Below are 57538 nucleotides of genomic sequence, written 5' to 3'. Positions count from 1 at the left end.
ACAGCACTCCGCCACCCGCCCCGGCGTCTTCCTGCTCACCACGCGCGACACCGACGGTGGCCGCCTGCTGCACGCCTTCAATGTCACCTCCGGATACGCCGAGGACGTCACCGTCACCGAAAAGGGCAAGGCCCTCTTCGGCGGCGAACGCCTCCGCCTCCCCGGCCGCAGCGCGGCCGTCCTCCCGCTCGGCGTGAAGGCGGGTGGTCTGCGCATCGCGTACGCGACCGCCGAGATCACGGGCGTCGGCGACGACTGGGTCACCTTCCGCACGCTGGGCGACGGCGCCGTGGTCGCCGTCGACGGCCCGGCCCGCTGTGAGGGGGCCACGATCTCGTCCGAGGACGGGCGGACGGTGCTGCGGGTCAAGCGGCGGGAGTTCACGGTGCGCAAGGGCTGACGACGGCGGCCCGGTCGATCTCCGCCCCAAGAGGCCGCAGTGCGAGGCATGTCAGGAGGGGTGGTGAGCTGATGCGCGCGGTGCATGCACCCGTCCTCCGTGAAGTCCGCGAACAGGTGGACGTCGGTGATGGCGGGGCCGCCCCTGCGGGTGGAGGCGTGGATGGGGTGAGGTGGGCGGTCAGACCTCGAAGATCCCGAAGCCGAACCCCGAGGCCCGCACCCTCCCCTCCGTCACCTCGGCGCCCTGCGCGAGCAGCGGCGCCGCGGCCCGGACCCGGCCCGCGTACTCCGGCGGCAGATCGTACGAGGCCTCGGCCCGACCCGGGTTGACGACCACCACGTGACGCTCACCGCGCACGTACACCAGCGGATACCCGTCGTGCAGCACACGCGTCGCGCCCCGCGAGCCCAACTCGGGGCACGCTGTGCGCAGTTCGATCAGGCGCCGCACCAGGTGCAGCAGCGAGTCGGGATCGGCCCGCTGGTCGGCGACGTTCGGCCGGGCCGGGTCCTGGTCGAGCGGCAGGTACAGCTTGTCGGCGGGCGCCGTGGAGAAGCCCGCGTTCTCGCTCGAGTCCCACTGCATCGGCGTGCGCGAACCCGCGCGGTTGTAGCGTGGGCCGAGCCGGCTGCCCTCGTGGTCGGGCAGGTCGGGGACGTAGCGCATGCCGATCTCGTCGCCGTAGTAGATCGCCGGCAGCGTCGGCCAGGTCAGCTGGAAGGCGAACGCGGCGGGCAACTGCTCGGCCGTGCGCGGGCCGCAGCACAGCCGGGAGAAGTCGTGGTTGGCGGTGGGCAGGCAGGCGAAGCCGGCGTCGCCGATGGTGTCGGTCGTCGAGCGCCAGATGTCGAGGAACGTACGCGGCGAGCCCAGCGCCTCCGCCCCGAAGTACGGCTCCATGGGCTCCCAGGGCTCGCTCACCGTGCCCTCGAAGTTGTTCCAGAGGGAACGCAGGGCGATGCCGTCCTGGACGGGGCCGAACTGGAGGAAGAAGTCGCCGTGGAAGCCGGCGGGTACCGATGTCGCCGGGTCGCCCCACTCGGAGAGCAGCGCGGCGTGCGGGTGCGCGGTGTCCAGCCAGCCGCGCAGTTCCCGCCACAGGGCCGAGGTGGCCGACTGGTCCGGGTCGTCCTTGACCAGCGATGCCGCCATGTCGACGCGGAAGCCCGACAGGCCGAGCGACAGCCAGTGGTCCATCACGTCGCGCAGCGCTTGCCGGTTGGCGCGCGGGCCCTCGGCGTCGACCGGCAGGCGCCACGGCTCGGCCGGATCCGGGCGCGCGTAGCCGAAGTTGAGGGCGGGCTGCGACTCGAAGAAGTTGGGGAGGTAGCAGCCGGGCCGGCTGCCGGTCGATGCGACGAAGCCGGAGGGGAGCGTGTTCGGGTCGTCGGGGTTCGCCCAGATGTAGCGCTGGTCGTCGGGGTCGTTCGCGGACGCCGTGAACCAGGGGTGTGCGTCGGACGTGTGCCCGGCCACGAGGTCGAGCAGCACGCGGATGCCGCGGCGGCGGGCGGCCTCGACGAGGCGGGCCAGGTCGTCGTTGGTGCCGTAGCGGGGCGCGACGGAGAAGTAGTCGCTGACGTCGTAACCGGCGTCGTGGAACGGGGAGGCGAAGCAGGGGTTGAGCCACACGGTGTTCACGCCGAGCCACGACAGATGATCGAGCCGCGCCTCGATCCCGGCGAAGTCGCCGATGCCGTCCCCGTTGGAGTCGGCGAAGCTCTGCGGATAGATCTGGTAGAGCACGGCATCGGCCAGCCACTCGGTGGCGGGGCGTCGGTCGGGCAGCGGCACGGTGAACGTCCTTGAGTAGTGAGGGCGGCGCAGGTCAGGGGTGGAGCGGGTGTGGTAGCCGGATCTGTGCGCGTACGGGCAGATGGTCCGTCGGACGCCGACCACCACGCGTGAACTCGTCGAGCACGACCTCGTGAACCTGCGTCCCGGGCGAGACCAGGATCCAGTCGATGCGCTCGCCGTCGGGCTCAGGCGGCCCGTAGTCGTGGAAGGTCCCCAGGGCGGGCCCGCGCCGCTCGGCCGCGTCCCAGGTGTCCACCAGGCCGGCGGTCGACAGCAGCGCCGCGTGCACCTCACCTCCCGCCGCGGTGTTGAAGTCGCCGGTCACGACGCGCGCGACGTCGGGGGCGAGGTCGTTCAGACGGGCGCCGAGAAGGCGGGCCGCGCGGGTACGCGCGTGCGCGCTCGCGTGGTCGAAGTGGGTGTTCGCGGCCAGGAGTTCGGAGCCGGTCGGCAGGTCGCGCAGCCGCAGCCATGTCACCATCCGTGGGCAGCCGCCGCCCCAGGTCTCCGAGCCCGCCACCTCCGGTGTGTCGGACAGCCAGAAGTGCCCGTGCTCCAGGACCTCGAAGCGTTCGCGGTCGTAGCCGACGGCCATGAACTCGCCCCGGTCGCCGCCCTCCCTGCCCTGACCCACCCACCCGTAGCGTTCGCGCCCGAGGTCGTCCGCGAGTTCGCGCAGCGGGCCGCGCAGGCCCTCCTGCGTGCCCAGTAGATGAGGCCGCGCACCGCGCAGCAGCTCCGCGACGAGCGGGCGGCGCTCGCGCCACGGGTGCGGTGAACCGGGCCAGTCCACATGCAGGTTGAGCGTCATGACCCGGAGCGGGGCCGGCTCGTCGTCCGTCACGGGAAACCTCCGGGAATCCTCCGGGAAGGCCCGGTGGGGGGCCTTGTCGCCACCAATTGAATGCGCTTACATTCATGCCGCGCGAGAACGTTAACTTCGCGGACATCGATACGGCAACAGGCAGAGAAGGCTTCGAGGTCACCCCGTGCTGCGAGCGTACGAACCACAAGTCAAGGAACTGCTGGACCGGATGACGGTCCAGGAGAAACTGGGGCAGCTCCAGCAGCTGACGTGGACCGGTGAGACCGGGCCGGGCGGCGGGCAGACCGCCGAGACGGAGCAGGCCGCGCGGGCGGGACGGCTCGGCTCCGTCCTGAACATCCACGGCGCGGCGCACACCAACGCGCTGCAGCGCATCGCCGTGGAGGAGTCGCGGCTTGGCATCCCGCTCCTGTTCGGCCTCGACGTCATCCACGGCTTTTGGACCACGTTCCCGATCCCGCTCGCCCAGGCCGCCGCCTTCGACCCCGACGTGTCCCGCAGCGACGCCGAGGTGGCGAACGCCGAGGCCAGGACGAACGGTGTGCGCTGGACGTTCGCCCCGATGATGGACGTGACGCACGAGCCGCGCTGGGGCCGGATCGCCGAGGGCTCCGGCGAGGACCCGTACCTCAACGCGGCCTACGCCGTCGCCAAGATCCGGGCCCACCAGGGCGCGGCCGACGGCAGCGAACTGGCGCACGACGACCGGCTCGCCGCCTGCGCCAAGCACTTCGTGGCGTACGGGGGCGCGGAGGGCGGCCGCGACTACAACACGGTCGACGTGTCCGAACAGCGGCTGCGCAACCACTACTTGCCGCCCTTCAAGGCCGCGATCGACGCGGGCGCGGCGACCGTGATGGCCGCGTTCAACACGGTCGGCGGCGTCCCCGCGCACGGCAACGCGCACACGATGCGGGCGATCCTCAAGGACGAGTGGGACTTCGACGGCTTCGTGGTCAGCGACTACACCGGCGTCCAGGAACTCGTCGCGCACGGCTTCGCCGAGGACGGCGCGGACGCGGCCGCCCTCGCCTTCACCGCGGGGATGGACATGGAGATGGTCTCCACGAACATCACCGAGCACGGCGAGAGCCTGGTCGAGTCGGGCGCGCTGCCGCTCGGCCGCCTGGACGACGCGGTCGCCCGGATCCTGCGCCTGAAGTTCGCCCTGGGCCTGTTCGATGCCCCGTACTGCGACGAGTCCGCCGAGATCACCGAGCCGGGCCGCTCCGCCCGCGCGGCCGCCCGCGCGGCTGCCGCGCGCTCCATGGTGCTGCTCAAGAACGAGGCGCGAGCGCTGCCGCTCGCGCCGGACAGCGCATCGATCGCCGTGGTCGGCCCCTTCGCCGACTCGACCGATCTGCACGGCACATGGGCCGGCCCCGGCTGTCGCCGCTTCCCCTCCGTGTGCATCGTGGACGCGGTGCGCGAGGCGGTCCCGGCGGCCACGGTCACACATGCGGGCGCCGACCCGGCACAGGCGGCGGAAGCGGCCCGCGCGGCGGACGTCACCGTGGTCGTCGTGGGTGAGGACCCGGCCCTCAGCGGCGAGGCCGCGGTGCGCGCCGACATCGGGCTGCCCGCGGGCCAGGAGGAGCTGATCGCCGCGGTCGCCGCGACCGGCAGGCCGTACGTGGTGGTGCTGGTCAACGGCAGGCCGCTGGTCCTCGGCGACTGGTACGACGCGGCGACCGCCGTCCTGGAGGCCTGGCACGGCGGCATCGAGGCGGGCCACGCGGTCGCCGACGCCCTGTTCGGCGCGGTGAACCCCGGCGGCAAGCTGCCGGTGACGTTCCCGCGCGCGGTGGGCCAGATCCCCGTCTACTACAACCACGAGAGTACGGGCCGTCCCTACGCCCCCGACGAGAAGTACACCTCGAAGTACCTCGACCTGGCGGACGGCCCGCGCCTGCCCTTCGGCCACGGCCTGAGCTACACGACGTTCACGACTTCGGCCCCGGCCCTGAACCGCGCATCGCTGACCCGCGCGGAACTGGCCGACGGCGCCACGGTCGAGGTGTCCGTCACCGTCACCAACACCGGCGACCGCCCCGGCGACGAGGTCGTCCAGCTGTACGTCCACGACGTCACGGCCAGCATCGCCCAGCCCGTCCGCAAGCTCCGCGGCTTCCGGCGCGTCACCCTCGCCCCCGGCGCCGCCACCACGGTCACCTTCCCCCTCGGCGAGGAGGACCTCGGCTTCTGGACCAACGACCCGGCGGGCACCTTCCGCGTCGAGCGCGGCCGCTTCGACGTGTACGCGGGTACGAGCTCGACGGCGCGCGCGTACGGGACGCTGCGCGTGCTGTGACGCGGGCGCCCGGCCCCCGCCGGCTGCCGCGCGCATGCGCGCGGCGGCCGCAGGCGTGATCCTGGAGGGTAGGAGAGGCCCACGAGGAGGTTGCAATGTCTGCGTTGGACAAGATCAAGCAGATGATCAAGGGACGCGAGGCCCAGGCCGGCAAGGGCGTCGACATGGCGGGCGACGCCGTGGACAAGAAGACCGGGGGCAAGTACAGCTCCCATGTCGACAAGGCCCAGGACCAGGCCAAGAAGCACCTCGGCATGGACCAGGGCAAGGGGCAGGACGAGTCGCAGAAGTAACAGGCGCCCGGGGACTGCCCCGGCGGGGCCGGGGAAGGTGACAGTGGTGCGGGAGGGTCGGGCCGACACGGCCCTCGCCGGGAGAGGACCGTGCCACGAGGAGGCCGACCGATGTACCGGATGACCGTCATCTACGATCACCCCGCCGACCCCGAGAAGTTCCTGAAGCACTACCGGGAGGTGCATGCGCCGCTCGCCTCGCAGACGCCGGGGCTGCGGTCCTTCCAGTGGAGCGTGTCGGAGATGCCCGACGGCTCGCGGCCCCCGCACTTCGTGGTGGCCGTGCTGGACTGGGACTCCAAGGACGAGGCCCTCGGCGCCCTCGCCACACCCGCCGGCCGTGCGGGCGCCGAGGACATCGCCAACTTCGTCGAGCCGGGTGCGTTCAGCGTGAGCTTCTCGGAGGTCGTCACCTTCCCGCTCTGACCCGCCGGTGCGCGCGAGGGGTCAGTGTCCGAAGGAGAACCAGTTCACGTTCACGAAGTCGGCCGGCTGGCCGCTGGTGAACGTGAGATAGACGTCGTGCGTGCCGGTCACCGCGCTCATGTTGGCCGGAACCGTCCGCCAGGACTGCCAGCCACCGGTGTTGGCCAGCGCGAAGCTGCCGACCGGTGCGCTGGTGCGGCTGTCGAGGCGCACCTCCACCAGGCCGCTGACCCCGCTCGGAGCGCCGCTCGCCACCCGGGCCTTGAACTGCGTGGCCGCCGTGGAACCGAAGTTGACGCCCTTGTAGAGCACCCAGTCACCGCCCGCAAGGTTGCCCAGGTTCTGTCCGCCGCCCGAGTCCGTGGTGCCCTCGGCGGCGACGCCGGACTGGCCGTCGTACGACTCGGCCTGGATCGAGCCGTAGGCGTCGCGGTTGCCGGACGGCGGGGGAGTGGTGCCGCTCCCCTCGGCCGACAGGACCTGGACGTAGTCCACGACCATCGGCTTTCCGGGCTGGGTGTCGCCGTCGAGGCCACCGCCGAAGGCATCGGGGAAGCCGCCGCCCATCGCCACGTTCAGGATGAGCAAGTAGCCGTGGTTCGTGGCGTTGGCCCAGGTCGTCGCGTCCACCTGGTTGGCCGTGACCGTGTGGTAGTTGACGTCGTCGACGGAGAAGCGGATCGCCTCGGGGCTGACCGAACGGTCCCACTCCATGCTGTACGTGTGGAAGCCGGACTGGCAGGTGCTGCCGGGGCAGGCGGTCGAACCGCCGATGCCCGTGGTCTCGTTGCAGGGGCCGCCGGGGTTGGTGCCGCAGTGCATCGTCGCCCAGACCTTGTTCAGGCCTTGGACGTTCTCCATGATGTCCAGCTCGCCGACGCCGGGCCAGTTCTGGTAGTTGCCCCGGTACGGGGCGCCCAGAGCCCAGAACGCCGGCCAGTACCCCTCGGCCGCGGTGCCGGTGACGTTGGGCATCTGGATGCGCGCCGAGACACGCAGCTTGCCGCCCGCCGGGGGCTGGAAGTCGGTGCGCTTGGTCTCGATGCGGCCGGACGTCCAGTGTCCTGTGGAGTCGCGCAGCGGGGTGATGCGCAGATTGCCGCTGCCGTCGAGGGAGACGTTGTTCGTGCTGCTGGTCATCGTCTCGACCTCGCCCGTGCCCCAGTTGGCGGGGCCGCCCGGGTACGAAGTCCCGGTGTCGTACTGCCAGTTGGAGGTGTTGACGCCGGTGCCGGCGGAGCCGTTGAAGTCGTCGAGGAAGGTCTGGGTCCAGCCCGACGGCGGAGGCGGGGCGGCGGCGCCGGCGGGTTGCGTGGTCGCGGTCGCGGCGGCCGCAACCAGGCCGAGGGTGGCGGCCACCGAGGCCAGGGCCCGGCGGAGCGTGTGCCGTTCGCGAGGGCGGCGTGTCTGCGTACCGGTGCGTCTGAGTGTCCGGGGTCTTTCGTGCATGGGGGTGCCTCCAGGGATCGAATGGGATGCGAGCTGGACAGCCGGCTGCATTGGAATTGCCTGGAACTACCTGGAACTGTCTGGGAGCGCTCCCAGAGCGGTCTCAATGTGCTCTCGACCCCCCCCAGTGCGTCAAGAGTTGAAACAGGGGAAGTTATTCAGTGGCATGTGAGTTCACGCCATGAAGGCGTGGTGGGGGTCAGTGTCCGGCGAGCAGCTTCACGGAGACCACGCCCAGGCCGATCGCGGCGTTGAGCGCCGATGTCACCACGGCGTGCAGGAGGCCGGCGCCGGCCCGGCGGCCGCCGACGAACCCCCACAGGGCCAGCGTCGCGACCTCGCTGCCCGCGGCGATCCACAGCGCCGTGGTGAGGTCCACGGCTCCCAGGGCGGACACGCCGATCAGCAGCAGCGGCCCGATGGCGCTGGTCAGCAGGGGGCTGCTGGTGAACAGCTCGTGCCGGATCTCGTGCAGGGCGGGCCGAGTGCGGTGCACGACCGGGTGCGCCTGCATGTCGGCCACGAGGGTCGCCAGCCACAGGCCGAGCGCGGTGGCCGCCACCGCCACCGTCGCCCCCTTGTGGCTGCTGTGCCCGCCCTGCGCGAGGCCCACCAGGACGGCGAGCAGGGTCAGGGAGGCGTAGATGCGCTCCTTCAGGCGCTCACCGAGCACCGCGGCGCGGTCGTACGGGGCGGCCTCCGGTGGGGTGCTTTCACTCATGATCGAACCCTATAGGGGGTGCGCCGAGGGGGCGGCGTGGACGTTCCATGCCTCGGGGGAGGCGCCGGCGCCCAGCGGGCTACTCAAGAACCAACAAAGTGCGACGGCATCATTGTGTGGAATGTGTTGTGTTCTTAGGGTGATGCGGGCTCCCTGGTTCCACAGCCGTGTCGGTGGTCGTCAACCGACCTGCTGTGTCACGGCAGTTGCAGGCAAGTGCAGGTGTTCGTCATCCACAGAAGGGCACACCCCATGCCGCACCAGTCCCCTCTCCCGCCCGCCGGTGCGTACCTCAGCCGCCGCCGTCTCCTGGAGGCGGGCGCCGCGGTCGTCGGCGCGCTGGCCGTGTCCAGCGCGCTGCCCACCGCGTGGGCCCGCGCCGCGGACGGCGGCGGCGTCAGCGCGGACGGCGACGAGTGGAACGGGCACCTCGACGTCTTCCGGCTCGGCACCGAGCCGCCGCACACCACCCTGATGCCGTACGAGAACGTCACTCAGGCCCTCGCCGCCGACCGCACCAGATCCCCGTACCGGCAGAGCCTCGACGGCACCTGGAAGTTCGCGTACGTGGACCGGCCCGCCGACAAGCTCGACGACTTCTACCGCACCGATCTCGACGACTCCGGCTGGGAGGGCATCCCGGTCCCGGCGGCCTGGCAGCTGCACGGCCACGACGCGCCCATCTACGTCAACATCACCTACCCCTGGTGGGGCCCCAACGGTCTCGGCGAGGAGGCCCAGCCGCCCGCCGCGCCGACCCGGCACAACCCCGTCGGCCAGTACCGGCGGACCTTCACCGTGCCGAAGGGCTGGGCGGACCGGCGTACCTTCCTGCACTTCGAGGGCGTCAAGGCGGCCCATTACGTGTGGGTCAACGGGAAGCTGGCCGGTTACCACGAGGACTCGTACACCCCCGCCGAGTACGACATCACGCCGTATCTGAAGGACGGCACGAACCAGGTCGCCGTCGAGGTCTACCGGTACTCGGACGGCGACTGGCTGCAGGACCAGGACATGATCCGGCTCAGCGGCATCTTCCGGTCGGTGTACCTGTTCTCCACGCCCTCCGTCCACCTGCGGGACTTCAAGATCGAGACGCCGCTCGGCGACGGGTACACCTCGGCCGAGCTGGCCGTCACCGCGAGCGTGCGGGACTACACGGGGGACGCCAAGGGGAAGACGTACACGGTCGAGACGCAGCTGTACGACGCGGACGGGCACGCCGTGTGGTCCCGGCCGCTGAGCAAGGCCGCCACCCTCGACGGCGCGGAGACCGACGTGCGGGACACCAAGTCCGTGCCCGCGCCCCGCCTCTGGTCCGCCGAGAACCCCTACCTGTACACGGCCGTCCTGCGGCTGCGCGACCCCGCGGGCAAGGTCGTCGAGACGCTCTCGCACCGCGTCGGCCTTCGCGAGTTCGCCCTCAAGGACGGGCTCATGCGGATCAACGGGAAGCCCGTCTCGCTGCGCGGCACCAACCGCCACGAGATGCACCCGGTGCGCGGCTCCGCCCTCAGCCGCGCCGACCTGGTCGAGGACATCAGGCTCATCAAGCGGCTGAACATCAACTCGGTGCGCACCTCGCACTACCCCAACAACCCGCTCTGGCTCGAACTCGCCGACGAATACGGCCTCTACCTGGTGGGCGAGACCAACCTGGAGACCCACGGCGTCAACGACAAGTACCCCGGCAGCGACCCCGAGTGGACCAAGGTGTGCGTGGACCGCGCCCGGAACATGGTGCACCGGGACAAGAACCACGCCAGCGCCGTCATCTGGTCGCTCGGCAACGAAGCCGGCGGCGGCTCCTCCTTCAAGGCCATGCACGACTGGATCGCCGGCTACGACACGACCCGCGTCATCCACTACGAGGGGGACGACCGGCCGGGCGTCAGCGACATCCGCTCCAAGATGTACGAGTCGCCGAGCAAGGTGGAGGACCGGGCGAAGGACACCGCCGACACCCGCCCGTACGTGATGGTCGAGTACGCCCACTCGATGGGGAACTCGACCGGCAACCTCAAGGAGTACTGGGACGTCGTCCGCCGCCACGACGTCCTCCAGGGCGGCTGGATCTGGGACTTCGTCGACCAGGCCCTGGACTGGCCGACGCCGCCGCGCACCCTGCTGACCGAGACGGGGCCGCTGGGCCTCAAGGGCGAAGTCATCAACCCCTCCGGCTCGTTCAGCCGCGACAAGGGAGTGAGCGGAGCCACCGTCTTCGCCCGCGACACCCGCCTCGACCTGAGTGACTCGCTCACCCTCGAAGCCTGGGTGACCCCGCACGTGCGCGGCTCCCACCAGCCGATCCTGGCCAAGGGCGACACCCACTACGCGCTCAAGCAGACCGACAAGGACCTGCAGTTCTTCATCTACGCGGGCGGCCAGTGGATCACCGCGTCCTGGACCACCCCGGACGACGGCTGGACCGGCAGCGAACACCATGTGGCGGGCGTTCTCGACACGGCCGCCGGGACGCTCACCCTCTACGTCGACGGCGAGAAGAAGGCGACGAAGACGACCACCCGTACGCCGAGCCCCAACACGGCGTCCCTGTCACTGTGCGGCGAAGTCGACAACCAGACACGGGAGTTCAGCGGCACGGTGCGCCGGGCGCGGGTCTACGCCCGCGCGCTGAGCGCCGCCGAGATCACCGACGAAGGGCGCGGACCGGACGACGACGGGGTGCGCTTCTGGTTCGACGCGCGCACGGTCGGACACCGGGCGAAGAAGGCCGGGGCCAAGACCTTCGCCGCGTACGGCGGCGACTGGGGCGACAACCCCAACGACGGCGCCTTCAGCTGCAACGGCATCATCCTTCCCGACCGCAGCCACACCGGCAAGGCGGCCCAGGTCAAGCGGATCTACCAGGCGATCGGCGTGACCCGCGAGGAAGGCGCGGCACCGGGCAGGCTCACCCTCACCAACGAGAATCTGTTCACCAACCTCCGCGCCTGGAACGGAAGGTGGGAGCTGGTCGCCGACGCCGAGGTGGTGGGCCGCGGCAAGCTGAGCCGCGACCAGCTGGACGTGGCGCCCCTGAAGAGCAAGGACATCACGCTGCCCGTGCGGCTCCCGGCCTCGCCCGCGCCCGGCGCCGAGTACTTCCTCCAACTCTCCTTCACCACCAGGGAACGCACTCCGTGGGCGGACGCCGGGTTCGAGGTGGCGCGCGTCCAACTGCCCCTGGACGCGCACAGCCCGGAGCCCGCACCCGTACCGCTCAAGGACGTGCCGGCCCTGGCGTACAAGGACGGCTCCGACGCCGTCACCGTCACCGGAAAGTCCCTGAAGGCCGTCGTCGACAAGTCGACCGGGCTCCTCTCCACGTATCAGGCGGGCGGCATCTCGCTCCTGGTGTCCGGCGCGGCCCCGAACTTCTGGCGCGCCCCGATCGACAACGACCGCGGCAACGGCCAGCACACCCGCAACCAGACCTGGCGGGACGCGGGCGCCCGGCGCAAGGTCACCGGCGTGAGCGTGCGCGACCTCGACGGCCACGCGGTCGAGATCACCGTCAAGGGCACGCTGCCGACGACCACCGAGTCGACCTACGGCACGACGTACACCGTCTTCGGCAACGGCGACATCAAGGTCGCCAACACCCTCCACCCCGGGGCCTCGAACCTCCCCTACCTCCCGGAGGTCGGCACGATCCTGCACCTCCCGGCGGCCTTCGAGCAGCTGCGCTACTACGGGCGGGGTCCCGAGGAGAACCACTGGGACCGCAACGAGGCGACCGAGGTGGGCACGTGGAGCTCCACCGTCCGTGACCAGTGGACCCCGTACGTGCGGCCCCAGGAGAACGGCAACAAGACGGACGTGCGCTGGGCGGCCCTCACCGACCGGAGCGGGCGCGGCCTGCTCGTCAGCGGCGACCTCTCCGGCGAGCACCCGCTCCTGGAGATCAACGCCTCGCACTTCACCCCGGAGGACCTGTCCGTCGGCGTACGCCACGACTACCAGCTCGACCCCCGCGAGGAGGTCGTGCTGCGCGTCAACCACCGGCAGATGGGCGTCGGCGGCGACGACAGCTGGGGCGCGCAGACCCATGACCCGTACAAGATCCTCGCGGACCGAGACTACGCGTACGCGTACTGGTTGCGGCCGATCACCGACGTGCGGCAGGCGATGAAGCTGTCGCGGCGGGTGGTGGACGCCGGGTAGATCACCGCAGCGCCGTCACGAACGTGCCCAACCGCTCCAGGCCGTCCCGCAGCGCACCGGCCGACGCCGCGTACGACAGGCGTACGTGGGTGTCGGCCGTGTGGGTCCCGAAGTCGCGGCCCGGGGTGAGGGCCACGTGCGCCTCCGCCAGGGCCCGTTCGCAGAACTCCCATGAGGTCAGGCCCGTGCCGGAGACGTCGAAGTAGACGTAGAACGCGCCGTCGGGCGGCACCGGGACCGGCAGGCCGATCCGGTCGAGGCCGTCGAGGACGAGCGCGCGCCGCTCGGCGAACTCCGCGCGGCGCTCCTCGCAGAGTGCCAGGGACGCCGAGGTGAAGCACTCCAGCGCGGCCTGCTGGGCGGGGGCCGAGGCGCACAGGAAGTAGTTCTGGGCCAGCCGCTCCATCGCGGCGACGAGCGGCTCCGGCGCGATGCACCAGCCGAGCCGCCAGCCGGTCATGCCGAAGTACTTCGAGAAGCTGTTGATGACGACGGCGTCCGGGTCGACCGACAGCGCGCTGCGGGGCGGCCTGCCCTGCTCGTCGTGGTCGCCGAGGTCGAGATAGATCTCGTCGACGATCCGCCACGCGCCGCGCTCGCGCGCGAACCGGCAGATCGCGTCCAGCTCGTCGACCGGCACGGAGGTCCCCGTCGGGTTCGACGGCGTGGCGACCATGACACCCGACGTCCGGTCCGTCCAGTGCTCGCGGACCGAATCCGTGTCCAGCTGGAAGCGGGTGGCCGCGGTGGTGGGGACGAGGGTGACGTCCGCGCCGAAGCTCTCGACGATCTGCCGGTTGCACGGGTACGAGGGGTCCGCGATCAGCACCTCGTCGCCGGAGTCGACGAGGGCGGCGGTGGCCAGCACCAGCGCGGCGGAGGCGCCGGCCGTCACGACGACGCGGGCCGGGTCGACCTCGACGTCGTGCCGCTCCCGGTAGAAACCGGCGATCGCCTCCCGCAGCGCGGGCAGACCCAGCGCCGCCGTGTACGCCAGCGGCCGTCCGTCCATGACCTCGCGCATCGCCTCACGAACCGCTGGGGGCGCCCCCGAGTCCGGCTCCCCGAGGTTGAGCTTGACGACGTGGTGGCCCTCGGCCTCCAGTGCCGCGGCCTGCTTGGCGAACTCCATGGCGTAGAACGGGGCGACGTTCTGCGCGCGCCGCGAGATCTTGATGCGCTGGGTCGTGTCGGGCATGGCGCGATCCTATTTCAGTGGGTCGGTACGCCGCCCAGGTGCCTCCTCAGGGCCTCTACCAGCGGCGAAGGAGCCTCCGCCGCCAGGTGGCCGCACTCCAGTACCTCCAGGTGACCGAGCCGGACACCGGCCGCGAGTTCGCGGGCGTGGGGGAGTGGTGTCGCCGCGTCCCGCGCACCTCCGACGACGAGGGTCGGTGATGTGATGTCCGTGAGGCGGGCGCGCAGGTCGTACGCGGCCAGGGCGTCGCAGCAGGCCGCGTAGCCCTCGGCGTCGGTCGCCGCCAGTGCGTCGAGCAGGCGGCGGCCGGTGGTCGTGGCGGCGAGGGTCCCGTCGCTGAACCAGCGCTCGGGAGCGGTCGCCAGGAGCGCGGCCGTGCACTGGTCGCGGACGAGGCGGGCCCGCTCGTGCCAGGGCTCCGGCGGCCCGAAGTGCGCCGAGGAGCAGACCAGGGCGAGCGAGGCGATCCGGTCCGGGTGGTGCGCGGCGAGGTGCGCTCCGACGGCGCCGCCCAGGGAAATGCCCGCGTAGTGGAAGCGGTCCAGGCCGAGACAATCCGCCAGGGACAGCACCAGGGCCGCCAGGTCGGCGACCGTGCTCGCGCCCGGCCGTGTGTCCCGCAGCAGCCCGGTGGCGGAACCGCCGTGCCCCGGCAGGTCGTACGCGATCGTCCTGAAGTCCCGAGCCAGGCCCGGGACCTGCTGGTCCCAGACCGCCGTGGACGTGCCCAGGGACGGGCCGAGGAGCAGCGGCGGCCCGTCCGCCGGGCCGCTCACCACATGATGAAGCAGGGCCGTCACACGGGGCCCCCGGCCGCGAGGTCCGACGGATGCTGCGCGAGCGGTGTGACCTCGATCGACATGTGAGGGAACAGCGGCAGGTTCCACAGGATCCGGTGCAGCGCCTCGTTGTCGGCGACGTCGAAGACACTGAGGTTGGAGTACTGGCCGACACACCGCCAGATGTGCACCCACTCACCGGACTTCTGGAGCTCCTGGCAGTAGGCCTTCTCCCGGGCCACCAGGCCGGCGCGCTCGTCCGGCGCCAGGTCGCGCGGGATGTCTACGTCCATGCGTACAGCGAACAGCATCGTGCATCACACCTTGTCGAGAACGAAGTCGTACGTCACCTCGTGGCCGTCGCCGGTGGCGCGCGGCGTCGGGACGAGGATCAGCTCGGGCTTGACGGCGGAGGCGATGTCGTCGGCCACGTGCTCGCCGCCGTCGAAGTACAGCTGGGTGGTGACGAGTTGGTGGCCGGGCGCCGACACCTTGAGGTGCAGATGGGCCGGACGCCAGGCGTGCCAGCCCGCGGCCGAGATCAGCCTGCCGCAGGAGCCGTCGGTCGGGATCTGGTACGGGGCCGGCTGCACCGTGTGGATCCCGAAGCGGCCCTCGCCGTCGGCGACGACCGTGCCGCGCAGGTTCCATTCCGGCAGGCCGGGAGCGTACTGGGAGTAGAAGCCGTCGTCGTCGGCGTGCCACATCTCGATGGTGGCGCCGGCCAGCGGTGTGCCGTCGACGGTGCGCACCTGGCCCTGGAACAGCAGCGGTGTGCCGCCCTCCTCCTCGCGCATCGGCAGGGTGGCCTCGGCGGGCAGCTCCGGGGCGTCGGGCACGTAGTAGGGGCCCTCGATGGTGCCCTTGCTGCCCTCCCGGTTCTCGTTCGCGACCTCCTCGACGACGTGCTCGACCCACACGTCGAGGAAGAGCGGCCACTCGCCGTCCTCGCCGACCTGGATCAGCCACGCCTTGAGCGCGTCGTACTCGGCGTAGCTCACCTTGTGGCGGCGGATGATGTCGTGGGTGGCGGCGAGGAGTTCGGAGACGAGGGTGTTCACCCGCCCGGTGTCGGCGACGGACGTGTCTGTGCGCTGCTTGCTGCGGAACTGCTCGGTGGCCGCGTTGCCCGACGCGGCGGCCGTGGCCTGCTCGGTGGCGGTGTCGGTCATGGTGTGTCCCGTCCTTGCAGAGATGGGTGAGGTGGGTTGAGGCAGTGGGTCGGTGTCAGGTGTCCAGGCGGTAGCGGGCCAGCTTCTCGGGGTCGATGGCGATCCCGAGGCCCGCGCCCTCGCGGACGCGCAGCGTGCCGTCGGCGATCGTGAGCGGCTCGGCGAGCAGGTCGTCGGACATGTCGAGGAAGTTGGACAGCTCGCCCGGGTGCAGCGAGGAGGAGCGGTGCGCGGCGCCGAAGGCCACGGAGCACAACGTGCCGATCTGGCCGTCGATCTGATTGCCCATCACCACCTCGACGCCCAGGCCCTCGCACTGGTGCAGCACTCGCTGGGAGGCGGTGAAGCCGGTGCGGGCGGTCTTGATGCTGATGGCGGTCGCGGAGCCGCCGAGCAGTTCGCGGGTCACCTCGGCGGCCCGGGTCGCGCTCTCGTCGGCGATGAACGGGACCGGGCTCTGCCCGACGAGCCAGCGCCGTCCCAGCACGTCGTCGGCCGGGCAGAGTTCCTCCGCGAACGTCAGGTCCAGGTCGGCCATCTCGCGCAGGGCGCGCGCCGCGTCGGAGGCCGACCAGCCGCGGTTGCCGTCGACGTACAGCTCCACGTCCGGGCCGAGGGCCGCCCGCAGCGCCCGGCAGGCGGCGACGTCCTCGCCGTACGGATTGCGGCCCACCTTCACCTTGAACGTCGTGATGCCGTACGTGTCCCGGATCCGCTCGGCCTCCGCGACCATGACGTCGGCCGGGGCGAAGCCCACCATGTGGCTGACGCGCATCCGGTCGCCGAAGCCGCCGAGCAGCCCGGACACCGGCATCCCGGCGCTCTGGCCGAGCAGGTCCCACAGGGCCATGTCGACGGCGGCCTTGGCGGCCGGATTGCCCACGGTCCGGTCGAGGCGGGCGTGCGCGGTCTCGCGCTCCAGGGCGGTGAGGCCGAGGAGCTGCGGCGCGAAGATCTTGTCGATCACCGCGACGACGGACTCCTGCGTCTCGCCGTACGTGTAGGGGCGGGGCGGCGCCTCTGCCGTTCCCACCAGCCCGTCGTCGGTGTGCACCCGGACCAGGACGTGGTCGGCGGTGTGCACCTCGCCGCTCGCGAACCGCAGCGGCTTGACGTAGGGGATGGCAAAGGGAATGGCCTCCACCTTGACGATCTTCATGGCATTCCCTCGGTCCTCATGGTGTTCCCTCAGTCTCTCTCGCGAACATGTCGTGCCGTTCCAGGACGTCCAGGAGCTGCCGGATCAGCGGCGTCTCGTCCTCGCGGCGCCAGGCCAGGGCCAGCGGCACCGTCAGCGCGTCCTCGACGGTCCGGCACACCACGCCCTCGCGGGGCGCCGAGCGCACGGAGTCGGGCAGCACCGCCACCCCCAGCCCGGCGGCGACCAGTGCCAGCGCGGCCGAGGTCTCGGTGACCTCGTAGGCGCGATGCGGGTAGAAGCCGGAGTTCAGGCAGCTGCGAACGACGGCGTCGTTGACGACGGAGCCGAGCGTGGCGCCGTACATGACGAAGTCCTCGTGGCGCAGCTGCTCGACGCGGACGGTGGTGGCATCGGCGAGCCAGTGGCCCTCCGGGACGGCCGCGATCAGCGGCTCCTCGGCGATCAGCCGGTGGGCGATGCCCTCCTGGCGGATGGGCGGGCGCAGCACGCCGACGTCGAGGCGCCGCTCGTCGAGTCCGTGCTCCTGCGCGGGCGTCAGCATCTCCGTGTGCACCTCCATCCGTACATGTGGCATCTCGTGCTTCACCAGGCGGGCCAGGGTGGGCAGTTGGCGGTACGACGCGGAGCCGGTCAGGCCGATCCGGAGCACGCCCTCGACGCCGCCGGCGAACCGGCCCACGCGGGCCACCGCCTCGTCGACGGACGTGAGGATGCGCTCCACGTCGGTGCGGAACACCTCGCCGGCGCCGGTCAGGGACACCTGCCGGGTGGTGCGGGTGAACAGCTCCACACCCAGCTCCGACTCCAGGCGGCGGATCGCCTGGGAGAGCGGCGGCTGAGCCATGTGCAGCGCCTGCGCGGCCCTGCCGAAGTGACGTGTCTCGGCGACGGCCGCGAAGTAGCGCAGGTGCCTCAATTCCATCCGGCTGCCCCTTTGTTGCGTCTCGGCGGGGCCCTCGATGTGCCTCAGCGTAGGCAGCGGACCCCATAGCCCACAAATATCCGCTTGCAGGCTATTGAGACCCTCGCGATATCAATACCCCCCTGGGTCAACCCTGGGGGAATGTCCGGGGCCGACTCTTCACCCGGCTGTCATGGTGCTGAAAAGCAGTCGCAACCCGGCCGCCGACCAGGCAGGCCGCGTGTCGAGGCGAAGGGACGGGAACATGGCGGAGGGCACCAGTCGCGCGCGGACCATCCTCGCGGACGCCCTGGAGGAGGACGCGGAACGCGGGGTCCACCGCGTGAGGCGCAGCGTCTTCACCGACGAGGAACTCTTCGAGCTGGAGATGAAGCACATCTTCGAGGGGAACTGGGTGTATCTGGCGCACGAGAGCCAGCTCCCGGAGATCGGGGACTACTTCACCACCTACATCGGACGCCAGCCCGTCGTCATCACCCGCGACAAGCAGGGCGAGCTGAACTGTCTGATCAACGCGTGCAGCCACCGCGGCGCCATGCTGTGCCGCAGGAAGACGGACAACCGCACCACGTTCACCTGCCCGTTCCACGGCTGGACGTTCAACAACACCGGCAAGCTGCTCAAGGTGAAGGACCCGCGCGAGGCCGGTTACCCCGAACAGTTCAACACGGACGGCTCGCACAACCTGAAGAAGGTCGCCCGATTCGAGAGCTACCGTGGCTTCCTCTTCGGCAGCCTGAACGCGGACGTCAAGCCGCTGCCCGAGCATCTCGGGGACGCCGCCGTCGTCATCGACATGGTCGTCGACCAGTCGCCCGAGGGCCTGGAGGTGCTGCGCGGCTCCTCCACGTACTCCTACGACGGCAACTGGAAGCTCCAGGCGGAGAACGGCGCCGACGGCTATCACGTGTCCGCCACCCACTGGAACTACGCCGCCACCCAGGCCCGGCGCACTTCCGGTGAGTCGGAGAACGACACCAGGACGATGGACGCGGGCGGCTGGGCCAAGCAGCGCGGCGGCTTCTACTCCTTCGAGCACGGCCATCTGCTGCTGTGGACGCAGTGGCTCGACCCGGCCAACCGGCCGCTGTACGAGCGGCGCGAGGAGCTCGCCGCGCAGGTGGGCGCCGAGCGCGCCGACTGGATGATCGGTGTCTCCCGCAATCTGTGCCTGTACCCGAACGTGTACCTGATGGACCAGTTCAGTTCCCAGATCCGGCACTTCAGGCCGATCTCCGTCGACCAGACGGAAGTCACCATCTACTGCATCGCCCCCAAGGGCGAGCCGGCCGAGCAGCGGGCCCGGCGCATCCGCCAGTACGAGGACTTCTTCAACGCCACCGGCATGGCCACCCCCGACGACCTGGAGGAGTTCCGCTCCTGCCAGAAGACGTACCTCGCCGGGTCCATGCCGTGGAACGACCTCAGCCGCGGCGCCGTGCACCAGATCGAGGGGCCCGACGAGGAGGCCAAGAAGATCGGCATCAACCCCCTCGCCAGTGGTGTGCGCACCGAGGACGAGGGCCTGTACCCGATCCAGCACCGCTACTGGGCCGACACCCTGACCGCCGCGCTCGACCTGGAGGACGCCAAGTGAGCACCGCCGTCGAGAAGTTCACGCTGGAGGACATCCGCCAGTTCCTGTACCGGGAGGCGCGGTACCTCGACGACCGCGAGTTCGAGAAGTGGCTCACGTGCTACCGCCCCGACGCCGAGTTCTGGATGCCGGCCTGGGCGGACGACGACGAACTCACCCGCGACCCGCAGACCGAGATCTCCCTCGTCTACTACCCGTCCCGGGCGGGCCTGGAGGACCGTGTCTTCCGTATCCGCACCGACCGCTCCAGCGCGACGAGCCTGCCCGAGCCCCGCACCGGCCACAACATCTCCAACGTCGAAGTCACGGGCCGCGAGGGCGACCTGGTGCACGTGCGGTTCAACTGGTTCACGCTCTACTACCGCTACCAGAGCACCGACTCGTACTTCGGCACCTCGTACTACGCCCTCGACGTCTCGGGCGACGAGCCGCTGATCGCCCGCAAGAAGGTCGTCCTGAAGAACGACTTCGTGCACCACGTCGTCGACATCTACCACGTGTGATCCCCCGCCCTTCCTACTCCCTCCCGCGCCGTCGAAATGAGCCGCCACATGTCCTTCCAGGTCGCCCTGAACTTCGAGGACGGCATCACCCGATTCATCGAGTGCCGCCCCGACGAGACCGTCGCCGAGGCCTCCTACAAGGCCCGCATCAACATCCCGCTCGACTGCCGCGACGGCGCCTGCGGCACCTGCAAGTCGCTGTGCGAGTCCGGGGGGTACGACGGCGGGGACTACATCGACGAGGCCCTCACCGACGACGAGGCCGCCGCCGGCTACTGCCTGCCCTGCCAGATGACACCGCAGAGCGACCTCGTGCTGAGCGTCCCCGCCTCCTCGGCCGCCGCCAAGACCGGGGCCGCCACGCACGCCGCCACCCTCGCCGACCTCAAACGGCACTCCGCCACGACCATCGAGTTCACCCTCGACGTCGACGACCGCGACGCCCTCGACTTCCTGCCCGGCCAGTACGTCAACATCGCCGTGCCCGGCACCGACCAGACCCGCTCGTACTCCTTCAGCTCGGGACCGAACCAGCGGCAACTGTCCTTCCTGGTCCGCGTCGTCGACGGCGGCGCCATGTCCGAGTACCTCCGCGAACGCGCCCGGGTCGGCGACCGTCTCGCATGCACCGGCCCCATGGGCAGCTTCTACCTGCGCGAACAGCCCCGCCCCGCCCTGCTGCTCGCAGGCGGGACCGGACTCGCGCCGCTCCTGTCGATGCTGGAGCGCCTCGCGCAGCACCCGGCCGGACACCCCGTGCACCTGCTCTACGGTGTCACCACCGACGAGGACCTCGTCCACCTGGACACCCTGGCGGACTACGCCGAGGTGATCCCCGGGTTCACCTTCGACCACTGCGTCGCCGACGCCGCCTCCACCGCCCGCACCAAGGGCTTCGTGACCGGCCTGATGGACGCGGCGACCCTGCACGACGGCGCCGCCGACGTGTATCTGTGCGGCCCGCCCGCCATGGTCGAGGCCGTGCGCGGACACATCGACGCGCTCGGTGTCACTCCGGCGAGCTTCCACTACGAGAAGTTCACCCCGGCCACCGCCCGCGTCACCGCGGGGGCCGCGGCATGAGCGTCGACACCGTGCACGCGGGGCGGTTCGCCGGGAAGCGCGCCGTGGTCACCGGGGCCGGCCAGGGAATCGGGCTCGCCGTGGCCCGCCGCCTCGTCGCCGAGGGAGCCGACGTCGTGCTCGTCGACCGCGCCGACACCGTGCGTGAGGCCGCCGACGAGCTGAAGGCGCACGCCGTCCTCGCCGATCTGGAGAGCTACGACGGCGCGCACACCGCCCTGACGGAAGCGGGTCAACTCCTCGGCGGTGTCGACGTGTTGGTGAACAACGTCGGCGGCGCGATCAACTTCAAGCCGTTCACCGAGTTCACCGCCCCCGAGATCCAGGCGGAGATCACCCGCTCCCTGATGACGACCCTGTACTCCTGCCGCGCCGCCCTGCCCGGCATGACGGCTCAGGGACACGGTGTCATCGTGAACGTGTCGTCGGCCGCCACCCGCGGCATCCACCGCATCCCGTACTCCGCGGCCAAGGGCGGCATCAACGCCCTCACCGCCTCGCTGGCCCTGGAGTACGCCGAGGCCGGCGTCCGCGTGGTGGCCACCGCGCCGGGCGGCACCGACGCCCCGCCCCGCAGAGTCTCGCGCGGCACCCCGGAACACCGCACCGAGCGGGAGCGGGCCTGGTTCCGGGCGCATATCGACCAGACCCTCGCCCACAGCCCGCTGGGGCGCTACGGCACCCTCGACGAGCAGGCCGCCGCCCTCTGCTTCCTCGCCTCGGACGAGGCCTCGTACATCACCGGCAGTGTGCTGCCGGTGGCGGGCGGCGACCTTGGGTGATCGAGGCCCCCTGCTAGCGTGCTCGACCATGGACGGGCGCCCTGAACCGCGGCGCGGCCTCGTCGGACGCACCGCCGAGGCCGCGGCACTGACCCGAGCGCTCACCGCGGCAGGCGCCGGGCGCCCCGGACTGCTGCTCGTCGAAGGACCCGCGGGGATCGGCAAGACCGCCCTGGTCCAGCACGCGCTGGACACCTACCGCGCCGCGGGCTCCCGGATTCGTACGGTGTGCGTCTCCGGTGTCCCGTGGGAGTGCGAGGCGGCCTTCGGGCTCGCCCGCCAGCTCGCCCGTGCGCTCGGCGCCACCCTGCCCGATCCGCGGGACGCGGGCGCCGTGCTGGACGTGGCGGAGCTGCTGCACCGGCAGTGGGCGGCCCGGCAGGAGCGCGACCCGGTTGTGATGGTCGTCGACGACGCGCACTGGGCCGACGTGGAGAGCCTGCGCGCGGTCGGCTCGGCGCTGCGCAGGATGTCCGACGAGCGCGTCCTGGTCGTGCTCCTCGCACGGGACCGCCCCGACGAACTCGGGCCGGAGTCGGAAGCGCCGCCCGCCGCCCTGCTGCGCACCCGCGCGTTCCTCGACGGCTGCGAGGGAGCCACCCTCCGGCTCGGCCCGCTCGACCCCCACGACGCCCGCGCCCTCGCACGCGAGGCACACGGCATCACCCTGGAACTCCCGGCCGCCCGGCACCTGTGCGAGCGCACCCGCGGAAATCCCCGGCACATCTCCCGGCTCCTCGCCGAACTGCCCCGTGGCACCTGGCGCGACTGGCGCCCCGAACTGCCCGCGCCGGCCCGCGGCGCCGACGCCGTGCGCCACCGTCTCGACCGGTGCGGACCGGCCGCCCGCCGCCTCGTCGAGGCCTGCGCGGTGCTCGGCGACGAGGCGTCCCTGAGCGAGGCGGCGGCGCTCGCCGCGCTGACCGACGACCCGCTGCCAGCCGTCGACGAGGCCTGCGCCGCCGGACTGCTCACCGCCGCCGTCGACCCCGGACGCGCCCAACTCACCTTCTCCCACCCGCTCGTACGCGCCGCCGTCCGCACCGGCATCGGCCTGACGGACCGGGCCGCCCTGCACCGGCGGGCCGCCGGACTGGTCCAGGACACGGGCCGCGCCCTGCTCCACCAGGTCTCCGCCCTCGCCGCCCCCGACGAGGCACTCGCCGACGAACTCGACCGGTACGCGACGCAGCGGGCCAGCGCGGGGGAGTGGTCCGCAGTGGCGGACACCCTCGTGCGCGCCGGTCGGCTCAGCACCGGGCGGGCGAGCCGGGAGGACCGGCTGCTGCGCGCCGTCGACGCCATGATCGGGGCGGGGGACATCCCCCAGGCCGCCATGTTCGCCCCGGAGCTGGAGAGCTTCCCCGCGAGCGCCCTGCGCGACACGGTGCTCGGCTACCTCGCCATCATGCGCGGCCGCCCCGCCGAGGCCGAGACGCTCCTGGATGCCGCCGAGGCGCACTGCGACGCCACGCGCAACCCCGAGCTGATGGCGCGGATCAGCCAGCGGCGCGTCCTGCACGCCCTCGCCCGCTGGGACGGGGAGGAGCTGGTCACCTGGGCGCGGCGCGCCGTCGGCCTGGCGCAGGCGGACGACCCGTCCGGCATCGAGTCCGAGGCCGTGCTCGGCCTGGGCCTGGCGATGACGGGGCGGCACGCCGAGGCCGCGGCCGCCTACGAGGAGGCCGCCGCGGGCCACCCGGTGGGCGCCCAGCCGCAGCGCTTCCAACTCGGCCTGGGCTGGGTCGACTTCGCGACCGACACCCCCGAGTCCGCCCGCCGCAGGCTGGAGGCGGCCGTCCCCACCGGCTACCGGATGGGATCGACCCGCATCTCCCTGTGGGCGCAGGGCTGGCTCGCCCGCACCCAGTTCGCCCTCGGCGCCTGGCCGGAGGCACTGGAGACGGCGCAGCGCGCGGCCGAACGCCTCAGCGTCGTACGCATCGAACTCGTACGCCCGCTGGTGCACTGGACCGCCGCCCAGATCCACGCCCTGCGCGGGGACGCCGAGGCGGCAGACCACCACGTGGGCGCGGCCTTGGCCGACGTCCACCCGTACGCCTGCATGCTGGTGCCCTCGTGTCTGGCCCGCGCCCAGGTCGCGGAGTCGCGCGGCGAGTACGAGCGGGTTGTCGAGGCGCTGACACCGCTCGTCCAGCTCGACCCCCGGGGCTCCGTCGACGAACCCGGCTTCTGGCCGTGGCCCGACGTCTACGCCAACGCCCTGGTCATGACGGGCCGGCTCGACGAGGCCGACCGTTTCCTGCGCCCGCACGAACAGTGCGCCGACGCGCGCGGGCAGCGCTCCGCGCAGGCCCGGCTCGGCCTCGCGCGCGGCCGGCTGACCGCGGCGCGCGGCGACATCGACGCGGCCCGCGCCCAGTTCGACCGGGCCCTGACACGGCTCGACGGGCTGCCGCTGCCGTACGACCGGGCCCGGGTGAACTTCGCGTACGGCCAGACCCTGCGCCGGGTCGGCAAGCGCCGCGAGGCCGACACCGTCCTGAGGAACGCGCGGGACGCCTACGCCACGCTGGGCGCCCGCACCTACGTCGAGCGGTGCGAGCGCGAACTCCGGGCCGGAGGGCTGACGTCCGGGCGGGCCGCCGCGAATCTGGCGCGGCTCACGCCGCAGGAGCGCGCCGTGGCGAAGGTGGTCGCCGCCGGAGCCACCAACCAGCAGGCGGCGCTGGAACTGTTCATCTCGGTCAAGACGGTCCAGTACCACCTGACACACGTCTACTCCAAGCTCGGCATCCGCTCCCGCAGCGAACTGGCCGCGCGCTTCCGGGAGTCGACCGAGAACGCTGATCGCGTGTAGGGCCGCACACCGGCGCCCGGCCTCACTCGTACATCACGTACGACGGGCGCGGTCGCAGGCCGAGGACCTGGTCGGGGGTCATCAGGTCGGTGCCGCCCTCGGTGTCCTCCTGGAAGAACAGCTTGAATCCGGTGCGGAGTCCGTCGGGCATCCGGTCGACCAGGCGGTCCCAGGTGTGCCGTTTGAGCTGGGGGCTGCCTATGCCGTCGGCGCTCTTGATGACGGCCACGCCCTCGGGGACGTCGAGCGATCCTTCGTCGTGCACGACCGACTCGGCGACCTGGTGGTAGACGAACGGCTTCTCCGGCAGGTCGTGGTCCTTCACCAGTGCGGCGAGGTGGTCGGCGATGCGGGTGAGTTCGGGGCCGCTGGTGTGTCCGTAGGTGTCGCCGGGGATCTGGCCGGAAGCCATCTCCCACTCGGGGTCGAGGGCGACGCCCACGTCCGGCCGGACGAGCCACTTCTCCAGTGCCTTCACCTCGTCGAGGGCGTCCGCGCGGCCGGGCTGGATGTTGAGGAGCAGCAGCGCCTTGTGCCGGCGCGCGGCCTCGTGGAACGTGCGGATCGTCGCGTCGGGGGTGCGCGTGCGATACGTGCCGTCGGGGCCCGCGCCGGGGTTGGCGACACTGGCGAGGAGCTCCAGGACCGGCAGTACGCGGCGGCCGTCGGCGTACGCGCGCCCGCGCCGTTCGAGCTCCGTGACCCGGTCGTCGAGGCCACCCGTGCCGAGCCGGCCGAGCGCCGTCGCGCCCGGCAGCCCGCAGTAGCCGACGAGCCGGTGCTCGGGGAACAACCGGCGCCCGCCGCGCGGCAGTTCGGGCCGGTGGCGGGTGGGGCTGGGCGAGGGCGAGCGGGACGGCTTCGAGGAGCCGCGCGCGGCCTTCTCGGTACGGGAGGGCCGGTCGTCGGCCCCGGACGTGCCGCATCCGCCGACGAGCGCGGCGGCGGACGTGACTCCCGCGGCGAGCAGCGCCCGCCGTCGCGAACCACCCGCCCCGGGGTCCGTGTTGTCGTCGCGGCCGGCGCTGTGACCGACTGTCCGCATCTGGCCTCCCCACGCAGTGATCATGGTCTGTGGGGTGTCTTGCCGACGTGTCCGGAGTGAAACGTGTGACGGGGACGGGGGCGGTGCTGATCGGCCACGCCGCTGCGGGCCGCGGCTACGCCGACGCCTCGCGCGAGCGCAGCGCGTCCACCACCAGGTCGAGCAGGGGGCGGACACGGTCCCCCCGGTCGCCCGTCGTCGTCGACAGGAACACGCCGAGCAGCATGGTGATCACGTCGTCGGCGGGCACGTCGCCGCGCAGCGTGCCGGTGCGTACCCCGGCGTCGAGGAACGCGGCGACCGAGGCGGTCAGGCGCTCGCGGGTGTTCGCCGTGATGCCGCGCCCGGAGGCCGGGGCGAGGGTGAGGCTGCCGGCCATCGCGCGCTTGGCCGTGACGAGGTCCGCGTACCGATCGAGCCACGCGCGCAGCGCCTCGTGCGGTGGCAGCTCGCCGAGCAGGGGCTCGACGGCGGAGGTCACGGCGTCCAGCTCGGCGGAGTAGACGGCCTCGACGAGGGCCTCGCGTGTGGGGAAGTGCCGGTAGAGGGTGCCGATGCCGACCCCCGCCTCGCGGGCGATCGCCTCCAGGGCCACCGTCGTGTCGTCCCGGGTGAAGGCCGTGCGTGCGGCGGCGAGGAGTCGTTCCCGGTTGCGGCGCGCGTCCGCGCGGGCGGGGCGGTCGGCCTTGCCCCCGCTGGGCGCCGGGTTCTGGTCGGATGTGGACGCAGGCAAAGCGGAGGCTCCTCCGGTTGTGCTACCTTCGACGTAACGGAGGTTCCTCCGTTTCCTCTATCTTCGCACGAGGTGGGATTCCCATGACCTCTTCCGCGTCTTCTTCTGCTTCTTCTGCTGATTCCTCCTCTTCGTCCGCCGCGGTCACCGCGCACGGCACCCCGCGTCCCGGCGGCACAGGCCGGCTCCTCGGCCGGGACGTCTCGCGCGTCGGATTCGGCGCGATGCAACTGCCCCGCCTGGACCCGGACCGCGCCACGGCCGTCGCGCTGCTGCGCCGCGCCGTCGAGCTGGGCGTCGACCACATCGACACCGCCCAGTTCTACGGGCACGGCTTCTCCAACGAGGTCATCCGCGAGGCGCTGCGCCCCGAGGACGACGTCCTCGTCGTCAGCAAGGTCGGCGCCACCCCCGACTCCGGCGGCCCGCTGCCGCTGCGGCTCGCCCAGCGGCCCGAGGAACTGCGGGCCGGCGTCGAGGACAACCTCAAGAGCCTCGGCGTCGACCAGGTCCCGCTGGTCAACCTGCGCCGCGCCGAGACCGGCCCCGGACTGCGGGCCGAGGGCGACCAGGTCGTCGACATCGACGACCAGCTCGCCGTGATGACGGCTCTGCGCGACGAGGGCAAGATCGGCGCGATCGGGCTCAGCAACATCGGCCTCGACGAACTGCGCCGGGGCCTGCCCGCCGGGATCGCCTGCGTGCAGAACGCGTACAGCCTCGTGGCCCGCGACGACGAGGAGATGCTGAGCCTCTGTGTCGCCGAGGACATCGCCTGGGTGCCCTACTTCCCGCTGGGCAGCGCCTTCCCCGGCATGCCCAAGGTCACCGACGAGCCCGCCGTCACCACGGCCGCCGAGGCGCTGGGCGCGACACCGGCCCAGGTCGGCCTGGCCTGGCTGCTGCACCACGCCCCGAACGTCCTGCTGATCCCGGGCACCGCCAACGCCGACCACCTCGCGGCGAACGTCGCGGCGGGCGCGCTCGCCCTCGACGCGGCGACCCTGGCGGAGCTGGACGCGGTGCCGACGCGGGCGGGCGACATCCGCGTCGAGGACCACGAGTGAGCGAGCGGCACCGGTAGCAGGGGTGGGCCGGGTCGCGCGGACGGCGGGTCCGCGTCCGCCCCGCCGTGCGAAGGGCCGCTCGGCGGGTCAGTCTGGAGAGCGGAGCGGGGGCCACGCAGACAGACGGTAGAGCGGACGAGGGAGCGCACATGGCGGGCCACGTGCTGGTCGGGGCCGACGGGTCGGAGTCGAGCCTGGAGGCGGTCGCGGTCGCCGCGCACGAGGCGCGCCGGCGCGGGCTCGGCGTGCGCGTCGTGAGCGCCTTCACCTGGCCGATGCTGAAGCTCCGGCACGCCTCGGCGGCCGGGGACACCGCCGAGCCGGCCCTGCGCCGGCGGGCCGAGGAGACCGTGGCGACGGCGGTCGAGCGGGTCAGGGCCGAGGAGCCGGACCTCGCCCCCGTCGAGGGCGAGGTCGTCACCGGCGAGGCGCTCACCGTCCTGGCCACCCGTTCGCGCGACGCCGACCTGGTCGTCGTCGGCAGCCGCGGCCTGGGCGCCTTCTCCGGCCTGCTGATCGGCTCGGTCGCCGTGCACCTCGCCGCCCACGCGGACTGCCCGGTCCTCGTCGTACGCGGCCGGGAGCGGCCGGAAGGCCCCGTGGCGGTCGCCGTCGACGGCTCGGACGCCGCGAAGGCGGCGGTCGAGGAGGCCTTCGACGAGGCCGCGCGCCGCGGGACGGGCCTGCTGGCCGTGCACGTGTGGAACACCTGGAGCGGCACGGGACCCGCGGGTCCTGGAGCGCCCGCCCCGCTCTGGTTCGATACGGACAAGCTGCGCGAGGACAGTGAGGCGACGTTGTCCGGGGCGCTGGCCGCCGGCCGGGGTCGACACCCCGACGTCGAGGTGGAGGCGCGCTCCATCCACGGCCGGGTGCGCCCGAGCCTGATCGAGACGTCGCAGGAGGCGAGCCTCCTCGTGGTCGGCGCGCGCGGTCGGGGCGGCTTCCAGGGGCTGCTGCTCGGCTCGGTCAGCCAGGCGCTGCTGCACCACGCGGACTGCCCGGTCCTCGTCACGCGCCGCTGACGCGTCATCAGAGGCATGAGTGGCTCCCTGTGTGGCCTCATGCCTGACTCTCTGCATGACTCCCTTCGTGAACGCCCCTGCCGTACCCCGGAATTGATCACGGGTCTGGACAGCCCGGCACCCACCCTCGTAGCTTAACGATTGTTCAATGCGGGGTGGGTGAGGGCCGAGCCGTGCCGGGCGGAGCGGTCGTCGGTCGCTCCGTCGCAGCGTACGCAGTCCGCGACCCACTCCGGGAGCCACGCCATGACCGACGCCGTGCTCAGCGAATTCCGCGCCGACGGGATCACCGTCATCACGCTCAACCGGCCCGAGGCCCGCAACGCGGTCAACCGTGTGGTCGCCGAAGGCGTCGCCGCCGCGCTCGACGAACTCGACCGCAGGGACGGCCAAGTGGTCGGCATCATCACGGGCGCGGGCGGCAGCTTCTGCTCCGGGATGGACCTCAAGGCGTTCCTCGCGGGCGAGACCCCCACCATCGAGGGGCGCGGCCTCGCCGGCATCACCGAGGCGCCGCCGCGCAAGCCGGTCATCGCCGCCGTCGAGGGATACGCCCTGGCAGGCGGCTGCGAGATCGCGCTCGCCTGCGACATGGTCGTGGCGGCGCACGACGCCAAGTTCGGGATACCCGAGGTCAAGCGGGGGCTCGTCGCCGCCGCGGGCGGGCTGCTGCGGCTGCCGCGCCGCATCCCCTACTCCATCGCCCTGGAGATCGCCCTGACCGGCGACTTCCTCGACGCCGCACGCGCCCACACCTACGGTCTCGTCAACCGGGTCACCGAACCCGGCGCCGCCCTCGACGGCGCACTCGCGCTCGCCCGCGCCGTCGCCGCCAACGGCCCCCTTGCGGTCCGCGCCACCAAGGAGATCGTCGCGAACGCGCCGAACTGGTCCGCCGAAGAGGAGTGGCAGCGCATGCGGGACCTCGCGGGCCCGGTGATGCAGTCCGAGGACGCACGGGAAGGCGCCCGGGCATTCGCCGAGAAGCGCGCCCCGCGCTGGACCGGCCGGTGAGCGCCGGGCCGCTCGCAGGGATCCGGATCGTGGAGCTGGGCGGCATCGGGCCCGCCCCGTTCTGCGGGATGCTGCTCGCCGACCTCGGCGCCGAGGTCATCCGCGTCGACCGCCCGGCCGAGGCCGGCAAGGACAGCCCCCACCCCGTCATCCTGCGTGGCCGCAGCTCGGTCGCCGTGAACCTCAAGGACGCCGAAGGCGCCGCCGTCGTACGGGAGTTGATCGCTCGTTCGGACGCCGTCATCGAAGGGTTCCGGCCCGGCGTCGCCGAACGGCTCGGCCTCGGCCCCGACGTCCTGCTCGCCGCGAACCCGAAGCTCGTCTACGGGCGGATGACGGGCTGGGGCCAGGACGGCCCGCTCGCCCAGGAGCCGGGACACGACATCAACTACATTGCCGTGGCCGGGGCCTTGCACGTCATCGGGCCCGCCGGTGGCGATCCCGTGCCGCCGCTCAACCTGGTGGGCGACTTCGGCGGGGGCGGCATGCTGCTCGCGCTCGGTCTCGTCAGCGCGCTGTTGCACGCCCGCACCAGCGGCGAAGGGCAGGTCGTCGACGCCGCCATGACCGACGGCACCGCACTGCTGCTCGCCATGACCTATGGGTTCCTGGCCAAGGGCGGCTGGCAGGACCGGCGCGGCGCGAACATGCTCGACGGCGGCGCCCCCTTCTACGCCGTGTACCGCTGCGCCGACGACCGGCACGTCGCCGTCGGCGCCATCGAGCCGCAGTTCTACGCGGCGCTGCTGCGCGTCCTCGGCCTCGAAGGCGACGAACGCTTCGCGCGCCAGCACGACCGCGCCAACTGGGCCGCGATGAAGGGCGAGTTGGCGCGCCTCTTCGCCGCACGCACCCGTGACGACTGGGCCCACGCCTTCAACGGAGAGGGTGCCTGCGTGTCCCCGGTCCTGTCGCTCAACGAGGCGCCCGAGCACCCCCACAACACCGCCCGATCGACCTATCGGCGAGGCCCCCACGGTGGCCCCGAACCCTCGCCCGCCCCGCGCTTCACCACCACACCTCCCGGCGAACCCGCCCCCGCCCCGTGCGTCGGCGCCGACACCACGGAGGTCCTCACCACGCTGGCCGGGCTCGGCCCCGCCGACATCGACACACTCCGCGAGAAGGGAATCGTCGGTTGACGACGCGCTACGTGCCCCCGGGCATGCCCCAGAGCCTCCGTTACCCGGACGCCGCCGTCGGCGACCTGCTCGCCGGAACCGCCCACCGCCACCCCGACCGCACCGCCCTGCGCGACGGCGACCTCACGTTCACCTACCGCGAGCTGTACGACACCGCGCTGCGGCTCGCCGCCGGACTGCGCGCACGGGGCGTCGGCGCGGGCGACGCCGTCGCGCTGCACCAGCCCAACTCGGCCTGGTTCACCGTCTCGTACTACGCCATCCTGCTGGCCGGTGCGGTCGTCGTCCCCCTCAACCCCTCCCTGCCGCCCACGGCGCTGCGCGAGCAGCTCGACGAGGCGGGCGCGGTCGCCGCGCTCACCCATCCGGCCACCGCACCCGCGCTCACCAAGGCCGCCGCGCCGGGCATCCGCCTGACCGCCCTCGTCCCGGCCACGGCCACCGCGCCCACCGCCGACGAAGACGCCGAACCCGGCGGCGTACCGCTCGATGACCTGCTGGCCACCGAGCCGGGGGAGCGGGCGGACGTCAGCGGCGGCGATCTGGCGCACCTGGCCTTCACCGGAGGCACCACGGGGCGCTCCAAGGCGGTCCGCGTGCTGCACCGCAACGTCCTCGCCAACGCTCTGCAAATGGCCTGCTGGCGCGGCGCCGCCGTGCCCGTCACCGACGACGCGGGCCGCGTGGCGCTCGACTCCGTGCCCGCGGCGCGGACCGCGCACACGATGGACCTGGGCGCCTCCACCGCCGTGGCGCTCGCCCCGCTCTTCCACGCCATGGGCCTGGTCGGCCAGTCCGTCAGCGTCGCCGTGGCCAGCGCCGTCGTGATGGCGGGCCGCTTCGAACCCCGCCGCTTCGCACGGCTCATCGAGGAGCACGGCGTCACGACCGTGCCCGGCTCGCCCGCCCTCTTCCACGCCCTGTTGGCGCTGCCCGGCGTGGAGGAGCTCGACCTGTCCTCGGTGCGCAGCGTCAACTCCGGTGCCGCGCCCGTCGACACGGACACCATGCGCCGCCTCGCCGCGCTCTTCCCGAACGCCACCATCGTCGAGGGATACGGGCTCACCGAGGCCACCATGGCGCTCGCCGCGCACCCGCTGGTGGACGACAACCCGGTGCCCGAGGGCAGCGTCGGCGCGCCCGTTTTCGACACCGAGGTCGAGATCAGGGACCTGGGCTGCGGCCCCGCCCTGCCCGTCGGCGAGACCGGCGAGGTGTGGGCGCGCGGACCACAGATCACCGACGGCTACCAGGGCCACCCCGACCTGACGGCCGAGCAGTTCCGGGACGGCTGGCTGCGCACCGGCGACCTGGGACGCGTCGACGAGGACGGCTGGCTGTACCTGGTCGGGCGGGCCAAGGACATGCTGATCTACAAGGGGTACAACGTCTATCCGACGCCCCTAGAGGACCTGCTGCACCGGCACCCCGCCGTCGCCGGCGCCAGCGTCATCGGCGCGCCGAGGGCGCAGGTCGGCGAGATTCCCGTCGCCTACGTCGTGCCGCGCTCCGGGCACCCGGCGGGGCCCGAACTCGCCGAGAAGCTCATGGCGTTCGTGGCCGAGCACGTCGCCCCGTACCAGCGGCTTCGGGAAATCCACTTCCTGGATTCCCTGCCGGTCTCGGCCGCCGGGAAGATCCTCAAGACGGACCTGCGGCAGCGGTACGCGGCCGCCGAGGGGACGGGAGGGGCGCACACGTGAGCGGCGGCATGGTCGACGAGGCGACAGCCGAGCGGGCCCCGGACGACGGCGGCGCGCGGCCCGCCGTCCCTCTCGGCGAACTCGGCCAGGGACGGCACATCCGGGTCGAGCCGGCCCACGACGGCGCCTTCGAGGGCTACTGCCACTCCGGCCGCGCGACCGCCCGCAGTTACGGCGGCGCCGTTCTCGCCCAGGCCCTGGACGCGGCGCACCGCACCGTGGACGACGACCGGGTCGTGCACTCGCTGCACGCGTACTTCCTGCGTGCCCTGTCGCCGCAGCAGCCCGTACGCTACGAGCCCGAGGTCGTCCGCGACGGTCGCAGCTACTCGATGCGCCAGGTCACCGCGTTCCAAGACGGCAAGGAGTCGCTCACCATGAGCGTCTCGTTCAAGCAGCCGCAACCCGGCGGCAGTTGGCGCCAGCCCGGCATGCCCGACGTGCCAGGACCCGAGGGCCTGGGCAACGGCTGGGCGCACCGGCCGCAGGATCATCCCCTGAGCACCTCCGTCGAGTACCGCGAGGTGCCGCTGGAGCGGGACCCGGAGGCCGGCCGCATCGACCGCTACGCCTGGATGCGCACGACCGGCGCCATGCCCGAAGAGCCCGGCCCGCACGCCTGCGTCCTCGCCTACATCTGCGACGCCCCGCTCGCCCCCACCGCGCTGGTGGCCTACGGGGAGCCGCGCCCCCGCGGCATCTCGCTCGCCTCCCTCGACCACGCCATGTGGTTCCACCGGCCGGTGCGCACCGACGCGTGGCTGCTGTTCGCGTGCCACAGCGTCGTGGCGGGCGACGGGCGGACCCTGGCGCACGGCGAATTCTGGAGCAGGGAAGGGGAGTTGGTCGCCTCCGTCACCCAGGAGGCGCTGCTCCACGTGCCCGCTCCCCGGTGACCCGCGCAAGGGTTGTCAGGGCCCGGCACACCGACGTAATTTAACGATCGTTCTACACAGGCAGAAGGGGCCGTTGTGCGCCGTACGCTGTTCAACGAGGACCATGAGGCGTTCCGCCGGATGCTGCGGGACTTCATCGCCAAGGAAGTCACCCCCGTCCACCAGGAGTGGGAGGAACAGGGGCACCCGCCGCGCGACTTCTACCGAAGGCTCGGCGAGCTGGGCGTGCTGGGCATCCAGGTGCCCGAGGAGTTCGGCGGCGCGGGCGAGGCCAGCCTGAAGTTCGCGGCGGTGGCCGTCGAGGAGACGACCCGCGCCGGAGTCACCTTCGGCAACTACTCGGTGCACTCGAACCTGATCCTGCCGTACCTGATGCGGTACGCCACGCAGGAGCAGAAGGAGCGCTGGCTGCCCGGCTTCGTCTCCGGCGACCTCATGACGGCCATCGCGATGACCGAGCCCGGCACCGGCTCCGACCTCGCCAACATCCAGACGAAGGCCGAACGCTCCGCCGACGGCACGCACTACGTCCTCAACGGCGCCAAGACCTTCATCACCGGCGGCGCCCTCGCCGACCTGGTCCTCGTCGTCGCCCGCACCGCGCCCTACGACCCCGAGGACCGCCGCGGCGGCCTGTCCATCCTCGTCGTGGAGTCGGCGAGCGAGGGCTTCTCCGTCGGCCGCAAGCTCCAGAAGATCGGCCTCAAGGCCTCCGACACCGCCGAACTCGCCTTCGTCGATGTCAAGGTGCCCGCCGAGAACCTGCTGGGGGAGGAGGGCAAGGGCTTCTCCTACCTGTCCCACAACCTCGCCCAGGAACGCCTGATGATCGCCCTCGGCGGCTCGGGCACGGCCGCCGCGGCGCTGCGCTTCGCCACCGACTACGTGAAGGAGCGCACGGTCTTCGGCAAGCCCGTCGCCCACTTCCAGAACACCAAGTTCGTGCTCGCCGAGTGCGCCACCGAGGTCGAGGCCGCGCAGCTGATGGCCGACCGGGCGCTCGAACTGCACGACGAGGGCGAGCTGTCCGTCGCCGACGCCGCCAAGGCCAAGCTGTTCTGCACCGAGGTCGCGGGCCGCGTCATCGACAAGTGCCTCCAGCTGCACGGCGGTTACGGCTACGTCACCGAGTACCCGATCGCCCGCCTGTACGCCGACACCCGCGTCTCGCGGATCTACGGCGGCACCAACGAGGTCATGAAGACCATCATCGCCAAGTCGCTCGGCCTCTGACCCCCTCCCACCCCGGCCCCCAGAAGGGACCTGCCATGCAGCTCGACGCCCAGTCCTCCGCCCTGATCACCGGTGGCGCCTCCGGCCTCGGCCGTGCCACCGCCGAGCGGCTCGCCGCCACGGGCGCCAAGGTCGTCATCTTCGACCTGCCCACCTCCGACGGCGAGAACGTGGCCAAGGAGCTCGGCGCCACCTTCGTCGCCGGTGATGTCACCAGCGAGGCCGACGCCACCGCCGCCGTCGAGGCCGCCGTCGCGCTCGCCCCGCTGCGGGTCGCCGTGAACTGCGCGGGCATCGGCTCCGCCGGGCGCACCGTCGGCAAGGAGGGCCCGTACGTCCTCGACACCTTCCGCAAGGTCGTCGAGATCAACCTGATCGGCACCTTCAACGTCATCCGCCTCGCCGCCCAGGCCATGACCGGCAACGAACCGGTCGAGGGCGAGCGCGGCGTCATCGTCAACACCGCCTCCGTGGCCGCGTTCGACGGGCAGATCGGCCAGTGCGCGTACTCGGCGTCCAAGGGCGGCATCGTCGGCATGACCCTGCCGATCGCCCGCGACCTCGCGCGCATGAACATCCGCGTGATGACCGTCGCGCCCGGACTCTTCGAGACCCCGCTGCTCGGCCGGCTTCCGCAGGAGGCCAAGGACTCGCTCGGCGCCCAGGTCCCGCACCCGGCCCGCCTCGGGCAGCCCGCCGAGTACGCGCACATGGTCGACTCGATCGTCACCAACCCGATGCTCAACGGCGAGACCATCCGCCTCGACGGCGCGATCCGCATGGCCCCCAAGTAGGCCACGAACCAACCGCGTCCACCCCGCCACCACGTTGAGGAGTTCCCATGCGTGACGCAGTCATCGTCGATGCCCTACGCACCCCCGTCGGCAAGGGCAAGCCGGGCGGCGCGCTCTCCGGCATCCACCCCGTCGACCTCTCCGCCCACGTCCTGAAGGCCCTCGCCGAGCGCAACCGCCTCGACCCGGCCACCGTCGACGACGTCATCTGGGGCTGTGTGTCCCAGGTCGGCGAGCAGGCCGGCGGCGTCGGTCGCTTTGCGGTGCTCGCCGCGGGCTGGCCCGAGTCCGTGCCGGGCCTGACCATCGACCGGCAGTGCGGCTCCTCGCAGCAGTCCGTCCACCAGGCGGCCGCCGGGGTCATCGCCGGGCAGTACGACATCGCCATCGCGGGCGGCGTCGAGTCGATGTCCCGCGTGCCGATGGGCTCCTCGCGGGCGGGCGGCGCGGCCGGCAAGCCGTTCGGCCCGCTTGTCGGCGAGCGCTACGACCACGTCGTCTTCAACCAGGGCGTCGGCGCCGAGATGATCGCCGAGGAGTTCGGGCTCACGCGCACCGAACTCGACCAGCACGCCGCCGACTCGCACGAGAAGGCCGCCCGCGCCATCGACGAGGGCCGCTTCAAGAACCAGATCACCCCGGTCCCCCTCGCCGACGGCACCCTCTTCGACACCGACGAGGGCGTACGGCGCGGCACCACGGTCGAGAAGCTGGCCGGCCTGAAGACACCGTTCAAGGAGGACGGCGTCATCTCCGCGGGCAACGCCTCGCAGATCTCCGACGGCGCCGCCGCCCTGCTCGTCACCACCTCCGAGGTGGCCGCCCGCAACGGCTGGACGCCGCTGGCCCGCTTCCACACCGGAACCGTCACCGGCGTCGATCCGATCACCATGCTCAAGGGCCCGATCCCGGCCACCGCCAAGGTGTTGCAACGCTCGGGCCTCTCGCTCGACGAGATCGGCGCGTACGAGATCAACGAGGCCTTCGCCTCCGTCTCCCTCGGCTGGCAGCGCCAGACCGGCGCCGACTACGCCCGCCTGAACCCCAACGGCGGCGCCATGGCCCTCGGCCACCCGCTCGGCGGCTCCGGCGCCCGCCTCATGACCACGCTGGTGCACCACATGAAGGACAACGGCATCCGCTACGGCCTGCAATCCATGTGCGAGGGCGGCGGCATGGCCAACGCGACGGTGCTCGAACTGGTCTGAGAACGCGGCCCCGCAAGTCGTCGAGGAACCCGGACGGAAGGGACCCCATGGGCCCGTACCTGCCTGACGCCGTACGCCGGCACGCCGCCGAACGCCCCGACGCGGTGGCCCTGGTGGAAGGAGAGCGGACCCTCACCTGGTCCGGGCTCGACGCACGCAGCAACCGCGCCGCCCAGGCCCTGCTCGCCGCCGGTCTCGAGGCCGGTACGCACGTGGGCTATCTGGTGCGGCCGGGGCTGCTGTCCGCCGAGCTGCTGGTGGCGTGTGCCAAGGCCGGCCTCGTGGCGACGCCGCTCAACTGGCGGCTCAGCGAACGCGAGTTGACGGCCGTCGCCGAGGACGCCGAGCTGGGCGCGATCCTCGCCCAGGCCGAGTTCCTGCCGGGCGCCCGCGCCGTGCGTACCGCCCTGTCCGGCATCCCGCTGGTCACGGACGGCGCGGCGGGCCCGGACGAGTACGCCTACGAACCGTGGCTGCGGGCCAGGCCCGCGGCCGACCCGGGCGGCGGCGCGCAGGACACCGTCTTCCTCCAGCTCTACACCTCCGGCACCACCGGACTGCCCAAGGGCGTCCAGCTGACCTTGGGCAACGTCAGCGCCGACGAGGAACAGCTCGCCGAGGCGGGCTGGTCGCAGGAGTCCGTCGGCCTCTACGCGATGCCCGTGTTCCACATCGCGGGCACCGGCTGGCTGATCCTCGCGCTGTGCACCGGGGCCCGTTCGGTGGCGCTGCCCGACCTCGAACCGCACAAGATCATCGAGCTGTTGGAGCGCCACCGCGTCACGCACTCCTTCTTCGTGCCCGCCGTGCTCCACCTGCTCACGGCGCTCCCTGACGTGCGCAAGCACGACTTCTCCGCGCTGCACACCATCGTCTACGGGGCCTCGCCCATCACCCCCGCCCTGCTGCGGCGCTCCATGGAGGTGTTCGGCTGCCGCTTCATGCAGAAGTACGGGCAGACCGAGTCCGCCGGCTCCGTGACCCGGCTGCTGCCCGAGGACCACGCCCTGGAGGGGCCCGGCACGACGCTCCTGCGCTCGGCGGGCAACACCCGCCCCGGGATCGACGTGGCGATCGCCGATCCGGCCACGGGGGAGCACGTCCCGCCCGGCACCGTCGGCGAGATCCTCACCCGCTCCCGGCACGTCACCCCCGGTTACTGGAAGCGCCCCAAGGAGACAACCGAACTGTTCACGGCCGACGGCTGGCTGCGGTCGGGCGACGCGGGCTATCTCGACAAGGACGGGTACCTGTTCATCACCGACCGCATCAAGGACATGATCATCACGGGCGGTGAGAACGTGTACCCGATCGAGGTCGAATCGGTGCTCGCCGAGCATTCGGCCGTCCTGGACGTGGCGGTCTTCGGCACCCTCGACGAGCGCTGGGGCGAGGCGGTCACCGCGGCGGTGGTCCTGCGCCAGGACGCCGCCCCGGTCGGCGCCGACGACCTCGTCGCCTTCACCCGCGAACGCATCGCCTCCTACAAGAAGCCCCGCCATGTGCACTTCGTGGACGAACTGCCGCGCAACCCCAGCGGCAAGCTCCTCAAGAGGGTGTTGCGCCAGCGGTTCGACGGGGGAGGAGTCACACCATGACCGACCACATCGCCCCCGCGCCCGAGGCCGCCGCCGCGCGTCCGCCGCTTCCGCCGTTCACGCGCGAGACGGCCGTGCGGAAGGTGCGCCTTGCGGAGGACGCCTGGAACACCCGGGACCCGCAGCGCGTCGCGCTCGCCTACACGCCCGACAGCCGGTGGCGCAATCGCGCCGAGTTCCCCGAGGGGCGCGCCGAGATCGTCGCCTTCCTCACCCGCAAGTGGGACCAGGAGCTCGACTACCGGCTGATCAAGGAACTGTGGGCGTTCGACGGCCACCGCATCGCGGTCCGCTTCGCGTACGAGTGCCACGACGGCGCGGGCCACTGGAAGCGCGCGTACGGCAACGAGAACTGGGAGTTCGACGACAACGGCCTGATGCGCAGGCGCCACGCCTCCATCAACGACCTGCCGATCGCCGAGTCGGACCGAAAGTTCCACTGGCCGCCTGGCCGCCGCCCCGACGACCACCCGGGCCTCGGCGACCTGGGCCTGTAGCGACGCCATGGGTGTGTCCCGCGAGCGACATCCAGGTGAACGCGGAAACGGGGCAAAACGGTCCCTCGCCACAGCCGTGTAACGGCGCCCGTACCGCGGGCAACTCCCGCCCCGCCCCGTCCATCGAACCGTGTGTGATGCACACACGCGCGCCGCGGCGGGACCGGTACCGCCCGGTGCAACTCCTCATGAACTGACCGCACTTGGAGTTGAACCGTGTCCGGAAACACCCTTCCGAAGCGGCCGACCGCCCTCGCGGCGCTGCTGCTCGCCGCGGGCGTCCTGTCCGCGCCCGCCGCCGCGGCGCAGAGCGCGGACGCCGCCCCCGGCGACGCCTACGTCCTGCACGTGACCACCAACCCGACCAGCACCGACTACGACGACCGCCGCGTGGACGTCACCGGCACCGTCACCAAGGCCGACGGCACCCCGGCCCCGAACATCCCCGTCACCGTCGAGGAGGTCGTCCGCTACACCACCTGGAACCCCTGGGGCGACCCGATCGACCCGAACTACTACGAGCCGCGTGACCTGGGTACGCCGGTGAGCGACGCCGACGGGACGTTCACCGTCAAGAACGTCGACATCGACCACGTCGGCGGCAGCAGCCTGCTCAACGCCGAGCACGAGGTGGAGATCTCGGCCAGCTACGACGAGGACGGCGACCTCGACACTCCGCAGGACGGCTACTACGCGGACACCACCGTGGGAGTGGAGACCCGGGCCAGCTCCGTCAGCTACCAGGTCAACAGGCGGAAGGTGAAGGCGGGCGACATCCTCACCGTCCAGGGCCGCGTCACCACGCCCGAGGGAGTCGACCCCTACGACACCGAGGTCTTTCTGCAGACGTACTGGGAGAGCCAGTACGACGTCAGGACGACCACCGAGCACGACGGCTTCTTCGTGATGTCCGTGCGGGTCGACCGCGACGACAGCACGTTCGTGCTGCGCACGGCCCCGCGGGACCTCTATGTGTCGGGAGCGGAGAGTAAGCTCCCGGTCACCAACACCTCGGCCACGAGCGGCTGAGGCACCCCAGCGCCCGCCCGTCCCGGCCTCGGTGGGTTCCGGCCGGGGCGGGCATGGGAGGCTTGCGCCATCGCAAGGAACGCACACACCCCTACGTCGAGGAGCGCGGCATGGAATGGCGCGAGTTCGCCCTGAACATGGCGTCCATGGCGCGCGAGCTACTGGCCCAGGAGTCCGTGGACGCGACGCTGCGCAAGATCACCACCTGGGCGGTCGACCAGGTCGAGGGCTGCGACGCGGCGGGCATCCTCATGCTGCGCAACGGGCAGGTGGACACGCTGGCCGCCACCGACGACCTCGTCGTCGAGAGCGACCGGCTCCAGGGGCGCGTCCACGAGGGGCCGTGCTTCGACGCGGCCCGCACCGGGCATCCCGTGTTCCGCATCAAGGACCTCTCGACCGAGTCGACACGCTGGCGCTCCTACGCCCCGCGCGCCCACGCGCTCGGCATCGGCAGCATGATGGGCTTCCTGCTCTACACCGACGAGGAGGACGGCCTCGGCGCCCTCAACCTCTACTCCACCGAGCCCGGCGTGTTCACGGAGGCCAGCGAGACCGCCGGCTGGCTCCTCGCCTCGCACGCCGCCGTGGCCTTCTCCAGCGCCCGCGACCACGCCTCCCTGCACCGCGCCGTGGAGACCCGCCACGTCATCGGCGAGGCGATGGGCATCCTGATGGCCGGCCACGACCTCAGCGAGGCGGACGCGTTCGCCGTGCTGCGCCGCTACTCGCAGGACCACAACATCAAGCTCCGGGAGGTGGCCCGGATGGTGAGCGAGCGGGGTGGCCTGTGAGTTCCCAGGTCCCGCCCCGCCGCCTCCCGTCCTCGGCGCCGGCTCCTCAGTGCTGGATCGCCTTGACCTCCAGGAACTCCTCCAGGCCGTGGCTGCCGTACTCGCGACCGATGCCGGACTGCTTGTAACCGCCGAACGGCGCGTTCGGGTTGAACTGACCGTCATTGACCTGTACTTGGCCCGAGCGGATGCGGCGGGCGAAGGCACGCGCCCGGTCGGGGTCGGCGGACCACACGCCGCCGGCCAGGCCGTAGGGGGTGTCGTTGGCGATGCGGGCGGCGTCGTCCTCGTCCTCGTACGGCTCGATGGACAGGACCGGGCCGAAGATCTCCTCCTTGTGGATCACCATGTCGGTGGTGACGTCGGAGAACACGGTCGGCCTGACGTAGTAGCCGGCGGCCAGGCCAGGGACCGGGTCGCTGCCACCCGTCACCAGGCGGGCGCCCTCGGCCACACCCCGGTCGATGTAGCCGCGCACGCGCTCCAGTTGGGTCGCGGAGACGAGCGGGCCGAGCACGGTCTTCTCGTCGCCGGGGGTGCCGACCGTGATCGACTCGACGATCGTACGGGCCAGCTCCTCGGCCTCCGGGAGGCGTTCGCGCGGCACCAGGAGGCGGGTGAGGGCGGAGCAGGTCTGACCGGAGTTGATCATCGCGGCCTGGACGGCCTGCGGGATCGCCGCCCCGAAGTCGGTGTCGGGAAGCAGCACGTTGGGGCTCTTGCCGCCCAGTTCGAGCGCCACCTTCTTGACCGTGTCGGCGGCGAGCTGCGCCACGCGCTTGCCCGCGCGCGTCGAGCCGGTGAAAGAGACGACGTCGATGCCTGGGTGCGCGGCGATGGCCTCACCGACCACCGGGCCCGTGCCGCTCACCAGGTTGAAGACGCCCGGCGGCAGCCCCGCCCCGTCGATGATCTCGGCGAGCACCCACGCGTTCAGCGGCGCGACCTCACTGGGCTTGACGACGACGGTGTTGCCCGCGGCGAGCGCGTAGGCGACCTTCGCGGCGATCTGGTGCAGCGGATAGTTCCACGGGGTGATCGCGCCGACGACGCCGTACGGCTCGCGCACGATCGTCGTGCTGCCCTCCTCGCGCTCGAACGCGAAGGTGCGGGCGACCGCCGCGGCCTGCGTGAAGCTGTTGACCGGCAGCGGCACCTGGATCGCCTTGGCGAAGGACAGCGGCGCGCCCATCTCCGAGGAGATCAGCGCGGCGAGCTCGTCGGCGCGCGCCATCAGGCCGCCCGCGATCTCCTCCAGATACTTCGCCCGCTGCTCGACCGGCGTGTCCCACCAGCCGGGGAACGCCTCGCGGGCTGCCGTGACCGCCAGGTCGACGTCGGCGGGCACCCCGTCCGGGACAGCGCCGACGACCTCCTCGGTACTGGAGCTGATGACGTCGATGGTTCCCGGTCCTGCCGATGCGACCCAACGGCCGCCGATGTAGAGCTTGCTGGTGTCGGGCATCTGCGGGTTCCCTCAGAGGTGAGCGGTACGTGGGTGGGGAGCGGGGGTGGATGGGGAGCGGGCGGACCGGTCCCGGCCCGCCCGCATCGGCCCTGGGGCGGCTCAGTAGTCGGCGTCGGTGTAGCGGACCACGCCGCGCAGGTTCTTGCCGTCCCGCATGTCCTGGTAGCCCTGGTTGATCTCCTCCAGGCGGTAGGTCCGCGTGGTGAGTTCGTCCAGCTTGAGCAGCCCGGCACGGTACTGCTCAAGGAGGCGCGGAATCTGGGTGCGCGGGCTGATGCCGCCGAAGATGGCGCCCTGGATCCGCTTCTGCATCAGCGTCAGATCGAACAGGCTGACCTTGGCGTCGATCTGCTGCATGTCCGCGAGGGCCGTCGCGATGACCTGGCCGCCCTTGGCGGTCATCGCGAGCGCCGGGGCCAGCTGGTCGCCCTGGAGTTCACCGACCGTCAGGATGACGGTGTGCGCCTTCGCGCCCCAGGTCAGCTCGGTGACCGGCCCCTCGGCCTCCTCCATGGAGGCGAAGGTGTGCGTGGCGCCGAACTCCCGTGCCTTGTCCCGTTTGAACTCGACCGGGTCGACCGCGACCACGAACCGCGCGCCGGCCGCCGCGGCGCCCTGCACCGCGTTGATGCCGATGCCGCCGACCCCGACGACCACGACGGTGTCTCCCGGGCGGGTGTCGCCGATGGAGACGGCGGAGCCCCAGCCCGTGGAGACGCCGCAGCCGAGCAGTGCGGCCGTCTCCAGCGGCACATCCTTCTCGATCTTGATGACGGACGACTGGTTCACGGTCACGTACGGAGCGAACGTGCCCAGCAGGCACATCGGTGTGACCGGGTCGCCGCCCGCGGTGCGTGTGCGGAAGGTGTTGTCGGCGATGGACTGTCCGGTGAGCAGGTTGGCGCCCTGGTCGCACAGGTTCTGCAGGCCCTGCGAACAGGGGCGGCACACGCCGCAGGCCGGGATGAAGCCGAGGATCGCGTGGTCGCCCTCCTCGACACCGGTGACGCCGGGGCCGACCTTCGTCACCACGCCCGCACCCTCGTGCCCGCCGAGCAGCGGATAGGTGGCGGCGAGGCTGGCGCCGACGCGGAAGTGTTCGTCCGAGTGGCACAACCCCGAAGCGGCCAGGCGCAGTTGCACCTCGCCCGCGATCGGGTCGCCGATCTCGATCGGCTCGACCGTCCAGTCCTCGCCGGGCTTGTGGAGCAGGGCTCCCTTGGTCTGCATGCGCGTCCTCCCTGCTTCGGCAACACGGCCGCGCCCGACCGCGCCCTCGTCACGAACTCCGGACGGCCGGACAGGGCCGGACACACTGGCCTCAAGCTATGGCGGTGCACCCGAGCGCCTCCATGACCAAAGCGGACAACGCCGGGACAGATTCGGACACGCAGCCGGGTTGTGGCCGCCGAGATCGCCGTGCTGTCATGAACTCCCCTGACGGATGCGGGCGTTGGCAGCGTGACGGCGGGAAACGGAGGGCCGGTCATGACCGTGTCGGTGGACACGGCTGCCGCGCAGCCGGAGGTCATCGCCGAGGGATTCACCGACTGGGACTTTCCGCGCGCCGCCTCGGGCGTCGTCCTGCTGCTCGACTTCGCCGCGGAACGCGGCCTGGGCGCGGCCGACTGCCTCGCGGGCTCGGGCATCGACGCGGCCGCGCTCGGCGACCCGCACCACCTCGTCGAGGCCTCGCAGGAGATCGCCGTCGTGCGCAATCTGCTGCGCGGACTCGGGGACCGTCCGGGGCTCGGCATCGAGGTCGGGGCCCGCTACCACGTCACCACGTTCGGCCTGTTCGGGTACGCGCTGCTGAGCGCGCCGACGATGCGCGAGGTGTTCCGGTGCGGGCTGCGGTACTCGGCGCTGACCTTCGGCTTCGCCCGGCACAGCGCGGTGGTGGACGCGGCGGGGGACGTGCTGCACCGCATGGACGGCGGCCGCATCCCCGCCGACGTACGGCGCTTCCTCGTCGAACGGGACTGCGCGGCCAACATCGTCCTCGGCCGCCAGGTGTTCGCGGGCGGCCCCGCCGTCCCGCTGCGCCGCGTCGACCTCGCCTTCCCCGAGCCGCCGGGCGCCGCGCACGCCACCGTGCTGGACGCGCCGGTCCGCTACGGCGCCGGAACCACGGCCCTCGTCTACGACCACGACTTCCTCGACAGCCCGCTGCCGCACGGGAATCCGCACACCGCGCAGATCTGCCAGGAGCTGTGCGAGCGCCTCGTGGCCCAGCGGGCGAGCGGCAGCGGCGCGGCCCGCACGGTGCGCCGGCACCTGCTGGCGGGCGGCGGCCCCGACCCCGGCATCGAGCACATCGCGCGCCGCATGAACATCACCTCGCGCACCCTGCGCCGCAAGCTCGCCGCCGAGGGCACCACCTACCGGCGCCTGCTCGACGACGTACGGCTCACCCTCGTCCAGGACGGTCTGCGCCACGAAAGGCTGTCCGCCGCCGAGCTGGCGCACCGGCTCGGCTACTCGGAGCCGTCGAGCTTCATGCGGGCCTTCCGTCGCTGGACGGCGGCCGACTCCCAGCGGGTCGACGGGAGTTGAACAGGGCACCCCCGCCCTGAACGAACGATCAATTCATCGCGTCGTACGTCTTGCTGCCGCCTCGCGGGGTGACTTAGAAAGAGTCCACGGCCACCGGCGTTCACGTCCATGCGAAAGGCGTCCCGTGTATCCAGGTGCCCATGCCCTTCAGTCTCCGCAGCGCCCCGCCGTCGTCATGGCGTCGACCGGCGAACAGTTGACGTACGGGGAGCTGGACGAACGCTCCATCCGGCTCGCCCAGGTGTTCCGTGAGGCGGGTCTGCGCCGCGGTGACGTGGTCGCCCTGCTCACCGACAACTCGATCCACGCGTACGAGGTCTACTGGGCGGCGGTCCGCTCCGGCCTCTACATCACCCTCGTCAACCACCACCTGTCCGCAGCCGAGATCGCGTACATCGTGAGCGACTCCGGCGCCGCCGCCCTGGTCGTCTCGGACGCCCTGGCGGAGCTGGCACGGGAGGTCGCGGGCCAGATCCCCGCGAGCGTGCGCGTGCGGCTCGCCTACGGCGGGGCCGTCGACGGCTACGAGGACTACGCGGCCGCGCTCGCGGGGGCGTCCGCCGAGCCGCCCGCCGACCAGCCGCGCGGCGCCGACCTGCTCTACTCCTCCGGCACCACCGGCCGCCCCAAGGGCATCCGCCCCGAGCTGCCCGACCGCCAGGTCGACGAGCCGGGCGACACACTCGTCGAACTCCTGCGCCTGTTCTACGGCTTCGACGAACACGCCGTGTATCTGTCGCCCGCGCCCGTCTACCACGCGGCGCCGCTGCGCTACGGCGCCTCCGTGCACGCGCTCGGCGGCACCGTCGTCATGATGGAGCGCTTCGACCCCGAGGACGCGCTGCGCGCCATCGAGCGCTACGGCATCACGCACAGCCAGTGGGTGCCGACCCACTTCATCCGCCTGCTGCGGCTGCCCGAGAAGGTCCGCACCGCCTACGACCTGTCCAGCCACAAGGTCGTCGTGCACGCCGCGGCGCCCTGCCCGCCGGACGTCAAGCGGGCGATGATCGACTGGTGGGGGCCGAAGCTGTACGAGTACTACTCCGCGACCGAGGGCATCGGCATGACGCTGATCACCTCCGAGGAGTGGCACACGAAACCGGGCTCGGTCGGCCGGCCCATCCTCGGTCAGCCGAGGATCTGCGACGACGAGGGTCGCGTGCTGCCCGCGGGGGAGACCGGCACCGTCTACTTCGCCCGGGAGGGCGACGGCTCCTTCGAGTACCTCGGCGACCCCGACAAGACCAAGGGCGCACAGCACCCGGAGCACACGGACTGGGTGACGCTCGGCGACGTCGGCCATCTCGACGAGGACGGCTATCTCTTCCTCACCGACCGCAAGACCTTCATGATCATCTCGGGCGGGGTGAACATCTACCCGCAGGAGATCGAGAACGTCCTCGCCCTCCACCCCGACATCACCGACGTCGCGGTGATCGGCGTCCCCGACCCGGAGATGGGCGAGGCGGTCAAGGCGGTGGCGCAGCCCGCACCCGGCGTGACACCGGGCCCCGACCTGGAGGAGCGCCTGATCGCCTACGTACGTGAGCGGATCGCGCACTACAAGGCGCCCCGCAGCGTCGATTTCGTGGACGAACTGCCGCGCACGCCGACGGGCAAGCTGGTCAAGGGGAAACTCAAGGCCCGGTACGCGCAGTCGGGACCGGCGTGACGAGCGGCGTCGGGCCCGCGGTCGACGCCTGGCTCGCCGCGCACGTCCCCGGCATCGCCCCACCGCTCACCTTCGACCTGGTCTCCGGTGGCCGCTCGAACCTCACCTACCGGGTGACCGACGCGAGCGGCACCGTCCGGGCGCTGCGCAGGCCGCCGACCGGCGGAGTCCTCAGCACCGCGCACGACATGAGCCGCGAGTGGCGCTTCCTGACCGCCCTGGCGCCCACCGAGGTACCGGTGCCCGAACCGCTCGCCTACTGCGCCGACACCTCGGTGAGCGGGGCCGAGTTCTACGTCATGGACTTCGTCGAGGGCACGGTGGGCGCGGACCGCGACGCCGTCGCGCACTGGCCGCGGGACGCCCGGCGCCGGGCGGGCGCGAGCCTGGTGGAGGTCCTCGCGTCCCTGCACCGCCTCGATCCCGCCGACGTCGGGCTCGGCGACATGGCCCGCCCGCGCGGCTACGTCGAGCGTCAACTGCACCGCTGGCGGCGCCAGGTGCACCGCTCCGGCGCCCCCGACCTGGCCCTCCTCGACACGGTCCACGACGCACTGCTCGCCCGGGTGCCCGCGCAGTCGACGGGCATCGTGCACGGCGACTTCCGCCCGGGCAACCTGTCCTTCGCCCCCGACGGCACCGTGGTCGCCGTCTTCGACTGGGAACTGGCCACACTGGGCGACCCGTTGGCGGACCTCGGCTGGCTCGTCTCCACCTGGGAACAGCCGGGCGATACGGTCCCACCCACGACGGCGGGCCCGAGCGCGGCCCCCGGCTTCTGCACCCGCGCCGAACTGATCGACGCCTACGCGAAGGCGTCCGGCCTCGACGTCTCCCGGCTGCCCTACTACGTGGCGTTCTCCCGCTGGCGCTCGGCGTGCATCGGCGCCGGTGTCGCGGCCCGTTTCGCGGCCGGGGTGATGGGCGAGAACGAACTACCGGTCGAGGAACTGGAGCGGCAGGTGCTGAGGCAGAGCCAGGCGGCGTACGAGGCGGTGGGCGAGCTCGGCGGTCCGTAGAGGGCGGCCCCGGCCGCCCTCCCGGCACCCACCGGCGGCTCAGAAGATCGAGTACGCGCCGTCGATCGCGATCGTGTCCCCGGTCTGGAAGCCGCCCGCACCGCCGGCCAGATACACGGCGAGCCGGGCGAAGTCGGCCGGGTCGCCCCAGCGGCGCTGCGGCATGCGTTTCATGACGTTGCGCTCGAAGGTCTCGTTGTGCAGCGTGGCCGAGGCCAGCGGCGTCTCCACCCAACCCACGTGCAGGGAATGGGCGTTGATGCCGTGCCGGGCGAACTCCACGGCGCAGCCCTGGATCAGTGAGGTGAGCGCCGCCTTGCTCGCCGCGTACGCCTCGTTGCGCGGGCTGCCCTGCACCGAGGAAAGGCTGGAGGTGCCGACGAGGACGCCGCCGCCCCCGCGCTCCACCATGTGCGCGGCGGCGGCGCGCAGGGTGAGGAAGGCACCCTCCAGGTTCACCCGCATCACCCGCCGGAAGTCGGCCAGGCTCAGCTCCGTGAACGGGGTGATGGTGCCGTTGATCCCCGCGTTGGCGAAGCACGAGTCGACCCGTCCGAACCGCTCCAGCGTCTCGGCGAAGCCCGCCGTGACCGCGTCCTCGTCGCCCACGTCGCAGCGGATCGCGGTCACCCGCGTACCGTGCTTGGCGAGATCCCCTGCCGCCGCCGCGTTGCGCTCGGTGTTCGTGCCCCAGACGCACACGTCCGCGCCTGCCTCGGCGAGGCCGTGGGCCATGCCGAGGCCGATGCCGGAGTTGCCGCCGGTGACGAGGGCGACATGGCCGGTGAGGTCGAACAGGTCTGCCGCGCTCATCGCACGTCCTCGGGGGCGTCGGGCCACGACGGCAGGGTGTCCGCGTGGTCGGCGAGCGTGGCGGGGAACTTGGCCGGGCGCTTCTCCAGGAACGACATGACGCCCTCGGCGGCGTCCGGGCCCTGGCCGAGCTTGAAGATGGCCGCCGAGTCGAGCCGGTGCGCGTCCCACGGAGAGGCCGCGCCGAGCATCGACCACATCAGGCGGCGCGAGTGGGCGACGGAGACGGCGGAGGTGTTCTCGGCGATCTCCGCGGCCAGCGCGTACGCGGCCGGCAGCAGTTCGCCGTCCGGGACCACGCGCGAGACCAGACGGCCGGCGAGGGCCTCCGCCGCGTCGAAGACCCGGCCGGTCGCCACCCACTCCATCGCCTGCGAGATCCCCACGATCCGTGGCAGGAACCAGCTCGATGCCGCCTCCGGCACCAGGCCGCGGCGCGCGAAGACGAAGCCGAAGCGGGCCGACTCGGCGGCGATCCGGATGTCGGCGGGCAGCGTCATCGTCGAACCGACGCCCACCGCGGGCCCGTTGACCGCCACGATCACGGGTTTCACGCTCGCCGCGATGCGCAGCGCCACACACCCGCCGCCGTCGCGCGGCACCCCGTCGATGGTGCCGAAGTCGGTGCGCCCGCCGGCCCGGCCGACGGCGTCGTGGTCGAAGGTGGCGGCGCCGCCCGCCAGGTCCGCGCCCGCGCAGAAGCCGCGCCCCGAACCGGTCAGGACCACGGCCCGCACGTCGTCGTCGGCGTCGGTGGCGTCGAACGCGGCGATGAGTTCGGCGGCCATGGTGTGGGTGAAGGCGTTCAGCCGGTCCGGCCGGTGCAGGGTGATGGTGGCGATGTGGTCGGCGATCCGGAACCGGATCTCCGTGAAGTCGTGCTGTTCCGTCATGCGATGGTCCCCAGGTTCTCGGTGCGGTACGGGAGTCAGATGTCGGTGAAGCGGGGCGCCCGCTTGCCGAAGCGGGCGGCGACCGCCTCGACCTGGTTCGGGCTGCCGATGAGCGCGCCGATCTCCTTCTGCTCCTCGGCGAAGCCGGTCGCGAGGTCGGTGCGGCCCGCGAGGTCGAGGAGCCGCTTGGACGCGCGGACGGCGTGCGGGCTCTGCGCCGCGATCCGGCCCGCCGTCTCCAGCGCGGCGGCCAGCGGATCGTCCGCCGTGTACGTGGCCAGGCCGATGCGCGCGGCCTCCTCGCCGCCCACGATCCGGGCGGTGAAGGTCAGTTCCTTCGCCACGTCACGGCCCACCAGCTCGGGCAGCAGCTGCGTGCCCGTCATGTCGGGGACGAGCCCCCACGCCACCTCGAACACGCTCAGCCGGGCATCCGGCGCCACGATGCGGATGTCCGCACCGAGCGCGACCTGGAGGCCGCCGCCGAGCGCGTTGCCGCGCAGCGCCGCGATCACCGGCATCGGCAGTTCGGCCCAGACGTGCGCGGCCCGCTGCCCGGCCGCCTGCGCGGGCCCGTCCGACGGCGGCAGCGCGGTGAGCCCGGACAGCCGCTGCCCGTCCCGCATCGCCTCGAAGGAGGTGAAGTCGAGCCCGGCACAGAAGTCCGGCCCCGCACCGGAAAGGACCACGGCCCGGACGCCCTCCTCGGTCTTCAGCCGCTCGCCCGTGGCGACGAGCGCCTCGAACATGGCCGGGTCGAGCGCGTTGCGCTTGTCGGGCCGGTCGAGCCGGACGTCGGCGACGCCGTCGGTCACGGTGACCGTCACCCGCCGGCCCGTGTCGGCGGCGGTCGTTGAGCTGGTCATGCGCGTGCTCCCTCGGTTCTCGTTCCTACGGGTTCGGGGTGGCGGTCACCGCGCCGGCTGCGTCGCGTACGCCGGGTTGGCGACCGCGAGCCGGTCCGTGACACCGCCTCGTACGGCGTCGAGCACCGCCGGGTCGCCGGGCCGCACGGTGCCCTCGCGCAGCGCGTCGGCGAGGGCGCGGTCGTCGGCGAGACCGAGCGCTGCCAGGCGGCGGGCGTGGGCCGCGGCCTGGGACGGCGCGAGCAGCGCCTCGCGGCGGGCGACGGCCACGGCGTTCGCCGCCACCTTCGACAGGAAGCGCAACCGGGGGTCGCCCGCCGTCTCCTCGGTGAGGAAGGTCTGGACGGACCGCAGCAGCGCGTCGGCGCCGGGCCGGTCGTGCGGGGGAGCGGCGGCAGTGTCGTCGCGGCCGGCCAGGACGTCGGGCACCGCGCGGGGTTCGGTGATGCCGAGCGCGAGCAGCACGTCGTACTCCTGCTCGCACACCTTGCGGCCCAACACGGCGTACTCGACGCTCTGTTCGGCGCCGGACAGGAAGCGCTCGGCCTGCATGCGGCACAGCACCGCCCAGCGGAGCGTGCCGTACACCTCCCACCAGTGCAGGTCGTCCTCGCCCGGGCGGGTCCCGGCGATCTCGGCGTACCCGGCGAGGAGTTCCTCGCGCGGGCCGAATCCGCCCACCGGCTCGGCCGAACCGAACCGCCAGGCCTTCACGCACAGCCAGCCCAGGTCCTCGACGGGATCGCCGATGTGGGTCAGCTCCCAGTCGAGGACGGCGCGCACGCCCGTCTCGTCGATCATGAGGTTGCCGTTGCGGAAGTCGCCGTGCACGACGCGGGGCGGTCGTGTGGCCCGCGGCCGGTGCTCGGCGAGCCACCGGAAGGCGAGTTCGAGGGCCGGGCGCGAGTCGTCAAGCTCCTGGTAGAGACCGTTCAACTGGTCCATCACATCGACGTGTTCGAGCTGCGGCACCGACGCCACGGGGATGGCGTGGATCCGCGCGAGGATCCGGCCGAGCTCGCGCGCAAGCCCCGGGCGCACGGCCGCGAACCGCGCGTCCCGCAGCAGCCGGCGCGGGATCGTCTCGCCCTCGACCCGCTCCATCAGCAGATGCGCGCGGCCCAGCAGCGCGCCGTGGTCGAGGAGGCCGGGCACGGGCACCCCGGCCTTCTCGGCTGCCGCGAGCACCGCGGCCTCCCGCGCCATTACCTCGGGGCTCGGCTTGACCGGCGGGTCGCAGCGCAGGATCAGCGGACGGGCGGCGCCGCCCTCCGGCACCGCGTCCAGGGCCCAGGTGTCCCGGCTCGCGCCCCCGGAAAGACGCCGCCAGCCCTCGACGGTCACGGGTCCGCCCCACAACTCGGCCAGGCGCGCCCGAAGTTCCTCCCGCAGCGGCTCGCTCACGCGGGCAGCCCCGCCCACGGCGCCTTGCTCACGTCGGCGAGCAGCTTGCGCGCGACGACCATCCGGTGCACCTCGTCGGGCCCGTCGTAGATGCGCGCGTACCGGGCCCGCCGGTACATGCCCTCCAGTGGCGTGTCCGCGGTGACGCCCAGCGCGCCGTGCACCTGGATGGCCCGGTCGACGACGTTGTGCAGCACCTGCGCGCCCCAGAACTTCACCATGCTGATCTCCAGGCGGGCCTGCCCGTCCTGGTCGTAGCGGCGCGCCGCGTCCAGCGTCATCAGCCGGGCGGCCTGGATCTCGGCGGCCGACTCGGCGACGTAGCGCCGGATCTCGCCCTTCTCCGCGAGCAACGAACCGTGCGCGTAACGGGTGTTGGCCCGCTCGACCATCAACTCGAAGGCACGCTGCGCCTGCCCGAGCCAGCGCATGCAGTGGAAGATGCGGCCGGGGCCCAGGCGGCGCTGCGCGATGGTGAAGCCCTCGCCGCGCTCGCCGAGGAGGTGGTCGGCGGGGACCCGGACATCGGTCAGGCGCAGTTCGCAGTGGTCGCCCTCGGTGTCACCCATCGTCTCCAGGACGCGGGAGATCTCCAGGCCCGGGGTGCCGGCCGGGACGATGATCGCGGAGACGGCGGCGTGCGGGCTCGCGGCGTCCTCGTCGGTCCGGGCGAAGACCGTGGTGAACGCGGCGCGACTGGCCCCCGTGGTGAACCACTTGTGGCCGTTGATGACCCACTCGTCGCCGTCGAGCACGGCCGTCGTCGCGATCCGGGTCGGATCGGAGCCCGCCACCTCCGGCTCGGTGAGTCCGACGCTCGGGCTGATCTCCGCGTTCACCAGCGGACGCAGCCAGCGCTCGCGCTGCGCCGCCGACGCGTACAGGTCCAGCATGATCGAGTCCTGCATGGTGTACGTGCCGACCGCCAACTGGCCGTACTCGGAGCGCCCGATGATCTCGTTGATGAGCGCGAACTCGTACAACGGAAGTCCCTTGCCGCCGAGTTCGGCCGGGTGGCCGAGGATCCACAGGTCGAGCTTCTTCGCCCGCTCCTGAAGGGCGGCGAGCGCGGCGCGGGCCTCGGGGGTGCGGCCGGCCAGTGCCTTCTCGGCGGGGATCACCTCGTCGTCGATGAAGGCGGCCATCCGGGCGCGCAGTTCGGTCAGGTCTTCGTGGGTCGCTTCAGGCATGCGGATCCGTCCAGTCGGGGGCGCTTCGGGGGAGTCCGGTCAGTCGCGGGCGGCGTCCCGCAGCCGCACTTTGAGCACCTTGCCCGCGGCGTTGCGGGGCAGCGCGTCGATCACGACGACCGAGGTGGGCTTCTTGTACGAGGCGAGCAGCGCGCGGCAGTGGTCGATGATCTCGTCCTCGGTGGGCGGGTCGGCGGGGTCCTTGGGCACCACGTAGGCGCGCGGTGTCTCCACCCACTGCGGGTGCGGCACGCCGACGACGGCCACCTCCGCGACCTTCGGGTGCTGGTCGACGGCCGCCTCGACCTCGGCGGAGTAGATGTTCTCGCCGCCCGAGATGATCATGTCCTTCTTGCGGTCGACGACGTAGATGTAGCCCTCGTCGTCCATCCGGCACAGGTCGCCGGAGTGGAACCAGCCGCCCTCGAAGGCGGCGGCCGTGGCCTCCGGGTTGTTCCAGTAGCCGAGCATGAGGTTGCCGCCCCGGTAGACGATCTCGCCGACCTCGCCCACCGGCACGTCCCGCATCTCCTCGTCCACGATCCGCGCGTCCACGTGCCGCACCGGCTTGCCGACGGAGCCGAGCTTGCGCACCGCGTCCTCGCCGTCGAGGTAGCAGGTCACCGACGCCATCTCGGTCTGGCCGAACGCGCTCCTGATGACGACGCCGGGGAACGTGTCGTTCATCGCGTGCAGCACGGACGGCGGGGCGGCGGACGCACCCCAACTGAGGCTGCTCAGCACGAGCTTGCGGTCCCTGATGCCCGGCACCTCGCAGATCGCCTTCCACTGGCTCGGCACGAGGAAGCAGCCGGTGATCCGCTCCCGCTCCAGCAGCTCGACCGTCTCCGCCGCGTCGAAGCCGACCGTGGCGCCGATGACGGTGCAGGTGCCGTAGAGCATCGACGCGACGACCGAGTCGACGCCCGCGATGTGGAACATCGGAATGTTCAGCAGGGTCCGGTCGGTGGACTTCGGTGTCTGCACCTCCACCATGTGCAGGGTGTTCACGACCAGGTTGAGGTGGCTGAGCACGGCGCCCTTGGAGCGCCCCGTGGTGCCCGAGGTGTACATCAGGAACGCCGGATCGTTCTCGTCGACGTCGGCCTCGACGGGACCGGCGTCGTACACGTCACGGACCGCGGCGAGGCTCTCCGTGCCGTCCGGGGCCTCGCCGTCCCCGAGATGCAGCACCCGGCAGTCGGTACCGGCCAGCCGCCGCGCCTCCAGGCCGAGTCGTGCCAGCGGCTCGTCGACCACGAACACGGTCGGCGTGCAGTCGCCGATGACGTGCGCCACTTCGGCGGGCACCAGCCGGAAGTTGATGGGTACGGCGATGGCCCCGAGCCGCAGCGCGGCGAACCAGACCTCCACCGTCTCGATCCGGTTGGTGGTGAGCGCGGCGACCCGGTCGCCGGGGCCGACGCCGCGCTCGGCGTAGGCGCGCGCGAGCCGGTTCACCCGGGCGTCGAGGTCGCCGTACGTGATCTCCCGGTCGCCGTGGCGCAGGGCCGGGGCGGAGGGCGTACGACGTGCCTGGCGGGCGAGTTGGTGGGCGAGCGAGAGCCGGCGGCCGGCGCGCAGGGACGCCTCGGGCGTGGGGTTCGGCGGTGCGGTGGGACCGGATGCGTCGGTTGCGTCGGACACGAAGGACACGCGGGACTCCCGTCGACGGCTGCCGGAGGCCCGGGTCACCCCGGCCGTGGCGGCCTGTGCGGGGACCCGGTCCAGGGACTGATCGAACGTTAAAAGGCCCGCGGCCCGCCCACAACCCCCGCGGCGTGAACCGGCGTTGGTCGGCTCGGCCCGCCGTTGCGACGCCGTGCGTGCTGAGCGGTCGTTAAGGGGGTGTGCCGGGCTTCCGTCACAGGTGTGTGCGGAGCGGTCGTCAGGGGGCCGAGGGCGTGGTGTCGATGCGCCGCAGGACCATCAGCGTCGCGTCGTCGGAGCGGTGCGGGCCGTCGAGCTCGGCGACGATCCGCTCCGCGTACGCGTTGAGCGCCGCGTGTCCCGCGCACGGGGACGTGCCGCGCAGGCACTGCTCGGCGGCCTCCAGGAAGCGCTGCGTGTCCAGGTCGGGGTCGCTGTCGCGGCGCTCGGTCAGGCCGTCGGAGTACATCAGGACGATGTCGCCCACGCGCAGTGCCTCGTCGGCCACCGTGTACGTCTCGCCGGGCAGCACCCCGAGAGGGAGTCCGGGGCCGCCGTCGGGGTCCTGGAGCTGGCGGGCCCGGCCGTCGCGGACCAGCACCGGCCGCGGGTGGCCCGCGCAGGTCCAGCGCAGCAGGCCCTGCTCCGGGTGGTAGCGGGCGATGATCGCGGTCGCGGTGGACTCGTCGCCGTCCGCGCAGGCGAGTTCGTTGAGCCACTGCGTGAGCTGTTCGACGCGCTGATCCGTGTAGGCGAGGCCCGCGAGCGCGTAACGGAGCTTCGCCATGAGGGTGACGGCGGCGAGGCCGTGCCCGCGGGCGTCGCCGAGCGCGACGAGGAGCCGGTCGCCCGGCAGCCTGCGCGCCTTGTACCAGTCGCCGCCGACCCCGGCCTCGCGGGCGTCGGGCCGGTACACGGCGGTGGCCTCCAGGCCGTAGGCGGCCAGCTCGTCCTGGAAGTGGGGGAGCACCGCCTCGCGCAGGGCGCCGGCGACCTCGGCGACGGCCTCCGCGCGCTCGCGCTGGCGCCGCGCCTCGCGCTCCGCGCGCTCGGCGGTCGCCCGGCGGCGCTGCTCGGCGGTCACGTCGGTGAGCACGCCGCGCAGGGCCCACACCAGGCTGCCGGGGGCGATGCGCACCGGCTCCGCGGTCATCCGGACCACCTTGGGGCCCGCCTGGTTCAGCCGCAGTTCGCAGCTGCCCGTCCGCTTGCGCAGGATCACGTCGTACAGCGTCCGGTACAGATCGGGCAGGCTCTCCGGGGCCACGGCCGTGGCCAGCTCGTCGAGGGTGGGGATGGGGGTGCGGCCGTCCAGGCCCAGCACGCGGCGGAATCCGCGGGAGGGGTCGACGCCGCCGTCCCCCAGGTTCCACTCCGCCCAGCAAGTGCGCACCAGGTTCTGGGCGGCGGCAGCCATCTGTGGGCGGTGGCCCCGGTCCCAGGTGATGAGCAGGTGCTCGCCGCAGGGGGAGACCCGCACCTGATCGTTGATCCGTACCGGACCGTGCGTCGTGCCCACGACCCACTCGATCGACGTCGGCCCCTGCGGGGCGCGTTCGCGCAGCGCGTCGGTCAGCATGCCGGGGAGCGCCGTCGCGGTCAGGGAGGGGAACTGCTCGAACAGCGAGACCGTGCCCTGCCAGTGGGGCAGGCCGCCGGAGGGGAGCCGCTCGGCGGCGTAGACGCGGGACGCCGTGTTCTGGGCGACGTACAGGGCGTCCCGCGCCTGCCCCTCGCCGTCCCGCAGCGGGGCCACGAGCAGCGCGGGCCAGGGGAGGGCGTCGAGGATCTCAGGACCCGAGGGCGCGGGCGGCAGGTCCGTGGTGAAGACCGCGGTCTCCGGCTTGCGTCCGCCCTCGGTGCGGTACGACTCGGAGTGCTTCCTGATCCGCCGCCGCTGCGCCCGCAGGAGTTCGTGGATCGACTGGAGCGCCAGGTGGGTGTGGGCGTCGGGCACCTGCGAGGTGGCGTCCATGCGGGCGGCGGGCCTCCTCCTGTGCGCTGTTCCCCGGTTTCCACAGCCTCCGTGGCCGACGCGGAACGGGCCAGTCTGCCTACGCCAAGCGGTGGCTCCCTCAGGCCGTGATCGGCAGCGGGTGCTCGTCGACGGAGTCGAGGAACAGCACCACCGTGAGCAGTGCGCCGCTGGCCGCGGGGCAGATCCCGTACCGGACCGTCTCCTCGTCGAGCTCGGCCAGCAGTCGGCGCCCCTCGTCGGTGCCGCAGCCGCCCGCGGCGAGGACCGCGGCGGCGTCCTGCTGGACCAGGCGGACGGCCAGCGGGCCCCTGTCCTGCTCCACGCGGACGTCGTCGACCGACGCGATCAGGGTGAGCAGGGCGTCGAGCTGGGCGACCTCCTCGGGGACGCCGCGCGTGCGCGCCGCGCGCAGCGTCGGCAGGACGGCGAGGGCCGTGGTCAGATGGCGCCGCTTCACCTCGGTCGGGAGCGCCCGGTAGCCGTCGCGGAAGTCCCCGGAGGGCTCGATGTGCGCGTCGAGGTCCAGGGCGAGACGGCAGGCGTGCCCGGCGTCCCGCGCGCCCCGGGCCCATGCCGCGGCCAGCAGGCACAGCGAGCGGGCTGCGACGTCGAGACCGTTCAGGGAGGCGACTTAGGGCACCCGGCGCTGCGCGTCGTCGCAGGCCCTGGCCAGCCGGTCCAGATCGGACCCGGCCGCGGCGGCGGCACGGAACGCGTCGTGCAGCCCGACCCCGGCCTCCACGAGCGAGGAGAACACGGTGTTGGCGGGGGACTGCGCGGTCCGGCAGTCCGGCAGCCCCGGTTTCGGCGTCAAGAACATCTCGCGGGTGAAGGCGGCGACGGCGAGATCGGCGAGGTGGTCCGCGACACCGTGGTGTCCGGAGGCCGGGGTCTTCGGGTCGTACGAGGTGCTGAGCATGGTCGGTCGCTTCCGCTGGACGGTCGGTGGCGGGGCCCGGCGAAGGGCCGGACGCATCGGTCGTCCTGCCTGGGGCAATGCGGGCAAACCGGGACCAAGGTCCCGAACGCGGAAGGCCGTCCGGCCCGGATCGCGAGCGGTGGGCACGTCCCCGAACGGCCTGCGCGGCGGGCGCGCGAGGGGCGACGCTACGTCGCCCGCCCCGACCCGAAGTCGAAGTCCTCCACGAAATAGCTGTCGTGCCGGACGCGGAACTCCTTCAATTCCTCGGGGCCGCGCTGCGACATCTCGGCGACCCGCTCGAAGTACTCCTCGCGCGGGGCGCCCGGAGCGAAGAGCATGAGCATCGACACCGGGTCGTCGGTCGTGTTCCTGAAGGCGTGCAGACCGCCGGCCGGCACGTACAGGAAGTCGCCCTCGCGGCCCGTCACCCACTTGTTGCCGTCGTAGAGCTCGAGTTCGCCGGACAGGACGTAGAAGGACTCCGACATCGCGCGGTGGAAGTGCTCCTTCGCGCCCGCCGAGCGCGGCCCCAACACGCCCTTGTAGAGGCCGAATTCGCCGCCGGTCGACTCCTGCGTGGCGAGGTAGCTGGTGGACCCGCCGGGCGAGGACACGTCCGGCGGCGTGTCCGCCGGGCGGAAGGAGGCGCTCACCTCGCCCTTGTCGCCGTGATAGCGGGGCTCCGGGTACTGCATGCCATCGAAGTACGACATCGTGCGCTCCTTGTCGGCGGGTTGGCCACCAGACTGCCCGGCCGGGGCCCGGCGCGGCATCGGGCGCCTGACTGATTGACGCGGACCCGCCGGAGGAGGTCGGAGGACCTAGGACTTGTGGGGGGGTGGGGGGCCCCCCCCCCCCCCCCCCCCCCCCCCCCAAACCCCCCCCCCCCGCCCCCCCGGGGGGGGGGGGGGGGC

The 57538-nt window shown here is 72.3% G+C and carries 50 protein-coding genes (1 of these 50 cut by a window edge); 26 read left to right on the top strand and 24 right to left on the bottom strand.

The annotated features are described in order from the left end of the window. Window positions 1-400, top strand: partial view of a beta-galactosidase gene (locus ACIA8D_RS28540; RefSeq protein ID WP_399236692.1) — the end only. It extends 2147 nt beyond the left edge of the window; the window shows 400 of its 2547 coding nt (coding positions 2148-2547); the start codon falls outside the window, past its left edge; its stop codon occupies window positions 398-400. Between the two features lie 180 nt (window positions 401-580). Here the strand turns inward: ACIA8D_RS28540 and ACIA8D_RS28535 are convergent, their stop codons facing one another. Next, the gene (locus ACIA8D_RS28535) at window positions 581-2191 is read right to left on the bottom strand and encodes an alpha-amylase family glycosyl hydrolase (protein WP_399236745.1); all 1611 of its coding nucleotides are present in this window, start codon (window positions 2189-2191) and stop codon (window positions 581-583) included. A gap of 40 nt (window positions 2192-2231) precedes the next feature. Next, window positions 2232-3044: an endonuclease/exonuclease/phosphatase family protein gene (locus ACIA8D_RS28530; RefSeq protein WP_399236690.1), complete on the bottom strand. Its 813-nt coding sequence runs from the start codon at window positions 3042-3044 to the stop codon at window positions 2232-2234. A 190-nt stretch (window positions 3045-3234) separates the two neighbouring features. Here ACIA8D_RS28530 and ACIA8D_RS28525 point away from each other — a divergent pair, with 190 nt between their 5' ends. The 3 genes from ACIA8D_RS28525 to ACIA8D_RS28515 all read left to right on the top strand — a co-directional run bounded on the left by ACIA8D_RS28525 (window position 3235) and on the right by ACIA8D_RS28515 (window position 6056). Next, window positions 3235-5337 (top strand): glycoside hydrolase family 3 N-terminal domain-containing protein, encoded by a 2103-nt coding sequence (locus tag ACIA8D_RS28525; RefSeq protein WP_399236743.1) that lies wholly within the window; start codon window positions 3235-3237, stop codon window positions 5335-5337. A gap of 95 nt (window positions 5338-5432) precedes the next feature. Beyond that, on the top strand, window positions 5433-5630 hold the full coding sequence (locus ACIA8D_RS28520) for an antitoxin (RefSeq protein WP_399236688.1): 198 nt from the start codon (window positions 5433-5435) through the stop codon (window positions 5628-5630). Window positions 5631-5741: 111 nt separating this feature from the next. Then, entirely contained in the window at window positions 5742-6056 is a 315-nt protein-coding gene (locus tag ACIA8D_RS28515; protein WP_399236687.1) for an EthD family reductase, read from the top strand. A gap of 21 nt (window positions 6057-6077) precedes the next feature. Here the strand turns inward: ACIA8D_RS28515 and ACIA8D_RS28510 are convergent, their stop codons facing one another. Continuing rightward, window positions 6078-7505, bottom strand: coding sequence for a glycoside hydrolase family 16 protein (locus tag ACIA8D_RS28510; RefSeq protein WP_399236686.1), 1428 nt, complete (start codon window positions 7503-7505; stop codon window positions 6078-6080). 199 nt (window positions 7506-7704) lie between these two features. Beyond that, window positions 7705-8226 carry a hypothetical protein gene (locus ACIA8D_RS28505; protein WP_399236684.1) on the bottom strand — a complete coding sequence of 174 codons (522 nt, stop codon included), beginning with the start codon at window positions 8224-8226 and terminating at the stop codon, window positions 7705-7707. Between the two features lie 252 nt (window positions 8227-8478). Between ACIA8D_RS28505 and ACIA8D_RS28500 the strand changes: the two genes are divergently transcribed. After that, window positions 8479-12393 (top strand): glycoside hydrolase family 2 TIM barrel-domain containing protein, encoded by a 3915-nt coding sequence (locus ACIA8D_RS28500; protein WP_399236683.1) that lies wholly within the window; start codon window positions 8479-8481, stop codon window positions 12391-12393. A 1-nt stretch (window position 12394) separates the two neighbouring features. On the opposite strand, the gene ACIA8D_RS28495 is transcribed toward ACIA8D_RS28500, so the two are convergent. Genes ACIA8D_RS28495 through ACIA8D_RS28470 form a run of 6 tightly spaced genes read right to left on the bottom strand, consistent with a single transcriptional unit; the run spans window position 12395 to window position 17626 of the window. Then, window positions 12395-13591: a pyridoxal phosphate-dependent aminotransferase gene (locus ACIA8D_RS28495; protein ID WP_399236681.1), complete on the bottom strand. Its 1197-nt coding sequence runs from the start codon at window positions 13589-13591 to the stop codon at window positions 12395-12397. A gap of 14 nt (window positions 13592-13605) precedes the next feature. Next, window positions 13606-14367, bottom strand: coding sequence for an alpha/beta fold hydrolase (locus ACIA8D_RS28490; protein ID WP_399236680.1), 762 nt, complete (start codon window positions 14365-14367; stop codon window positions 13606-13608). Window positions 14368-14387: 20 nt separating this feature from the next. After that, the gene (gene catC / locus ACIA8D_RS28485; protein ID WP_399236679.1) at window positions 14388-14681 is read right to left on the bottom strand and encodes a muconolactone Delta-isomerase; all 294 of its coding nucleotides are present in this window, start codon (window positions 14679-14681) and stop codon (window positions 14388-14390) included. A 6-nt stretch (window positions 14682-14687) separates the two neighbouring features. Next, window positions 14688-15542 (bottom strand): catechol 1,2-dioxygenase, encoded by an 855-nt coding sequence (catA, locus tag ACIA8D_RS28480; RefSeq protein WP_399236678.1) that lies wholly within the window; start codon window positions 15540-15542, stop codon window positions 14688-14690. Between the two features lie 55 nt (window positions 15543-15597). Beyond that, window positions 15598-16701, bottom strand: coding sequence for a mandelate racemase/muconate lactonizing enzyme family protein (locus tag ACIA8D_RS28475; RefSeq protein ID WP_399236676.1), 1104 nt, complete (start codon window positions 16699-16701; stop codon window positions 15598-15600). Window positions 16702-16717: 16 nt separating this feature from the next. Further along, window positions 16718-17626, bottom strand: a complete 909-nt coding sequence (locus tag ACIA8D_RS28470) for a LysR substrate-binding domain-containing protein (RefSeq protein WP_399236674.1) — start codon at window positions 17624-17626, stop codon at window positions 16718-16720. 244 nt (window positions 17627-17870) lie between these two features. On the opposite strand from ACIA8D_RS28470, the gene benA reads away from it, so the two are divergent. From benA to ACIA8D_RS28445, 5 genes are read left to right on the top strand one after another with little or no spacing between them, the layout of a single operon-like run. Beyond that, window positions 17871-19223 (top strand): benzoate 1,2-dioxygenase large subunit, encoded by a 1353-nt coding sequence (benA, locus tag ACIA8D_RS28465; protein WP_399236672.1) that lies wholly within the window; start codon window positions 17871-17873, stop codon window positions 19221-19223. Next, window positions 19220-19726: a benzoate 1,2-dioxygenase small subunit gene (benB, locus tag ACIA8D_RS28460; RefSeq protein WP_399236671.1), complete on the top strand. Its 507-nt coding sequence runs from the start codon at window positions 19220-19222 to the stop codon at window positions 19724-19726. The genes benA and benB overlap by 4 nt, the downstream gene beginning before the upstream one ends. Before the next feature lie 48 nt (window positions 19727-19774). Continuing rightward, entirely contained in the window at window positions 19775-20809 is a 1035-nt protein-coding gene (gene benC / locus ACIA8D_RS28455) for a benzoate 1,2-dioxygenase electron transfer component BenC (protein WP_399236669.1), read from the top strand. After that, entirely contained in the window at window positions 20806-21591 is a 786-nt protein-coding gene (gene benD / locus ACIA8D_RS28450) for a benzoate diol dehydrogenase BenD (RefSeq protein ID WP_399236668.1), read from the top strand. The genes benC and benD overlap by 4 nt, the downstream gene beginning before the upstream one ends. A gap of 28 nt (window positions 21592-21619) precedes the next feature. Next, window positions 21620-24412 (top strand): AAA family ATPase, encoded by a 2793-nt coding sequence (locus tag ACIA8D_RS28445; protein WP_399236666.1) that lies wholly within the window; start codon window positions 21620-21622, stop codon window positions 24410-24412. Window positions 24413-24434: 22 nt separating this feature from the next. On the opposite strand, the gene ACIA8D_RS28440 is transcribed toward ACIA8D_RS28445, so the two are convergent. Both ACIA8D_RS28440 and ACIA8D_RS28435 read right to left on the bottom strand, forming a co-directional pair. Then, on the bottom strand, window positions 24435-25457 hold the full coding sequence (locus tag ACIA8D_RS28440) for a hypothetical protein (protein WP_399236665.1): 1023 nt from the start codon (window positions 25455-25457) through the stop codon (window positions 24435-24437). Between the two features lie 115 nt (window positions 25458-25572). Next, window positions 25573-26190 carry a TetR/AcrR family transcriptional regulator gene (locus ACIA8D_RS28435; RefSeq protein ID WP_399236663.1) on the bottom strand — a complete coding sequence of 206 codons (618 nt, stop codon included), beginning with the start codon at window positions 26188-26190 and terminating at the stop codon, window positions 25573-25575. Between the two features lie 83 nt (window positions 26191-26273). Here ACIA8D_RS28435 and ACIA8D_RS28430 point away from each other — a divergent pair, with 83 nt between their 5' ends. The 13 genes from ACIA8D_RS28430 (at window position 26274) to ACIA8D_RS28370 (ending at window position 40190) form a co-directional block, all read left to right on the top strand. Further along, a complete protein-coding gene (locus ACIA8D_RS28430; protein ID WP_399236662.1) occupies window positions 26274-27257 on the top strand; it encodes an aldo/keto reductase in 984 nt (327 codons plus the stop codon). 149 nt (window positions 27258-27406) lie between these two features. Continuing rightward, window positions 27407-28282, top strand: coding sequence for a universal stress protein (locus tag ACIA8D_RS28425; RefSeq protein ID WP_399236660.1), 876 nt, complete (start codon window positions 27407-27409; stop codon window positions 28280-28282). Window positions 28283-28528: 246 nt separating this feature from the next. After that, window positions 28529-29296, top strand: coding sequence for a crotonase/enoyl-CoA hydratase family protein (locus ACIA8D_RS28420; RefSeq protein WP_399236659.1), 768 nt, complete (start codon window positions 28529-28531; stop codon window positions 29294-29296). Further along, window positions 29293-30438, top strand: coding sequence for a CaiB/BaiF CoA transferase family protein (locus ACIA8D_RS28415; protein WP_399236657.1), 1146 nt, complete (start codon window positions 29293-29295; stop codon window positions 30436-30438). Before ACIA8D_RS28420 ends, ACIA8D_RS28415 begins: the two co-directional genes overlap by 4 nt. Window positions 30439-30461: 23 nt before the next feature. Beyond that, window positions 30462-32141: a class I adenylate-forming enzyme family protein gene (locus ACIA8D_RS28410; RefSeq protein ID WP_399236655.1), complete on the top strand. Its 1680-nt coding sequence runs from the start codon at window positions 30462-30464 to the stop codon at window positions 32139-32141. Beyond that, window positions 32138-33037 (top strand): acyl-CoA thioesterase, encoded by a 900-nt coding sequence (locus ACIA8D_RS28405; RefSeq protein WP_399236653.1) that lies wholly within the window; start codon window positions 32138-32140, stop codon window positions 33035-33037. Before ACIA8D_RS28410 ends, ACIA8D_RS28405 begins: the two co-directional genes overlap by 4 nt. Window positions 33038-33112: 75 nt before the next feature. After that, window positions 33113-34270 carry an acyl-CoA dehydrogenase family protein gene (locus ACIA8D_RS28400; RefSeq protein ID WP_399236652.1) on the top strand — a complete coding sequence of 386 codons (1158 nt, stop codon included), beginning with the start codon at window positions 33113-33115 and terminating at the stop codon, window positions 34268-34270. A gap of 35 nt (window positions 34271-34305) precedes the next feature. Continuing rightward, entirely contained in the window at window positions 34306-35064 is a 759-nt protein-coding gene (locus ACIA8D_RS28395) for a 3-hydroxyacyl-CoA dehydrogenase (protein ID WP_399236650.1), read from the top strand. A 47-nt stretch (window positions 35065-35111) separates the two neighbouring features. Next, window positions 35112-36272, top strand: coding sequence for a thiolase family protein (locus ACIA8D_RS28390; RefSeq protein WP_399236649.1), 1161 nt, complete (start codon window positions 35112-35114; stop codon window positions 36270-36272). Window positions 36273-36319: 47 nt separating this feature from the next. Continuing rightward, on the top strand, window positions 36320-37870 hold the full coding sequence (locus ACIA8D_RS28385) for a long-chain-fatty-acid--CoA ligase (RefSeq protein WP_399236648.1): 1551 nt from the start codon (window positions 36320-36322) through the stop codon (window positions 37868-37870). Then, on the top strand, window positions 37867-38367 hold the full coding sequence (locus ACIA8D_RS28380) for a DUF1348 family protein (RefSeq protein ID WP_399236646.1): 501 nt from the start codon (window positions 37867-37869) through the stop codon (window positions 38365-38367). Before ACIA8D_RS28385 ends, ACIA8D_RS28380 begins: the two co-directional genes overlap by 4 nt. Before the next feature lie 216 nt (window positions 38368-38583). Beyond that, the gene (locus ACIA8D_RS28375) at window positions 38584-39396 is read left to right on the top strand and encodes an acyl carrier protein (protein WP_399236644.1); all 813 of its coding nucleotides are present in this window, start codon (window positions 38584-38586) and stop codon (window positions 39394-39396) included. Between the two features lie 110 nt (window positions 39397-39506). Beyond that, the gene (locus ACIA8D_RS28370) at window positions 39507-40190 is read left to right on the top strand and encodes a GAF and ANTAR domain-containing protein (RefSeq protein ID WP_399236642.1); all 684 of its coding nucleotides are present in this window, start codon (window positions 39507-39509) and stop codon (window positions 40188-40190) included. Between the two features lie 46 nt (window positions 40191-40236). Here ACIA8D_RS28370 and ACIA8D_RS28365 read toward each other — a convergent pair whose 3' ends face one another. Together ACIA8D_RS28365 and ACIA8D_RS28360 are read right to left on the bottom strand one after the other, a co-directional pair. After that, the gene (locus tag ACIA8D_RS28365) at window positions 40237-41655 is read right to left on the bottom strand and encodes an aldehyde dehydrogenase family protein (protein WP_399236640.1); all 1419 of its coding nucleotides are present in this window, start codon (window positions 41653-41655) and stop codon (window positions 40237-40239) included. A gap of 102 nt (window positions 41656-41757) precedes the next feature. After that, complete coding sequence (locus tag ACIA8D_RS28360; protein WP_399236639.1) at window positions 41758-42888, bottom strand: NDMA-dependent alcohol dehydrogenase; 1131 nt, start codon at window positions 42886-42888, stop codon at window positions 41758-41760. A 258-nt stretch (window positions 42889-43146) separates the two neighbouring features. On the opposite strand from ACIA8D_RS28360, the gene ACIA8D_RS28355 reads away from it, so the two are divergent. From ACIA8D_RS28355 to ACIA8D_RS28345, 3 genes are all read left to right on the top strand, one after another. Then, entirely contained in the window at window positions 43147-44214 is a 1068-nt protein-coding gene (locus ACIA8D_RS28355) for an AraC family transcriptional regulator (protein WP_399236638.1), read from the top strand. A 124-nt stretch (window positions 44215-44338) separates the two neighbouring features. Then, window positions 44339-45889 carry an acyl-CoA synthetase gene (locus tag ACIA8D_RS28350; RefSeq protein ID WP_399236637.1) on the top strand — a complete coding sequence of 517 codons (1551 nt, stop codon included), beginning with the start codon at window positions 44339-44341 and terminating at the stop codon, window positions 45887-45889. After that, a complete protein-coding gene (locus tag ACIA8D_RS28345) occupies window positions 45886-46908 on the top strand; it encodes a phosphotransferase family protein (protein WP_399236636.1) in 1023 nt (340 codons plus the stop codon). Before ACIA8D_RS28350 ends, ACIA8D_RS28345 begins: the two co-directional genes overlap by 4 nt. 39 nt (window positions 46909-46947) lie before the next feature. On the opposite strand, the gene ACIA8D_RS28340 is transcribed toward ACIA8D_RS28345, so the two are convergent. The 10 genes from ACIA8D_RS28340 to ACIA8D_RS28295 all read right to left on the bottom strand — a co-directional run bounded on the left by ACIA8D_RS28340 (window position 46948) and on the right by ACIA8D_RS28295 (window position 57337). Continuing rightward, the gene (locus ACIA8D_RS28340) at window positions 46948-47721 is read right to left on the bottom strand and encodes an SDR family NAD(P)-dependent oxidoreductase (RefSeq protein ID WP_399236635.1); all 774 of its coding nucleotides are present in this window, start codon (window positions 47719-47721) and stop codon (window positions 46948-46950) included. Then, window positions 47718-48614 (bottom strand): enoyl-CoA hydratase-related protein, encoded by an 897-nt coding sequence (locus ACIA8D_RS28335; protein ID WP_399236633.1) that lies wholly within the window; start codon window positions 48612-48614, stop codon window positions 47718-47720. Before ACIA8D_RS28335 ends, ACIA8D_RS28340 begins: the two co-directional genes overlap by 4 nt. Before the next feature lie 35 nt (window positions 48615-48649). Next, complete coding sequence (locus ACIA8D_RS28330; protein ID WP_399236631.1) at window positions 48650-49480, bottom strand: crotonase/enoyl-CoA hydratase family protein; 831 nt, start codon at window positions 49478-49480, stop codon at window positions 48650-48652. 45 nt (window positions 49481-49525) lie between these two features. After that, the gene (locus ACIA8D_RS28325; protein ID WP_399236629.1) at window positions 49526-50884 is read right to left on the bottom strand and encodes a phosphotransferase; all 1359 of its coding nucleotides are present in this window, start codon (window positions 50882-50884) and stop codon (window positions 49526-49528) included. After that, window positions 50881-52074, bottom strand: a complete 1194-nt coding sequence (locus ACIA8D_RS28320; protein WP_399236628.1) for an acyl-CoA dehydrogenase family protein — start codon at window positions 52072-52074, stop codon at window positions 50881-50883. Before ACIA8D_RS28320 ends, ACIA8D_RS28325 begins: the two co-directional genes overlap by 4 nt. A gap of 39 nt (window positions 52075-52113) precedes the next feature. Next, on the bottom strand, window positions 52114-53721 hold the full coding sequence (locus ACIA8D_RS28315; RefSeq protein WP_399236626.1) for an AMP-binding protein: 1608 nt from the start codon (window positions 53719-53721) through the stop codon (window positions 52114-52116). A gap of 241 nt (window positions 53722-53962) precedes the next feature. Continuing rightward, window positions 53963-55699 carry a PP2C family protein-serine/threonine phosphatase gene (locus tag ACIA8D_RS28310; protein WP_399236625.1) on the bottom strand — a complete coding sequence of 579 codons (1737 nt, stop codon included), beginning with the start codon at window positions 55697-55699 and terminating at the stop codon, window positions 53963-53965. A 100-nt stretch (window positions 55700-55799) separates the two neighbouring features. Further along, complete coding sequence (locus tag ACIA8D_RS28305; RefSeq protein ID WP_399236623.1) at window positions 55800-56159, bottom strand: triphosphoribosyl-dephospho-CoA synthase; 360 nt, start codon at window positions 56157-56159, stop codon at window positions 55800-55802. 174 nt (window positions 56160-56333) lie between these two features. Beyond that, window positions 56334-56621 carry a hypothetical protein gene (locus ACIA8D_RS28300; RefSeq protein WP_399236622.1) on the bottom strand — a complete coding sequence of 96 codons (288 nt, stop codon included), beginning with the start codon at window positions 56619-56621 and terminating at the stop codon, window positions 56334-56336. A 188-nt stretch (window positions 56622-56809) separates the two neighbouring features. Next, the gene (locus tag ACIA8D_RS28295) at window positions 56810-57337 is read right to left on the bottom strand and encodes a cupin domain-containing protein (protein ID WP_399236621.1); all 528 of its coding nucleotides are present in this window, start codon (window positions 57335-57337) and stop codon (window positions 56810-56812) included. Window positions 57338-57538: the final 201 nt, after the last annotated feature.

This window comes from Streptomyces sp. NPDC051684 (assembly GCF_044453445.1).
Lineage (GTDB): Bacteria > Actinomycetota > Actinomycetes > Streptomycetales > Streptomycetaceae > Streptomyces.
The sequence above is the reverse complement of the archived record's forward strand: the minus strand, read 5'-3'. Positions and strand labels throughout refer to the sequence as shown.

Excerpts from the sequence above, each read along its gene's own strand:
- ACIA8D_RS28360 (WP_399236639.1), bottom strand. The coding sequence starts at position 42,888 with ATGCAGACCAAGGGAGCCCTGCTCCACAAGCCCGGCGAGGACTGGACG.
- ACIA8D_RS28500 (WP_399236683.1), top strand. The coding sequence starts at position 8,479 with ATGCCGCACCAGTCCCCTCTCCCGCCCGCCGGTGCGTACCTCAGCCGC.
- ACIA8D_RS28420 (WP_399236659.1), top strand. The coding sequence starts at position 28,529 with ATGACCGACGCCGTGCTCAGCGAATTCCGCGCCGACGGGATCACCGTC.
- ACIA8D_RS28355 (WP_399236638.1), top strand. The coding sequence starts at position 43,147 with ATGACCGTGTCGGTGGACACGGCTGCCGCGCAGCCGGAGGTCATCGCC.
- ACIA8D_RS28340 (WP_399236635.1), bottom strand. The coding sequence starts at position 47,721 with ATGAGCGCGGCAGACCTGTTCGACCTCACCGGCCATGTCGCCCTCGTC.
- ACIA8D_RS28445 (WP_399236666.1), top strand. The coding sequence starts at position 21,620 with ATGGACGGGCGCCCTGAACCGCGGCGCGGCCTCGTCGGACGCACCGCC.
- ACIA8D_RS28320 (WP_399236628.1), bottom strand. The coding sequence starts at position 52,074 with ATGCCTGAAGCGACCCACGAAGACCTGACCGAACTGCGCGCCCGGATG.
- ACIA8D_RS28385 (WP_399236648.1), top strand. The coding sequence starts at position 36,320 with ATGGGCCCGTACCTGCCTGACGCCGTACGCCGGCACGCCGCCGAACGC.
- ACIA8D_RS28370 (WP_399236642.1), top strand. The coding sequence starts at position 39,507 with ATGGAATGGCGCGAGTTCGCCCTGAACATGGCGTCCATGGCGCGCGAG.
- ACIA8D_RS28390 (WP_399236649.1), top strand. The coding sequence starts at position 35,112 with ATGCGTGACGCAGTCATCGTCGATGCCCTACGCACCCCCGTCGGCAAG.
- ACIA8D_RS28440 (WP_399236665.1), bottom strand. The coding sequence starts at position 25,457 with ATGCGGACAGTCGGTCACAGCGCCGGCCGCGACGACAACACGGACCCC.
- ACIA8D_RS28330 (WP_399236631.1), bottom strand. The coding sequence starts at position 49,480 with ATGACCAGCTCAACGACCGCCGCCGACACGGGCCGGCGGGTGACGGTC.
- ACIA8D_RS28520 (WP_399236688.1), top strand. The coding sequence starts at position 5,433 with ATGTCTGCGTTGGACAAGATCAAGCAGATGATCAAGGGACGCGAGGCC.
- ACIA8D_RS28495 (WP_399236681.1), bottom strand. The coding sequence starts at position 13,591 with ATGCCCGACACGACCCAGCGCATCAAGATCTCGCGGCGCGCGCAGAAC.
- ACIA8D_RS28300 (WP_399236622.1), bottom strand. The coding sequence starts at position 56,621 with ATGCTCAGCACCTCGTACGACCCGAAGACCCCGGCCTCCGGACACCAC.
- catA (WP_399236678.1), bottom strand. The coding sequence starts at position 15,542 with ATGACCGACACCGCCACCGAGCAGGCCACGGCCGCCGCGTCGGGCAAC.
- ACIA8D_RS28425 (WP_399236660.1), top strand. The coding sequence starts at position 27,407 with ATGGCGGGCCACGTGCTGGTCGGGGCCGACGGGTCGGAGTCGAGCCTG.
- ACIA8D_RS28335 (WP_399236633.1), bottom strand. The coding sequence starts at position 48,614 with ATGACGGAACAGCACGACTTCACGGAGATCCGGTTCCGGATCGCCGAC.
- ACIA8D_RS28395 (WP_399236650.1), top strand. The coding sequence starts at position 34,306 with ATGCAGCTCGACGCCCAGTCCTCCGCCCTGATCACCGGTGGCGCCTCC.
- benC (WP_399236669.1), top strand. The coding sequence starts at position 19,775 with ATGTCCTTCCAGGTCGCCCTGAACTTCGAGGACGGCATCACCCGATTC.
- ACIA8D_RS28470 (WP_399236674.1), bottom strand. The coding sequence starts at position 17,626 with ATGGAATTGAGGCACCTGCGCTACTTCGCGGCCGTCGCCGAGACACGT.
- ACIA8D_RS28295 (WP_399236621.1), bottom strand. The coding sequence starts at position 57,337 with ATGTCGTACTTCGATGGCATGCAGTACCCGGAGCCCCGCTATCACGGC.
- ACIA8D_RS28515 (WP_399236687.1), top strand. The coding sequence starts at position 5,742 with ATGTACCGGATGACCGTCATCTACGATCACCCCGCCGACCCCGAGAAG.
- ACIA8D_RS28410 (WP_399236655.1), top strand. The coding sequence starts at position 30,462 with ATGCCCCAGAGCCTCCGTTACCCGGACGCCGCCGTCGGCGACCTGCTC.
- ACIA8D_RS28505 (WP_399236684.1), bottom strand. The coding sequence starts at position 8,226 with ATGAGTGAAAGCACCCCACCGGAGGCCGCCCCGTACGACCGCGCCGCG.
- ACIA8D_RS28510 (WP_399236686.1), bottom strand. The coding sequence starts at position 7,505 with ATGCACGAAAGACCCCGGACACTCAGACGCACCGGTACGCAGACACGC.
- ACIA8D_RS28365 (WP_399236640.1), bottom strand. The coding sequence starts at position 41,655 with ATGCCCGACACCAGCAAGCTCTACATCGGCGGCCGTTGGGTCGCATCG.
- ACIA8D_RS28380 (WP_399236646.1), top strand. The coding sequence starts at position 37,867 with ATGACCGACCACATCGCCCCCGCGCCCGAGGCCGCCGCCGCGCGTCCG.
- ACIA8D_RS28430 (WP_399236662.1), top strand. The coding sequence starts at position 26,274 with ATGACCTCTTCCGCGTCTTCTTCTGCTTCTTCTGCTGATTCCTCCTCT.
- ACIA8D_RS28310 (WP_399236625.1), bottom strand. The coding sequence starts at position 55,699 with ATGGACGCCACCTCGCAGGTGCCCGACGCCCACACCCACCTGGCGCTC.
- ACIA8D_RS28475 (WP_399236676.1), bottom strand. The coding sequence starts at position 16,701 with ATGAAGATCGTCAAGGTGGAGGCCATTCCCTTTGCCATCCCCTACGTC.
- catC (WP_399236679.1), bottom strand. The coding sequence starts at position 14,681 with ATGCTGTTCGCTGTACGCATGGACGTAGACATCCCGCGCGACCTGGCG.
- benD (WP_399236668.1), top strand. The coding sequence starts at position 20,806 with ATGAGCGTCGACACCGTGCACGCGGGGCGGTTCGCCGGGAAGCGCGCC.
- benA (WP_399236672.1), top strand. The coding sequence starts at position 17,871 with ATGGCGGAGGGCACCAGTCGCGCGCGGACCATCCTCGCGGACGCCCTG.
- ACIA8D_RS28525 (WP_399236743.1), top strand. The coding sequence starts at position 3,235 with ATGACGGTCCAGGAGAAACTGGGGCAGCTCCAGCAGCTGACGTGGACC.